The organism is Shewanella litorisediminis (genome assembly GCF_016834455.1).
Lineage (GTDB): Bacteria > Pseudomonadota > Gammaproteobacteria > Enterobacterales > Shewanellaceae > Shewanella > Shewanella litorisediminis.
In genome coordinates, this window is record NZ_CP069213.1 from 1 (window position 1) to 47,500 (window position 47,500).

A 47,500-nucleotide genomic window follows, 5' to 3' on the forward strand; every position below is an offset into this window, starting at 1 on the left:
GTGGCGGTTTCACTTTGGCAACAGTGTATCGGCAGGCTGCAAGATGAGCTTTCTGCGCAGCAATTCAGCATGTGGATCAGACCGTTACAGGCCGAAATGGAAGGTGACACCCTGGTGCTGTATGCGCCAAACCGCTTTGTATTGGATTGGGTACGCGACAAGTACATTAATTCAATCAACCAATTTTTTACCGAGCAGATGGGGGATAATGCCCCAAAACTGCGCTTCGATATCGGCAGCCGTCCCTCTGCCAAACCTCAAGCACCAGCGCCTGCTGCCGTTAAGGCTGCAGCGCCGCAGCCCAAACCCGGCAATAGCTTTGCCAGTCAGCCCGAGCCTGCGGTCAGCAATCATCGCAGCAACATCAATCCCACCTATCAGTTCGATAACTTTGTAGAAGGTAAATCGAACCAATTGGGTAAGGCGGCGGCACTGCAAGTGGCTGAAAATCCTGGTGGTGCCTATAACCCCCTGTTTTTATACGGTGGCACTGGTCTGGGTAAAACCCACCTGCTGCACGCCGTGGGCAATGGCATTATTAAAAACAATCCCAATGCCAAAGTGGTGTACATGCATTCCGAGCGCTTTGTGCAGGATATGGTTAAGGCACTGCAAAACAATGCCATTGAAGAGTTCAAGCGTTATTACCGCAGTGTGGATGCGCTCTTTATCGATGACATCCAGTTCTTTGCCAACAAAGACAGATCCCAGGAAGAATTTTTCCACACCTTCAACGCATTGCTGGAAGGCAACCACCAGATCATCCTGACTTCAGATCGCTACCCCAAAGAAATTGACGGGGTAGAGGACAGGCTCAAGTCCCGCTTCGGCTGGGGCTTAACCGTTGCCATTGAACCGCCAGAACTCGAAACCCGGGTGGCAATTTTGATGCGCAAGGCTCAGGAGAGCGGCATCAACCTGCCCGATGAAGTGGCCTTCTTTATAGCCAAGCGCTTGCGATCCAATGTGCGCGAGCTGGAAGGCGCTCTGAACCGGGTTATTGCCAACGCGAATTTCACCGGTCGGCCAATCACTATCGATTTTGTGCGCGAAGCACTGCGTGACCTCTTGGCTCTGCAGGAAAAATTGGTCACTATAGACAACATTCAGAAGACGGTGGCCGAATACTACAAAATCAAAATGGCTGACATGTTGTCCAAGCGTCGTTCCCGCAGTGTGGCGCGCCCAAGACAAATGGCCATGGCCCTCTCCAAAGAGCTGACCAACCAAAGTTTGCCCGAGATTGGCGATGCCTTTGGTGGTCGCGACCACACGACTGTGCTGCATGCCTGTCGCAAGATCGCTCAGCTCCGTGAAGAGAGCCACGATATTAAAGAAGATTACGCCAACCTGATTCGTACCTTATCTTCCTAAAAGACAGGGATTGGACACGATGAAATTTTCTATTGATAGGGATGCGCTGTTAAAGCCGTTGCAGCTGGTAAGCGGAGCGGTGGAAAGACGGCATAATCTGCCTATTCTGGCGAATCTTTTAGTGGAAGTAAGTGGTCACTCACTTAAGATGACCGGGACTGACCTGGAAGTGGAACTCGTGGGGGAAGCCACGGTTCACGGTGATATTCAGGAAGGCCGCACCACGGTGCCTGCCAAGAAGTTACTGGATATCGTTAAGTCCTTGCCGGAGCAGACTGAGCTCAAGGTCGAGCAGCAGGAAAATAAGTGGTTGCTGCGCTGTGGCCGCAGTCGCTTCTCGCTGGCGACCCTGCCTGCCGAAGAATACCCCAATGTCGAGGCCTTCCGCCCGGACATCGAATTTACCCTAAAGCAGGGCACCCTCAAGTCGCTGATTGATGCCACTCAGTTTTCCATGGCCAACCAGGACGTGCGCTATTATCTCAATGGTTTGCTTATTGAAACCGAAGGTAATGTGCTTCGTGCCGTGGCCACCGATGGCCACCGCCTGGCACTGAGTCACCGCATGATTGAGGCATCATTGCCCGAAAAACAGGTTATTGTGCCCCGTAAAGGTGTGGTCGAGCTGTCGCGTTTGCTCGACGCTGAAGATCAGGACATCACCCTGGCCATTGGCGAAAGCGCCATTCGTGCGACCACCGCCACGGCTGTGTTCACCAGTAAGCTGGTGGATGGCCGCTTCCCCGACTATCGCCGCGTGCTGCCAAAGGGTGGCGATAAAATCGTGATTGCCAGCCGTAACCAACTTAAGCAGGCGCTTTTACGGGCATCGATTCTGTCGAACGAGAAATTCCGCGGTGTGCGCATTCTGCTGGAAGATGGTTTGCTTAAAATCACTGCCAATAACCCCGAGCAGGAAGAAGCGGAAGAAATCATCGACGTGGATTACAACTCCACTACCCTCGAGATTGGTTTCAACGTGTCTTATCTGCTGGATGTGCTCAACAGCCTGCGCTCCGACGAGGTACGTGTTACCCTCATCGACAGCAACTCCAGCGCCCTGATTGAAAACCACGTGGAAGAAGACTCCATGTACGTGGTCATGCCAATGAGGCTCTGAGGATTATTCCAGCTTCAATAAGCGGTCCCTATGAGCCTTAGTCGTCTTTCCATCGACGCATTTCGCAATATTGATTCAGCCCAGCTTGCCCCAGGCGCCGGGCTGAATCTCATTTATGGCCATAACGGCAGCGGCAAAACCAGCATTCTCGAAGCCATCTATTTTCTTGGTATGGGGCGCTCGTTTCGAAGCCATTTGTCCCAGAGGGTTATTCAGAACGATGCCGACAGCCTGACGCTGTTTGCCGTTGCTGATGGACCGGCCGGCGATAGCCGTATCGGTTTGCGGCGCCATCGCAGTGGCGATACCGAAGTCAAAATCGATGGCGAAAAGGTCAAGCGTCTGTCTCAACTGGCCGAAGCTTTACCCATACAGGTAATAACTCCCGAGAGCTTTTCACTGTTGTTTGAAGGCCCTTCTGCCCGGCGCCAGTTTATCGATTGGGGCGCCTTCCACGCCTCCAAACAATTCCATCTGGCGTGGATGAATACCCGCAGGATTTTAAAGCAACGGAATCAGCTGCTTAGAGACGGCGCTTCCTATGAACATATCGCATTCTGGGACAAGGAATTAATTCGCTATGCCCTTGAAGTCACAGCGATAAGAAACGATTATGTAGGCTCGTTAAATGGCGTGCTTAAGGGTATAATCGGGGAGTTTTTACCCGATGTGGATATCCGGGTTTCTTTCACCCGCGGCTGGGACAGCAAGACCGACTTTGCCGAGTTGCTCAAGACCCAGTATGCACGGGATTTGGCCATAGGTCATACGGTCAGCGGACCCCATAAGGCAGACCTCAGATTGCGGGTTGGTAATTTGCCCGCACAGGATGCGCTGTCCCGCGGCCAACTGAAACTATTGGTGTGTGCCCTTCGCATCGCCCAGGGCAAGTTGCTCAAGCAGCAAATCGATAAACACAGCATCTATCTGGTGGACGATCTGCCCTCCGAGTTGGATGCCAAGCACCGGCAGCTATTGCTGAAAGAACTGATAGACACGGGGGCACAATTGTTTGTCACCGCCATCGAACCTTCAGCCATTGTGGATTCTTTGCCAGTGCCCCCCGACAGGATGTTTCATGTACAGGCCGGCCGGGTAACACAGACTAAATAAGGAAGGGGCTGGCCCCGGGGTATCCCCTGAGTCATCCCTGTATGTTGACGGGAAGAAGCACCCTTCCATAACCGACGAGAGAGAAATATGTCAGAGAATACTTACGATTCGTCGAGTATTAAGGTACTTAAAGGCCTTGATGCAGTACGCAAAAGACCAGGGATGTATATCGGTGACACCGACGATGGTACGGGTCTGCATCACATGGTGTTCGAGGTCGTCGACAACTCTATCGACGAAGCCCTGGCCGGGCACTGCAGCGAAATCACCATCACCATCCATGTGGATGGTTCTGTTTCGGTCAAAGACGATGGCCGTGGTATTCCGGTTGCCATTCACCCTGAAGAAGGGGTATCTGCTGCCGAAGTGATCATGACGGTTTTGCACGCCGGCGGTAAGTTCGACGACAACTCCTACAAGGTATCCGGCGGTTTGCACGGTGTGGGTGTGTCCGTGGTGAACGCCCTGTCCAAAAAGCTGCAGCTGACCATTCGCCGTGAAGGCAAGGTTCACGAGCAGTTTTACACCCATGGTGTGCCGGATGCGCCCATCAAGGTGGTGGGTGATGCCAGCAAGACAGGAACCGAAATCCGTTTCTGGCCCAGCGAACAAACCTTCTCCGACGTGGAATTCCACTTCGATATCCTGGCCAAGCGCGTGCGGGAGCTGTCGTTCCTGAACTCAGGCGTGGGAATCCGTCTGGTGGATGAGCGTGACAACAAGGATGAATTCTTCAAATACGAGGGTGGTATCAGCGCCTTCGTTGATTATCTGAACCGCAACAAAACACCGGTCAACAAAGATGTATTCCACTTCGCCCAGGAGCGTGAAGATGGCATTACCGTGGAAGTCGCCATGCAGTGGAACGATGGCTTCCAGGAAAACATCTTCTGTTTTACCAACAACATTCCTCAGCGCGACGGCGGTACTCACCTGGCTGGTTTCCGCGGCGCCCTGACCCGTAACCTCAACAACTACATGGAAGCTGAGGGTTACAACAAGAAAAACAAGACCAGCGCCACCGGTGATGATGCCCGTGAAGGTCTGACGGCGGTGATTTCGGTCAAGGTACCGGATCCCAAGTTCAGCTCCCAGACCAAGGACAAGCTGGTTTCCAGCGAAGTTAAGGCCGCGGTTGAGCAGACCATGGGTGAAAAACTCAATGACTACCTGCTGGAAAACCCCACAGACGCGAAACTGATTGTCGGTAAGATCATCGATGCGGCCCGTGCCCGTGAAGCGGCCCGTAAGGCCCGTGAGATGACTCGCCGTAAAGGTGCGCTGGATCTGGGCGGTTTGCCCGGCAAGCTGGCTGATTGCCAGGAAAAAGATCCCGGACTCTCCGAAATCTACATAGTGGAGGGTGATTCGGCCGGTGGCTCTGCCAAACAAGGCCGAAACCGTAAAAACCAGGCGATTCTGCCGCTCAAGGGTAAAATCCTTAACGTGGAAAAAGCCCGTTTCGACAAGATGCTGTCTTCTCAGGAAGTGGCCACCCTTATCACCGCCCTTGGCTGTGGTATCGGTCGCGATGAGTATGATCCGGACAAGACCCGCTACCACTACATCATCATCATGACGGATGCTGACGTGGACGGTTCTCACATTCGTACCCTTCTGCTGACCTTCTTCTTCCGTCAGATGCCTGAGCTGATTGAACGCGGTTACGTGTATATCGCTCAGCCACCACTGTACAAGGTGAAGAAAGGCAAGCACGAGCAGTACCTGAAAGACGATGCTGCCCTGACCGAGTTTCTGACCACAGGCGCACTGGACGGTGCTTCTATTCACCCATCACAGGGCGCGCCCGGTATGAGCGGCGAGCCGCTGGAAAAACTGGTGAATCAGTACCGTGAAGTAGAAGGAATCATCGCCCGTCTGGATATGCGTTATCCAGAGGTGCTGACCGATCGCATGCTCTACCATCCTGTGCTGAGCAACGACATCCTGGCGGATCAGGCCAAGGTTCAGGCCTGGTGTGATACCTTTGTGGCCGACCTGGTTGAGCGTGAAAGCAGCGGTGTTATCTACAGCGCCGTGGCTGAACATGATCCAGAGCGTCAGGTATACGTGCCCAAGGTGACCCTGCGTCGCCACGGTATCGACCATGAGTATCTGTTCACCTATGACTTCTTCCAGTCCAGCGACTATCGCAAGCTCGGAGCCCTGGCCACTGCCCTCGATGGCCTGATTGAAGAGGGCGGTTATGTGCAGCGCGGTGAAAAAGTGAAGCAGGTATCCAGCTTTATCGAAGCCCTCGACTGGCTGGTGGGTGAGTCCAAACGCGGCCTGTACATCCAGCGCTATAAGGGTCTGGGTGAGATGAACCCTGATCAGCTGTGGGAAACCACCATGGATCCTGAAAGCCGTCGTATGCTGCAGGTGACTATTGAAGACGCCATTGCCGCCGATCAGCTGTTTACTTGTCTGATGGGTGACCAGGTTGAGCCGCGCCGTGACTTTATCGAGGCCAACGCCCTTAACGTGGCCAACCTCGACGTGTAATCAGGTTCGTTACTAAGAAAAAGGGAAAGCACTGCTTTCCCTTTTTTGTTGATATTTACCCAGAGACCACCAGATAAAAGTAATCGCCGTGCTCCGTTGACTTGCCAAAGGAGGCGGCGGTGCTGCGAAATACCCACCAGGGCTCACGCATCATTTCTTCATATATTTTGTCCCAGCCGTTGGATGTCACTTCAAACGCTCTGATTTCGCAGGTGGTTTTTTTGCAATTGATGGCCTGAATATCCACTTCACCCGACCGGGCATGGGTCAGAATGAAGTCGCTGATCTGTTGTTCCATCACCACGGCCCAATCATCATCCTTGGGCTCGGCTTGCAACTTGTTGAACAGCTCGGCAATCATCCCTTTCCTGTTGGCAATCAAGTCGGCAAAAGGGGCGGGCATATGGCGCTGAACGTCCTCGACGCTGATGGTTGCTGAAGTATTGTCTTGGTCGTTATCGGCGTTTACTGCCGAAATCCCCTGTTCCTTTGCCGCTGAAACTGCATTGTTCAGTGCGTCCTTTAAATAATCGTTTTCACTTTCAAGCGCTGCGATGGTTTGCCTGAGGGAGGCAATGTGCTGCGAGTCATCATTTTCTGGAGTCGGCATCGCAGCCTCGGTGCAATGCTCTCCCGTGGTTGCATGGTCTGTTATGGTTGCCACACTGCCGCCAGCAGCCGTGTCAGCGGTTAGAACTATGTTTGGGTGATCCACCGGCTGTGCGCTGGCGCCTTCATCATGAATCATGAGGCCAGAGATAACTCCTACGCCTAAACATAAGAGATACGGAATGGATTTTTTGAACAGTTGCACTGGCTTCCTCCCTGTATGCCGAGAACTCCTTGAGTATTTGGTTGCTTAGCGTGTTCAAGTGTATGTCGCTATCCATTGGACAGCATTTAGTTGTGAATGGCAATTATTTGTTTATTAAAGGGAATATTCATCACTCGTCAGGCGGTTGGGCATTCGATGAGGTTCTTGAGGAGTCCCTTCGCGGGTGTTTATCGGATTCTCAATAGACAGCGGCTTAAAATGCAGCGCTGAGCACCTGACCCTGAAAATCGAGGCATTCGCGCACCCGGCGCTGCTGCACCTGCGGCAGACTATCGATGGCAAAGAAGGCGTATTCGCTGTGCTCTGGGCTCAGCACTATGTTGGCTTCGGTTAACCGAACGCGAAAGATAAAGGCCTGTGAGTTGTAAGCCGAGTGAAAATACACGCCGCTGAGATAGTCGATGATGACGGCCTGGCCAAGCTCTTCGAGGCATTCACGCAACAGTGCCTGATGTATGGTTTCGCCCGGCTCCAGGGCGCCACCGGGCAGGCCCCAGTTACCGTTGCCGTAATTGGCCTTGAGCAGCAATACTTTGCCTTCATCGTTGGTGATCACCCCATGGCAGCTCAGGCGGAAAGTATCGTCAAATGCCATCAGTGGGTGACTCCGGCACTTTCATGAATGTCGGTTGCGGTGGTTATGGCGGTGGCCAGCATCAGCCGCAGGCCGTGGATAACGGTTTCCAGGGCCATTGACGGCGTGCCCGGTAGCCGCGAGGCCTGTTCGGGTGCCAGAGGTATATGCAAAAAGCCGCCGCGGCATTCTGGGGTTTGGCTTAGCTGATGCAGCATGCCATAGAGCACATGGTTACAGACAAAGGTGCCTGCGGTATTAGACACGGCCGCAGGGATCCCGGCTTCGCGCAGGTCGCGCACCATGGCCTTGATGGGCAGGGTGGCGAAGTAGGCCGCCGGGCCACCGGCTATCACGGGTTCATCGATGGGCTGCTGGCCGCGATTATCGGCAATTCGGGCATCGTCGATATTGATGCCAATACGCTCAAGGGTCAGCTCACTGCGTCCGCTTGCCTGACCAACACACAGCACCAGGGCTGGCTGGTGGTAATCGATGGCTTCGGTCAGCTGGCTGAGTACATCGTGGAACACGCAGGGCAGCTTGATGGCCTTAATTCTGTGGCGACAGATAAGCTCGCCATCGAGGTTTTTTACCGCCTCCCAGGATGGGTTAATCACCTCGCCGCCAAAGGGTTCAAATCCGGTGAGCAAAATCAGTGGCACGGGTTTCATAATGGGCTCGCTCAGTCAAAAACGATGAAAAACATCAGGAATATGTTGGTGGTCAGCAATGCCAGCGCCGTGGGTATCTGCACCTTGATGACCTGATACTTGTCATCGAGGTCGAGTAAGGCCGCTGGCACTATGTTGAAGTTGGCTGCCATGGGTGTCATCAGGGTGCCACAATAACCCGAGTACATGCCAATGGCCATCAAGGGCGCCGGACTGGCGCCTTGCCCCTCAATCAAAAATGGCAGGGCGATACCGGCGGTCATCACCGGGAAGGCAGCAAAGGTATTACCCATGATCATGGTAAAGAGTGCCATCCCCATACAGTAAATCACCACCAGCCCGAATCGATTATTGGGGTCAACAAACAGACTGACCAGCGCCTTGATGCTGTCGCCGGTTTGCGCCACCACAAACACGCCACCCAGCATAGCCAACATTTGTGGCAGAATTGCGGCCCAGCCGATACTGTCCACCAATCGACGAGACCCTGCTACGGCCTTGAGTGGGTTATCGCCGGTCAGGCGCCAGCCCACCAGCAGGGCAACACCGCATGCCAGCGCCAGCGCCGCCAGGGTTTGATGTTTGGGGTCGAGCAGGAGCACTTCACCGAAACTTACCCCCGCAAGCAGCAGGGTAGCCGCAACCGTCAGCAGGGGGATAAGCAGCGCCGGCAGAAAGAGCTTATTGCCGAGCCGCTCGGCGCTGGCCGTTTTCTCGGCCGGGCTTGTTTCCTGATAGTTGCCAAGGCTGACCCGGCCCATTCCCGCCAGCAAGGCGATACCAATCACCATGGTGCCCGCAATCTGGTGCGCCTGTTTGGCGCCCAGGGTATTCACCGCCAGGTCGCCAAACAGGAACAGGCTGCCGAACAGACCCCAAAACAAGGCCGTGGTGAGCCGCTTGGGATGTTGTTTGTCCCTCAGGGTCAGTATCACCAAAATGGCCACCACCAGCCCAATCAACAGGTAGATATCGTCGATGCTGATAAGGCTCATGCTTCTGCCCCCTGTTGAGTGGGGGCATCATTCGCCTGCCACAGGGCAATATCGCGGCGAATGCTGGCTTCCAGCCTTGAGAGCCTGAACAGATGAATAATCAGCGCCGCTATGGCGGTAGGAATAGCCCACAGGCCGATGTGCAATGGCTCGACACCCGCAATGCCGTTTTCTTTGAGGAAGGCATCCATCAGCAACACGGCGCCGAACGCGATAAAGATGTCCTCACCAAAAAACATGGCTACGTTATCACAGGCGGCTGCGTGGGCGGCGATTTTGTCGCGGATGGGCTTGGGCAGGGGCCCATAGGCATTGATGGCGGCAGCTTCCGCCATGGGGGCCAGCAGTGGCCTCACCGTCTGGGCATGCCCACCCAGGCTTAACAGTCCTAAGGCGGCGCTGGCTTCCCGCACCACGAAGTAGAGGGAGAGGATGCGTGCTGTGGTAGCGCTTTTAATAGTCGCAATCCAGCCCTTGGCGCGCTCTCTGAGGCCATGACGTTCCAGCAGGGCAATCACGGGCAGGATAAGCAGGAAGGACGCCAGTTGGCGGCTGGAGAGAAACTTCTCGCCGAAGGTTTCCAGTAAGGTAACTGCATCCATGCCCACCGCCCAGCCGGTGATCAGGCCCGCCACGGTAACGACCAATAAGGGGTTGAATCTCATGGCGAAGCCCAGCACCACCACGGGAATGCCAATCAGAGGCCAGTAATTTAAGGCGAGTAGCTCATTCCGCATCGCTCGTCTCCAGTAATGCCCGTATACGGCGGGCAAACTGCAGTGCCTCGGGATTGTCGCCGTGCAGGCACAGGGTGTCGGCCCTTAACCGGAGCGGGGTGCCATCGATGCAGGTTAGGCAGCCCGACATTAACCCCTGGACCTGCACCAGTGCTTCGGCTTGGTCGTGGATCACTGCGCCGGGTTTTTGCCGCGACACCAGGGTTGCGTCGGCTTCGTAGCGGCGGTCGGCAAAGGCCTCTGCCTGCACCCTAAGGCCTGCCTCCCGGGCCCATTGAAGCAGCGGGCTTGCTGCCAGTCCCATCAGCACCAGATTAGCGTCGACGGTTTGAACGGCCTCGATAAGGCATGTCGCCAACCCTTTATCGAAGGCCGCCTGATTGTAGAGGGCGCCATGGGGTTTCACGTGAAACATCACGGCGCCTTCTTCATCGCAAATCTGTTTCAGGGCCTGAATTTGGTCGACAAGGCTGGTGGTCAGCGCGGTGGCTTCCAAGCTCATGGGCTGGCGGCCAAAGTTGGCCTTGTCGGGGAAGGAGGGATGGGCGCCAATCAGGCAGCCGCTCGCCATGGCAAGCTTCACAGTAATGCGCATACTGTCTGAGTCACCGGCGTGGCCGCCACAGGCTATATTGGCGGCATCCACCAGTGTGAGTATCTCGGCATCAAAGGGATAACCTTCGCCCACATCGGCGTTTAGCTGAAGACTAGCCATGGCCATCTCCGCTGCCAAGGGCACGGCCAAGGCGATAAAAATACTGTTTCCATCGTTCACAGGCAGCCAGTGCCTCGGCGCGGTCGACCAGTACAAATTGCAGTGACTGGCCGGGCCGCGCCTGGGCGAGTTTCCACAGGTCAGCCTCAATCACTGAGGCGACTATGGGGTAGCCGCCGGTGGTTTGCGCGTCGTTTAACAGCACTATGGGTTGACCTGATGGTGGCAGTTGCATGACACCGGGGAACACCCCCTGGGATGCCATCTCCAGCGGTTGGCTTAAGCGCAGCGCTGGCCCTTCGAGTCTCGCACCCATACGATTGCTGCTTGGCTGTAGTTGCCACATCGCCTCTGTGAGTGTTAATGCCTTGTCGAGCAGGGGATATTGCGGCCCGGGCAGTACCCTTATGTTGTTGTCCCAGGGGCTTTGCATGGCGCCAACCTGATGCTTCAGTGGCCGTTCTGGCCCCAGCTCCAGTCGGTCGCCCGACTTCAGGGCGCGGCCCTCAACGCCGCCGACACCACTGGATAAATCTGTACTGGCCGAGCCCATAAACAGTGGCACCTGAATACCGCCGTCGACCGCCAGATACGCTCGCATCCCCGCCTTGGGGCCGCGCAGGCTGAGGGTCTGTCCGGCTTTTATCAGGCAGCGCCAACCGCTCCAGACGGGCTTGGTATCGATACGGGCGTTGAAATCGGCACCTGTGAGGGCTATCCAGGCATCGCGGTTAAAAGTAAGGCTGGACTGCCCCAGGGCAAACTCCAGCACAGGCGTGTTGTCGGGATTGCCCAGCAGGCGGTTTGCGAGCAGCAGGGCCTGACGGTCCAGTGCGCCGCTGCGGGGCAGACCCAGATGGGCTACGCCGGTTCGACCGAGATCCTGTACCGTGGTTTGAATGCCACCTTGCACTACCTCAAGCATCGTACCCACCTTCTACAAAAATCACTCTGTCACCGGGTGACAGCAGGCAAGGGGAGTTAGATTTAGGGTCAAAGAGTTCAATATGGGTTCTGCCTATGAGGTGCCAGCCGCCTGGCGCCTTGCAGGGATAAATGCCGGTCTGGGCGCCACCTATTCCGACACTGCCGGCGGGAACCGCCTGTCTCGGCGTGGCGAGTCTGGGTGTATGTAATTCATTTGGCAGGCCACTGAGGTAAGGAAATCCCGGTAAAAACCCGATGAAGAGCACTCGGTAATCGCCTTGGGTGTGAAGACGAATGATGTCCCGGCAATTCAGCCCGTGGCGTGACGCCAGTGTCTGAAGGTCGGGCCCTTCTTCTCCACCATAAGCCACCGGAATAATATGCTCGCGCCCTTTAGGCATTTCTATGCTGGCGGTGCGTTGAAATTCGCTTTCTAACCAGCGGCACCAGACCTCGGGGTCTTGATTATCACTCAGCCTTAATGTCAGGTTATTCATCCCTGGCACGGTTTCCAACACGCCGTCCCGGTCCTGGCACTTGTGGGCCAGCTGCCAGATACGACTTTGGGTGTGCAGGCACTGCTCTGGGTCTGATACGACTGGTACGCCAAGGAATACCTGATGCTCACCCACAATGGATATTTGGGGAGATAGAGACTGCATGGGCGATATTCCGTAAACCAGACATCTTCTGAAGCTAAAAAAAGCCCCTTGGTGTGTCAATAAATTGATCTATAAATGTTGTTTTATCTGGAGTTTGTTAAGTCGGGGTTCAGCTGGACTATCGTTGGGGGCGGTTGAATATCTGTGACCAACACGGCTGGCAATTTCCGGTTGAAAGCCTGGTATTTAAATTTGAACCTCTGCCATAACCCGCATGATAAATTGGGTTTTTCATTGGAAGGAAACCGGCCTTAATGCGGCTTTTCAGCAAACTTTTCAATATCCGTGACAACACTGTGGTCGAGCGCCCCCGCAGCCTCACCGGCGAAGGCCTGGCTGCCAAGGTGCAAACCAGGGTAGCGGAGAAAGTGTCCTCAAATCCAAGTGGTTCAGATACGCCCGCAGCGCCTACCGTAGACGTGGCCGCACTCTTTTACAGCCTGCTGTTTGCGACGAGTCAAAAAGACACTGGCGGGATTGCCAATAATCTGGAGAAACGCTTGATTGGTGATGTGGAGGCCGCTCTGGCCGACCCCAAGGTCATTGCCGATAAAGTCTTCAAGCTGCCCCACGATTTGATTGAGTTGGATAAACAGCTTGCCAATCCGGAGGTTGATACCGATGAGGTGATAGCGCTTATCAAGCGCGACCCTGTCCTCAGCGCCGAGGTGATACAGCTTTGTAATGCACCTGCATTTCATCGTGGGGCGAAGGATATCACCAGCTTGCAGCAGGCGGTGGTGATTTTGGGTCGAGAACAGCTCAGGCGTTTCGTGAGTGCAGTAAAGGTGAGGGAAGTAGTTGAAATAAAGCCAATTTATTACCGTCGATTTGGCGCCGAGGTATGGCGACATTCGTTGCAGGTAGCCTATCTTGCTGCGGATTTGGCGACGGATGATGAGGATACTGCTTTCATGCTGGGGCTTATTCATGATGTGGGTAAGATAGCGATTTTTCAGATGTTGCTCGAAGCCTTTGCCAAGGCAGAGCCAGGAGAACAGCCAAGATCCTGGTTGTTTCGTCAGGTATTGACGGCTAAATCATTGATTCTTAGCGCGGTGTTGGCGCGATCCTGGCAGCTTCCACCACTTTTTTCCCGCTCTCTCGCGGCATTGGCCAATCCTGACAATATGCCCACAGACCCACTTCCCAAAGCTATTTGGACAGCCAACTACATCAGTGAGTGTTCCATGTTATGGCAGGCTGCCAGGCTTAAGGAAACGCAGCTTGAACAATTGCTGGCTCGCATAGGTATGGACAGAAAAACCTTCGATCCCCTGCATGAAAAGCTCATTCTCTTTACCCGTTGATAAAAGTGAGCAATAAAAAACGCGCCCAGAGGCGCGTTTTTTAGCTAAGACAGAGTCTTATTGCTGCAGCCTTACTGCAGCAAAGATATGTCGGCGACGTGCAGGAACTGGTCGCGCAGGTTGCCAAGCAGTGCCAGGCGGTTGTTGCGAAGCGCTGCATCGTCGGCCATTACCATGACGTCTTCGAAGAACTGATCCACGCTTTCGCGCAGGGCAGCCAGTTCGGTCAGCGCCTGCTGGTAGTTGCCTGCGGCAAACAGCGGTGCAATCAGCGGAGTCACTTCAGCAAGCTTCGCGGCCAGTGCCTTTTCAGCGGCTTCGGTCAGTAGCGCATCATTGATGCTGCTGGGCAGTTCACCTTCCACCTTGGCAAGAATGTTGGAAACACGCTTGTTGGCGGCGGCCAGCGCTGCTGCCTGCTCCAGTGTCCGGAAGTGGCTTACCGCCAGAATACGGTCATCAAAATCCGCTGGGCGGGTTGGACGACGGGCCAGCACGGCAAGGATAACGTCGGTGCTGATGCCCTTGTCCTGATACCAGGCGCGGAAGCGGGCCATCAGGAACTCAAGCACTTCATCGGCAGCCTGGGCATTGCTGAGGTTGGCGCCGTGCAGTTCGACTGCTTTGGCAATCAAATCAACCAGATCCAGTGGCAGCTTGTTTTCAACGATGATACGCAGCACACCGATGGCGGCACGGCGCAGCGCAAACGGGTCGGCGGCGCCTTTGGGAGCCTGACCGATACCGAAGATGCCGGACAGGGTGTCGAGCTTTTCCGCCAGCGCCACGGCGCAGGAAACACCGGCACTTGGCACGCTGTCGCCACTGAACTTGGGCTTGTATTGCTCTTCCAGTGCAACAGCAACGGCTTCGGCTTCACCGTCGAGGCGCGCATAGTGCATGCCCATGGTGCCCTGGGTGTCGGTGAATTCCATCACCATGTTGGTCATCAGGTCGCACTTTGACAGGAGACCTGCACGGGCGGCTTCGTCGCTGCTGGCGCCAATCTTAGCTGCGATAAAGCCGGCGAGGGCAGAGATTCGCTCGGCGCGGTCTTTCAGGGTGCCAAGCTGCTTCTGGAACACCACGGTATCCAGGCTCGCCAGACGGCTCTCAAGCGTGTGCTTCTTGTCGGTGTTGAAGAAGAATTCGGCGTCAGCCAGACGTGGACGCACTACCTTCTCGTTACCGGAGATGATTTGCGCCGGATCTTTGGACTCGATGTTGGCCACAAAGATGAAGTTTGGCAGCAGCTTGCCGTCGTTTGAGAACACCGGGAAGTACTTCTGGTCGCCCTTCATGGTATACACCAGCGCCTCGGCGGGCACGGCCAGGAACTTGTCTTCGAAGTGGGCGGTGAGTACCACTGGCCATTCAACCAGCGAGGCCACTTCTTCCAGCAGGCTTTCTTCGATGTCGGCGTTACCACCAATGACAGCTGCCGCTTTTTCGGCATCAAGCTTGATGATGGTCTTACGGGCATGGTAATCGGCGATGACCTTACCGCGCTCTTTCAGGGCAGACAGGTAGTTGTCTGCATGATCCAGGCTGAAGCTTGGCTCGCCCATAAAGCGGTGGCCACGGATGATGCGGTCAGACTGGATACCCAGCACTTCACCGGCAATCAGTTCGCTGCCAAGCAGCAGGGTAACTGTGTGCACAGGGCGGATAAACTGAGTGCTGTTGCTGCCCCAGCGCATTGGCTTGGGGATAGGCAGCTTGTCGAGCGCGCGCTGGGTCATGGCTGGCACCAGAGCCGCAGTCGGCTCACCAGCCACATTGGCGCGGTAAACCAGCCATTCGCCTTTGTCAGAGGCCAGACGCTCGGCCTCGGCTACGGTAATGCCGTTACCACGGGCCCAGCCTTCGGCGGCCTTGGTTGGGTTACCGTCGGCATCAAAGGCGGACTGCACGGCAGGGCCGCGCTTTTCAACGACTTTGTCTTCCTGAGCGGTGGCCAGACCCTTAACGTACAGGGCCAGACGACGTGGGGCGGCATACCATTGGATGGAGTCAAATGGCAGTTCGGCCTTGGTCAGCTCTTCGCTGAAGTTGGCCTGAAAGGACTCGGCCAGGGTGCGCAGGGCCTTCGGTGGCAGCTCTTCGGTACCGATTTCGATGAGCAGGTTTTCGAATTTCATTTAATCTTCCTCTTATTTGCACATCGGGAAGCCGAGGGCTTCGCGGGCCTTGTAGTAGGCTTCGGCAACTGCCTTGGCCATGGTGCGCACACGCAGAATGTAGCGCTGACGCTCGGTCACAGAGATAGCGTGACGGGCATCCAGCAGGTTGAACGCGTGTGAGGCCTTCATGACTTGCTCGTAAGCGGGCAGAGGCAGAGGAGTTTCCAATGACAACAAATGCTGACAGGCTTTTTCGCATTGGTCGAACATGCCGAACAGGAAGTTCACATCGGCGTGCTCAAAGTTATAGGTAGATTGTTCTACTTCGTTTTGGTGAAACACATCGCCATAGGTGATGCGGCCCATTGGGCCATCGGTCCATACCAGATCGTAAACGCTGTCTACGCCCTGGATGTACATGGCCAGACGCTCCAGACCATAGGTGATTTCACCGGTCACTGGGCTGCATTCGATGCCGCCCACTTGCTGGAAGTAGGTGAACTGAGTCACTTCCATGCCGTTTAGCCAGACTTCCCAACCCAGACCCCAGGCGCCCAGTGTTGGCGATTCCCAGTTGTCTTCCACGAAGCGAATATCGTGGATTTGGGTGTCGATGCCCAGGGCTTGCAGTGAGCCCAGGTAGAGTTCTTGAATGTTGTCAGGGGATGGCTTCAATACGACTTGGAATTGGTAGTAGTGTTGCAAGCGGTTTGGGTTTTCACCGTAGCGACCATCGGTTGGGCGGCGTGAAGGCTGCACATAGGCGCTGCTCATTGGCTCGGGGCCGAGGGCGCGCAGGAAGGTCTGAGGGTGGAAGGTGCCGGCACCGACTTCCATATCCAGTGGTTGGACAATGGCACAGCCTTGCTGAGCCCAGTAATCCTGCAGGGTCAAAATAAAGCCCTGGAATGTCTTTACGTCGTATTTCGTCGTCATGTCTACTGCTGTCAGCTGAAAATAGAAAATGGGTTCGATTATACCTTGTAGATCTGTGCTTATGTAGGCTATTTTTTAGCGAATTTTGGGCTAAAACACAGGGAAAGACGATGGCAGACAGCAAGGTTAGGTGCGCTTGGGTAGGGAACGATAGCCTGTATCAGCAGTACCACGACGAGGTTTGGGGCAGGCCGGTATACGATGCCAAAGAGCTCTTCGCCAAGTTGTGTCTGGACGGGCAACAGGCTGGTCTCTCCTGGATCACTATCTTAAAGAAGCAGGCAAATTATGAAGCGGCCTTTGCCAACTTTGAGCCTGCTATCATAGCTGACTTCGACGAAGTCAAAGTTGAAGAGCTGCTGCAAGATCCTGGAATTGTACGTAACCGTGCCAAGGTCAACTCCATTATCCGTAATGCGCGGGCGTATCTCAGCTTCGTCGAAGCGGGAAATGACTTTTCTGATTTTTTGTGGGGTTTTGTCGGCAACAAGCCAATAGTGAACCACTTCGGCTCTATCGCCGAAGTGCCGGCACAGACCCCTGAGTCAGAGGCCATGTCGAAGGCACTTAAAAAGCTTGGCTTTAACTTTGTTGGCCCCACGATTTGCTACGCCTTTATGCAGGCCGTTGGTATGGTGAATGACCACACGGTTGATTGCCACTGTTATCATAAGCATGACCTGTGATGGCTGTTTTTAACTATTAACAAGCTTGGGTGATAAAAAAGGTGTTCCACGTGGAACACCTTTTTGTTTATCCTTACCCCTCTCTTTCAGAAGAGGGACATGAATGGCACCAGGTTTAGATTTCCTCAAAGAAGAAAGGCTGACGCTGGCGCTTGTCACCATTAAGCTGATTCATGGACTCTGCATCATAGAGTTTTCCATTAACCATGGTATGAGTCACCTTGTCGGTTACGCGGATGTCTGCCAGCGGATCACCATCAATAACAATAAGGTCGGCCAATTTGCCTGCTTTGATGGAGCCGAGCTGATGGTCCATGGCAAAGGTTTTGGCAGGGTTAATGGTCGCGGTCTTCAGCACTTCCATATTGCTCATTCCACCCTGGGCAAACATCCACATCTCCCAGTGAGCGGCCAGGCCTTCACGTTGACCATGGGCACCTATGTTTGAGGCCACACCGACGTTGTTGAGCTCGTTGGCGACCCGAACCACGTTGAAGTGGTTGTAATGGCCTTCAGGTGCAGTGGGGCGACGCATGGAGCGAGCCTTGAGCAGGTCGCCCGGTACAAACTTGGACAAACGTGGATGAGCCCAAACATCTGTCTTGTCGTACCAATAATTTTCGCCTGAGATACCGCCATAGGCCACTACCAGTGTTGGTGTGTAGGCAACCTTGGTTTGGCTCCAGAACTGCTTGATGTCGTTGTAGATAGCTCCAGCTGGCAGCGAGTGCTCGATGGTGGTGTGGCCATCGGCAATCATGCTCAGGTTATGTTGCAGCAGGCTGCCACCTTCTGGCACGACCATCATTTCCAGTTCACGTGCGGCGGCTATTACCTGTTGACGCTGATTACGACGCGGCTGGTTGTAGCTCTTCACGCTGAAGGCTCCCACTTTTTTCAGGCGTTCCAAATGGAATTTGGCATCGTCCACCGAGTCGATGTGACTGGTATAGCCGGGTAGGTTCGCGCCATACAGAATGGTGCCGGTTGAGAAGATGCGAGGACCCACAATCTTACCGGCCTTTTGCTGTTCAGACGCGGCAAAGATTTCGGTAGTGTCGTTGGACGGATCATGGATGCTGGTCACACCCAGTGACAGGCCTGCATACAGGTTCCAGTTTTGCTGAGGGATGATTTCATCTTCGCCCTGGGCGCCGTGTGCGTGGGCATCGAACAGACCGGGCATAATCGTCTTGCCACTAATATCGATAACCTCAGCCGAAGCGGGGATGGTTATCGCATCTTTGCTACCTACAGCTGAAATTTTGTTATCCGTGACTATCACCACGCCATTGTCGATTACCTGATCGTTTTCCATGGTAATCACCTTGCCACCGACAAAGGCAATGGTTCCACGTGGAACATCGGCCTGCTTCTCAAAGCCGATTTGGGTAATCTTGGGTTCAACTTTGGCGTCTTTGTTTTCGGCCTTGGCATAGCTGGTATCCACCGGCATTTGGTACAGCTCAGGGCCAAGAGTCCAATAGAGCTGGTCGCTCTTACTGTTCCAGCTCAGACTTTCACCTGCACGCACACTAAGTTGAGTCACTGGCAGGTTGCTGGCCTTAGGGCCGATCTCGATGGTCTCACCATGCTTGGCGAAGGGGGTAACAAACACCTTGAAGCGCTCGGCAAATGCCAGCTGCTCTCCGTCCGGTGAAATACGGAACTCAGTAGCATGTTTGCTGGTGTAATGGGTGCGCTTCTCAAAGCCATCCAGATTGATGGAAGAGAACTGCGGGGTCTCACCACTCTCCATAAAGTACACCCGGCCACTATCTGCTCCAAACTGAGGTTGGAAACCAAGGGCGCTGATACGGGTGTTCTCCTTGGTTTTGAGGCTGGCTTTATAAATACCAGGGTCCTTTGACCAAGTCGTCGGGGTGATGTAACCACCACTGGCTTTACGGTAAACCAGCAGCTCACCGTTGGGCGAAAATACCGGCTCAACATACTTGCCTGGCACCTGAGTGACCTTGGTGGTCTTACGATTACCGAGGTTAATCACTTGCACTGTGCCCTGGTCTTTATCAGTCCAGGTGGTAAATGCCAGTTGTTTGCCATCCCTTGACCAGGTGGGATACAGCTCAGAAATGCCGTCGTCCAGTTTGGTTAAGCGGCTGACTTTGCCTTCGGGTAAGGATTTGAGCCAGAGTTTGCCCAATGCTTCATAAACAGCATGCTTGCCATCGGGCGATACCTGCGCCATACGCAGCATTTTTACATCGAAGCTGTTATGGTCGAGATTTTGGGTATAGCGGACTGAAGGCTGAACATCCATCTGAGTCTTCACATGGAAGGGGACTTCTGTCACTTCTTTGCTGGATACATTCAAACGTTGGATCTTGCCCTTGGCCCAAAACAGAATGTCATTGCTGTTTTTGTCCCAGGCCATTGTGGGGTAAACACCGTGGATGGCCCAGGTTTCCTGCATGTCACGGTCGAGTTCGCCGTACAGCTTTTCTTTTGCGCCTGATGCCAGGTCCAATGAATAAAGAGTGGACTGGAATCCATCACGCTTGATGAAGGCGAGTTTTTTACCGTCCGGGCTGGGCGTAGGGCGAATCGCACCACCTGTTCCTTCAATCAATACTTCAATCTCACCGGTTTGGGTGTCGTAGCGTTTGATTTTGTAGATGCCGGCTACTGAGTCTTTTGAGTAGTGGAAGGTTTTACCCGGAGTCGCATCCTGGCTGAAATAGATATAACGGCCATCGGGTGAATAGGCGGGTTCGCCCAGGTCTTTCTGATCGTTGGGGCGCTCAGTGAGCTGAACACCCTCACCACCACTGATGTGATACAGCCAGACTTCACCGGCGCCAAGGCTGCGACTGGCGGTAAAGTGTTTGCGGCCCACCAGGTATTGGGAGTCAGGACTCCAGGCGGGGCTGTTAATCAGACGAAAGGTTTCTTTGGTGACTGCTCGGGCATTTTTACCATCGGCATCCATTACCCAGAGGTTGTCACCCCCATCCTGATCTGAGGTAAAAGCAATATATTTGCCATCAGGGCTGTAAACCGGCTGCATCTGCCAGGCAATGCCACTGGCAAGTACTTCAGCCTCGCCACCTTTGGCGGGGATGCGATAGATGTCGCCCAGCAGGTCAAACACTATGTATTTGCCATCGGGGCTCAGGCTGAGGTTCATCCAGGTGCCTTCGGTGACATCGATATTGGCTTTTTCCAGGGGGGCATTTGTTGGGGCATTGACTTGCCAGGTTTCGGCTTCGCCGCTGGCAAAGGCCGCAGGAGCAAAGGCCAATGCCACCGCAATCATGGTTGGGTGGAGACGGGTCTTGAACATCTGGGTTTCCTAATCGTTATAGTTATTGAGATAAGGGCTGAACAATGCACAGGCTAGTCCTTAGCGCACAGTTGGTTGTTATCTCATAAATCCCTGATCAGGAAAACCTCATTTCTGTTTCAAATAATAATCTTCAAGCTAGGCTGTTAAAGGCCTTTTTTAATCAGGTATCGATAGGGCGTAACTGAGGTATCACTGGCGATTAGTGTGTGGTCCATAAACTCACAAAAGCTCGGAATGTCGCGAGTGGTTGCTGGATCATCCGCGATAATTAACAAGGTCTCGCCATCAGCCATATGCCGCACTGTTTTGCGCACCATCATTACAGGTTCTGGACAGCGCAGTCCCAGAGCATCGAGTTGCTTATCCGCTTCGGCAAAAATATTGGTCATAGGAGTTCTTGAAAATAGAGCCAGAGTCATTGGGGCAAATTTTACTCCAGCCAAGGGGGCAACGCCAAGCCAACACTGAATTCTGCGGCACCGCGCAACATGGATGTTTCACGTGGAACAGCTGACGTTGGTGGAAAAAGTCATTTCAACTTGTCGGACAGTGTTCATGATTTCACCGATTTGGCTCTTAAAGTGCTCAATCTAAACCCGTACGCAATTCCATGAATAAGCTAATAACCATTAAATAGTTGCGGACTTTAGTTCGATTGCTAGTGTTCCCCGCCATATTCCACCAAGTTAACCAAATAGTTTGGAGCTGTGATAAGGCGATGTCATTTAAAAAGAGCATTTGGTATGGGCTGCTGTGCATCGGCTTATTGCCGCTGGTTATTGCAGGCATAGTATCGGAACAGCTAGCCGAGCGGGCCTTAAAAGCCCAGGTGTATAGCAAGTTGGAGGCTGTGAGACAGCTGAAGGAAAACCAGCTGACAGAATACTTTGCCGACAACAGAGCCGATCTTAAGATGTTAGCCGCTGCCATGGTCGATATGGTGAGTTTCAGTGATGGTTCATCCCTTGGAAACATTACCCATGCACATGAGGACTATTTTACCCAAATGGTGAAGGAGTATGGTTACTATGACGTGTTTGTCATTGCACCTAATGGTGACCTGGTTTACAGCCACGCCAAAGAGGCAGATTACGGTACTAATCTGGTTTCAGGTTCCTTCAAGGATACCAATCTGGCGGCTCTCTTTAGTACGGTATTAAAGACGCAAGAAATTGAAATGGTTGATTTTATGCCTTATTCCCCCAGTGGAGGGCAACCAGCAGCCTTTATTGGCATGCCTGTTATCCACCTTGGGCGTGTGATAGCTGTGGTTGCGCTGCAGCTCTCGATTGAACGCATCAATCAGCTAATGAGCCAAAGGGCGGGCATGGGACAGTCAGGTGAAAGCTATCTGGTCGGTAACGACTATCGTATGCGCTCGAACTCGTTTCTGGACCCAGCAAGACGCTCAGTTATCGCCAGTTTTGCTGGTTCGATAGAAGGAAATGGCGTTAATACCATGGCAACCCGAGCGGCGCTCAAGGGGCAGAGCGACATGGATGTGATTTCTGATTACCAGGGCAATTTGGTGCTGTCAGCGTATAAGCCATTCAGCCCCGATTTGGCCGGAAAAATTCGTTGGGCGCTGATTGTGGAAATCGATGAGGCAGAAGCGCTGGAATCTGTTGTGGCTATTAAAAATAGCCTGTGGATAGTTTTGGGGATTTCTGTGTTGGTAGTGATGGTTTTTGCACTGTTGATACAGAGGTCCGTTATACGCCCTTTAGGGGGGGAACCGACCGTCATGAAACAGATTTCAGAGCGTGTCGCCGGCGGGGATTTGGCAATCGATTTTGACCAGGCCGAAAAGACCGGTGTGTATCTCGCCATGGCAACCATGTCCAATAATTTGCGGGAGCTGGTATCGCGTATTATTGGGATCACAGAGCAGCTTTCTGCCGCATCAGAGCAAACCCGGGTCGCCAGTGAAGAAACCAATCAGAGCTTATTCCAGCAGCAAGCCAACATAGAGCGGGTTTCTGCGTCGATAAATGAAATGACGGCGACAATTGCCGATGTGGCTCACAATGCGCGTCAGGTGGCAGACTCGACCCAGGCGGCTTATGGGTTGTCGCAAATTGCCGACCAGCAGGTGCGAAGCAACATATTCACTATCAATGGTTTGGCGTCGGCGATTAGCGAAGCCACAGAGGTTATCCGCGGTGTTGAGGTGCAAAGTCTGGGGATAAGCAAGGTATTGGAGGTGATCCGTGGCATTGCGGACCAAACCAATCTGCTGGCCCTCAACGCCGCCATTGAGGCGGCCCGTGCTGGTGAGCAGGGGCGTGGCTTTGCCGTTGTTGCGGATGAGGTGCGCCAGCTTGCGCAAAAGACAGCGCAATCGACCCGCGATATCGAAGAGATGATTGCCTTGCTGCAGCAGGGCACCCAAAACGCCGTTGGGGTGATGGGGGAAAGTACTGGGCACCTTCAGCAAACGGTAGACAGCGCCGAATGCACTGCCGAGGCGATTCGTAACACCCATATGGAAATTGAGTCTATAGCAGCCAATGCCGGGCAAATTGCTACAGCAGCTACCCAGCAAACACTGGCCGCAGAGGAAATCAGCCAAAGTCTTGCGGTGATAAGCGATGCCGGCGCTGTGAATGCGGCCAGCTCGGAGCAGACGGCCGTTGCTTCCACTCAACTCAGTGAACTTGCCCTGGATTTAAAGAGCATAACTGGCCGCTTTAAAATCTGACGCTGTTTCACGTGAAACAAAAAGCCGACCCAGAGGTCGGCTTTTTTATTGTCATCCCTAAACCACCGCCTAAGGCGGTGGTGATTGTTCCTTGAGGCTATAGCCTGAATAACGCCCATGCTAAAAGAGACCTTCTTATTCACCACAAGTAAGAGGTAACTAGAAGCATGGGCGATTACAGAAGTTCATCACATGTTTACTGGCGTTGTAAATATCACACCGTTTGGACTCCGAAGTACCGTTTTAAAATGCTCAAAGGCAATCTTGGCAAGGAGCTGTATAGGTCTATTTATATCCTATGCAATATGAAAGGTTGTGAGGTTTTGGAGCTGAATGTTCAGGTAGATCATGTGCATTTGGTGGTGATAATTCCACCGAAGCTTTCGATATCGACTCTGATGGGTGTATTAAAAGGTAGAAGTGCGATTAGGTTATTCAATAAGTTTCCGCATGTACGTAAACGACTATGGGGCAACAAATTTTGGGCCCGTGGCTACTTTGTCGATACGGTTGGTGTAAATGAAGCCATCATAAGGCGTTATGTAAGACATCAAGACAAACAAGACTTAGAGCATGAGGCTCAGTTATCGTTGCAGATGGGTTAGAAGATAGCGATAGCCCCTTCTAGGGGCGAATTAAAGCCGCCTTCTAAGAAGGCGGATTCTTTACTTACTGGGTTTTGGCAGTGTTACACACGTTCGAACACAGTGGCTATGCCCTGGCCCAACCCGATACACATGGTTGCCAGGCCAAAGGTGGCGTCCTTGTGTTCCATCAGGTTTATAAGGGTGGTGGAAATACGGGCACCGGAGCAGCCCAGTGGGTGACCCAGAGCGATGGCGCCGCCGTTGAGGTTCACCTTGTCTTCTACCACATCCATCAGCCCCAAATCTTTCACGCAAGGCAGAGACTGGGCGGCAAAGGCTTCGTTCAGCTCAATCACATCCATATCCTGAATGCTGAGACCCGCGCGGGCCAGTGCTTTCTGGGTGGCTGGCACAGGGCCATAACCCATAATGGCGGCATCACAACCGGCAACCGCCATGGAGCGAACCCGTGCGCGGATAGTCAGGCCCAGAGCGCGGGCTTTTTCTTCTTCCATTACCAGCATGGCGGCGGCGCCGTCAGACAGAGCAGAGGAAGTGCCGGCGGTCACTGTACCGTTGGCTGGGTCGAATACGGGACGCAAACCGGCCAGGGATTCGAGTGTGGTTTCCGGGCGGATAACCTCATCGTAATCGACCTTGATCAGGGCACCATTGGCATCGTGGCCTTCGATGGCATAAATCTCTTTGGCGAAGCGGCCTTCAATCGAGGCGGCATGGGCTCGCTGGTGTGAACGCACGGCGAACTGGTCCTGCATTTCACGGCTGATACCGTGCAGCTTACCCAGCATTTCGGCGGTCAGCCCCATCATGCCTGAGGCCTTGGCTACATTGGCCGCCAGACCAGGGTGGAAGTCCACACCGTGGTTCATGGGCACATGCCCCATGTGCTCGACACCACCAATGATAAAGGTGTCACCCATGCCAGTCATGATGGCGCGGGAAGCCTGATGGAGAGCCTCCATGGAAGAACCACAGAGGCGGTTAACGGTAACTGCCCCGGCGGTTTTGGGGATACCAGCCAGCAGCGAGGCATTACGGGCGATGTTGAAACCCTGTTCCAGCGTCTGCTGCACACAGCCCCAGATCACGTCTTCAATGGTGTTTGGGTCAACACCAGGGTTACGCAGTAACAGGGCTTTCATCAGCTCGGCTGACAGGGTCTCGGCGCGAACATTACGGAACACACCACCCTTGGAACGGCCCATGGGAGTACGGATGCAATCTACGATAACGGCTTGTTTCATTTTGATAATCCTTCCCTAATCAGGCCTTTGGATAGTAGCTGCCATTGTTACTGGCAAGTTCGCGCATGGCGTCGGTCACCTGATACAGGCCGCCCAGATGGGCATATTTATCGGCAAGCGCCACGAAGTTGGCAACACCCAGCGTATCCAGATAGCGGAACACACCGCCACGGAATGGAGGGAAGCCAAGGCCATAGACCAGACCCATATCGGCTTCTGCAGGGCTGGCAACTATGCCTTCTTCAAGGCAGCGTACCGTTTCGATGATCATGGGGATCATGGTGCGGGCGATGATTTCATCGGCATCAAAGCTCTTCAGCTCACCAAAAGCAGACTTGAGCAGGTCGTAGGAGTCTGCCACGACTTCTTTTTTCGGCTTGCCGCGCTTGTCGATGCTGTACTGGTAGAAGCCCTTACTGTTCTTCTGACCGAGACGACCGGCTTCGTACATCACATCGATAGCGTCTTTACCTGACTTGCCCATGCGGTCCGGGAATCCTTCGGCCATTACGGCCTGGGCGTGGTGACCCGTATCCAGACCCACCACATCCAGCAGGTAGGCAGGGCCCATTGGCCAGCCAAATTGCTTTTCCATCACTTTATCGATGGCTGCGAAGTCGCCACCTTCTGCCAGCAGACCATTGAAGCCGGCAAAATACGGGAAGAGCACACGGTTAACGAAGAAGCCTGGGCAGTCGTTTACCACAATAGGGGTCTTACCCATCTTGCTGGCATAAGCCACAACAGAAGCAACGGTTTCTTCGCTGGTGTCTTTACCGCGAATGACCTCAACCAGCGGCATCTTATGTACCGGGTTAAAGAAGTGCATACCGCAGAAGCGAGCCGGATTTTTCAGGCTTTTCGCCAGTAAATCGATGGAGATGGTGGACGTGTTGGAGGCGATAATGGCATCGTCTGCCACCATGTTTTCGACCTCTGCCAGCACCATGGCCTTAACCTTGGGATTTTCCACCACGGCTTCCACCACCACGTTTACGTCTTTGATGGGGGCATAGTCCAGCGCCGGTGTGATGTTATTCAGCACCTTGGCCATCTTGTCTGGGGTAGAGCGGCCTCGCTCAACCTGAGCGGACAACAGCTTGGCGGCCTCATTCAGACCCAGATCCAGCGCGGCCTGAGTGATGTCTTTCATGACGATAGGGGTGCCCTTGCTGGCACTTTGGTAGGCGATACCGCCACCCATGATACCGGCGCCAAGCACCGCGGCTTGCTTGATATCCTTGGCCAGTTTGGCAGCCTTTTTGGCCTTGCCTTTTACCAGCTGATCGTTGAGGAAAATGCCGATGAGCGCAGTGGCAACGTCGGTTTTGGCCAGCTTGATAAAGGCATTGTGCTCTACTATCAAGGCCTCGGCACGGCTCATGCCGGCAGCTTGTTCAACCACAGACACGGCGGCCATGGGCGCAGGGTAGTGTTTGCCGGCAACGGCATACACCATACCTTTGGCGGTGGTGAAAGACATCATGGCTTCGAGCTTGGGCAGTGTCACTGGCGCCTGTTTGCGGGCGCGGCGAGCTTGCCAGTCGAGCTTACCGGCGAGGGCGTCTTTGAGCATCTGAATGGCAGCAGCTTCCAGATTTTCCGGGGCGACTACCGCATCAATGGCACCCACTTTGAGCGCATCTTCAGGGCGCTGATCTTTACCTGTGGTGATCCACTCCAGTGCGTTGTCGGCACCAATCAGGCGTGGCAGGCGTACGGTACCGCCAAAACCGGGGATAAGACCGAGTTTGGTTTCTGGCAGGCCTATCTTGGCGCTGGTGTCGGCAACACGGAAATCGGTGGCCAGAATCGCTTCACAGCCGCCGCCCAGGGCGAAGCCCTTGATGGCCGACACGGTTGGGAAAGGCAAGTCTTCCAGCTTGTTGAATACTACGTTGGCCTGGGCTATCCACTCCATCAATTTGGCGTCTTCTTCAGCGAAGAGGGCTAAAAACTCAGTGATATCGGCGCCAACAATAAAGGTGTCTTTCCCGGAGGTCAGTACAGCGGCCTTGGCATCAGAGTCTTTGAGAACATCGAGTGCGGCATTGAGGGAGGCGAGGGTTTCACGATCGAACTTGTTGACCGAGCCGGGAGCGTTGAAACACAGCCGGGCAATCTTGTCATCGGTCAGTTCGACCTGGATTGTAGGACTTTGGTAGATCATGTGCTTGCTTTCCTTTTGGTCAGGAATCCATCTGGCGACGGACTCTCCTTATCACAGCAAATGCGGCCATCATTTGACCATTTGTTTGCCAGTGTGCGTCCAAAAAACAAAAATTACAACACCCAATTAAAACGATCGTTTAATTGTTTGGCGGCTAGGGCGCTTTTTGGCCTTTGTGATACACTGCACAGCACACAGAATAGTTCGCCAAGACGGTGTTTGGGATGTGGTTTTTCAAAAATTCCGTCAGGTGTCGTACATCGCAGACAGGATAATTCACATGGAAAATTTGGCCCCGCTGTACGTCAATCACATCAATGAGCAAAACCGTCGGGTAGCCGATGTGCTGGCCCGCGAGCAACTCGAAGGTCTGGCCATTCACTCGGGTCAATACCACCGTCAGTTTTTGGATGACATCAACTATCCCTTCAAGGCCAATCCGCATTTCAAGGCCTGGCTGCCGGTGTTGGACAACCCCAATTGCTGGATATTAACCAATGGTCGCGACAAGCCAGTGCTGGTGTTTTATCGCCCGGTGGATTTCTGGCATAAGGTCAGCGATGTGCCCGAGAGTTTCTGGACCGAGCATTTCGAGATCAAGCTGCTGACCAAGGCGGAGAAGGTGGCGGATCTGCTGCCAAAAAACCTCGACGCCTGGGCTTACATTGGTGAGCATCTGGATGTTGCCGATGTACTCGGTTTCAGGAACCGCAACCCCGATGGGGTGATGAACTACTTCCATTGGCACAGAAGCTTCAAGACCGACTATGAGCTGGCATGTATGCGCGAGGCCAACCGCATCGCTGTGATAGGCCATCACGCTGCCCGAGAAGCCTTCTACAAGGGCGCCAGCGAGTTTGAAATACAGCAGCAGTATCTGTCGGCAATCGGCCAGGGGGAAAACGACGTGCCTTACGGTAACATCATTGCCCTTAACCAAAATGCCACCATCTTGCATTACACGGCGTTGGAACACGGGGCTCCGGCCACAAGGCATTCGTTTTTAATCGACGCCGGCGCCTCTTTTAATGGCTATGCTGCAGACATTACCCGTACCTATGCATTTGAAAAGAATGTGTTTGATGATCTAATCAAGGCCATGGATAAAATGCAGCGAGAGCTGGTCGATATGATTCGCCCCGGTGTGCGTTTTACCGAGCTGCATCTGGCGACTCATCACAAGCTGGCGCAACTGCTGCTGGAGTTTGATGTTGCCAGAGGCGATGCCAGCGACCTGGTGGAGCAGGGGGTAACCAGTGTGTTCTTCCCCCATGGGCTTGGGCATATGCTGGGGCTTCAGGTGCACGATGTGGCGGGATTTGCCCATGATGAGCGTGGCACCCATTTGGCTGCGCCTGAGCGTCATCCTTTCCTGCGTTGTACCCGTATCCTCGCGCCCCGCCATGTGCTGACCATCGAACCCGGATTTTACATCATCGACAGTTTGCTGGCCGACCTTAAAGCCGATGGCCGCGCTGACGCTGTGAATTGGGACATGGTGAATACCCTGCGCCCCTTTGGTGGCATTCGCATCGAAGACAACGTGATAGTGCATCAGGAACGCAATGAGAATATGACCCGGGATCTGGGGCTTAACTGATAGTGGTCGAGAAGTACCCCATTCCTGCCGGTGAGCAGGTGTTTGAAGAAGAAATCAAGGCCAGCCGGTTTATCACTCTGCTGGGGCATTGCGGCTCTGAATCAGAGTTGAAGTCAGCACTTACTGACGTCAAAGCCCGCTACCCTGGTGCGAGTCACTATTGCTGGGCCTATATTGCCGCCGCGCCGGATAACAGCATTGCCATAGGTGCAAGTGACGATGGCGAGCCCGCCGGCAGTGCCGGCAGGCCCATGTTGGCCACCCTGCAAGGTTCAGGACTGGGCGAGGTGATGGCCATAGTCGTACGTTACTACGGTGGTACCAAGCTGGGTGTGGGCGGTTTGGTTCGTGCTTATACCTCCGGTATCAAAAAGGCGTTGCCCAACCTGGAAACCCGCTTAAAGGAGCTTAAGTATCCCTCGTCACTCAGCTGTGATTATGCCCAGCTCGCAGACATTGAATACCTGCTCGGCAAGCATGGGGCAGATATTGGCAGTCGGGATTTCTCCGGCGCTGTGTGCCTTGAGTTTGTTTTGGCAAAAGACAAGCTGACGCCCCTCAATCAGGATCTGGCGACCTTAAGTGCCGGGCAAATTCAGGTGGCATTTACCAAAACCGAATAGAATATCTGCACCGAACGCGGCAATATTTTGATGACCGTGAATGAGTGCCAGTTAAGGGGAATTGTGCGACAATCCCTCAATTATCCAAAAAGCGCCCGGCATCAAGGGAATACCAGAACCGTTCCATGCAATACAGAACAATAATAAGGATTACCGGCCTGTTGATGGGGCTGTTTTCCATCACCATGTTGCCACCCGCGCTGGTCGCTATCTATTACAAAGATGGCGGCGGTACCGCATTTATTCAGGCCTTTGTGGTGAGTCTGCTCTTGGGATTTATCTTTTGGTATCCCAATCGCAAGCATAAGTCGGAGCTGCGAACCCGCGAAGGCTTCCTGATTGTGGTGCTGTTCTGGACGGTACTGGGGTCTATAGGTGCTCTGCCATTTATCTTCTCATCTACGCCGGATTTAAGTTGGACCGATTCTTTCTTTGAGTCGTTTTCCGCGCTTACCACCACAGGGGCGACAGTGATAGTGGGGCTGGATAGCCTGCCAAAGGCGATTCTGTTCTACAGGCACCTGCTGCAGTGGCTGGGTGGTATGGGGATCATCGTGCTCGCTGTGGCCATTTTACCCGTGCTCGGTATCGGTGGCATGCAGCTATACCGCGCCGAAATTCCCGGTCCGGTAAAAGACAGCAAGATGACGCCACGCATCGCGGAAACAGCCAAGGCGCTCTGGTACATTTATCTGCTGCTGACCGTAGCCTGCGCCACCGCGTACTGGGCAGCCGGTATGTCGGTATTTGATGCAATTTGCCACTCGTTTTCCACCATTGCCATCGGTGGCTTCTCCACCCACGATGCGAGTATGGGGTATTTCGATAGCCCGGCCATCAATATGATTTGCGTCGTGTTTTTGATTATCGCTGCGGTCAATTTCAGTGTGCATTTTGCTGCCATGAGCCGCAGGGGCATTAACCTCAGGGTGTATTTCCGTGACACCGAATTCAAGATTTTGGTGGCGATTCAGCTGCTGCTGACCGCCATTTGTTTTGCAACCCTTTACCATTCGGGTATTTACGATTCCCCTGAAGAGACTTTCGATTACGCGCTGTTTCAGGCGGTTTCCATTTCTACCACGGCAGGTTTCGGCACAGAGAGCTTCCACCTTTGGCCGCTGTTTTTACCCATGCTGCTGATTTTCTCGAGCTTTATTGGTGGCTGTGGTGGCTCCACTGCCGGTGGTATCAAGGTGATACGGGTGGTGCTGCTGTTACTGCAAGGCAGCCGGGAGCTGAAACGTCTTGTTCACCCCAGAGCCATGTTCTCCATCCGTATTGGCAAAACCGCGCTGCCGGACCGGGTCGTGGATGCGGTGTGGGGTTTCTTCTCTGCATATGCGCTGGTGTTCGTTATCTGTATGCTCATTTTGATGGCCATGGGGCTGGATGATATTACCGCCTTCAGTGCCACGGCTGCGTGCCTGAATAACCTGGGCCCCGGGCTTGGCGAGGTGGCCAGCAACTATGCCAGCATAGGCGATGGTGCCAAATGGGTGCTGGTGGTAGCCATGCTGTTTGGCCGATTGGAAATCTTTACCCTGCTGGTGCTCTTTACCCCCACATTCTGGAGAACCTGATGACCCATACCCTGATCCTCTATTCCACCGTGGATGGCCAGACCCGCAAGATTTGTGAGCGTATCAAGACACGTTGTGAGGCGGCTGGCGAGCAGGTCACCCTGGCTGATATCGCCGGGGCTGAGGCACTGCTTGCAACAGCGGATAAGGTATTGGTGGGGGCAAGCATACGTTATGGTAAACACAGGCCGGCACTGTTTGAGTTTGCTGCCAAACACGCTGCCTTGCTGGGTAATAAGATTAACGGGTTTTTTACCGTGAATGTGGTGGCTCGCAAGAGTGAAAAAAATACCCCGCAGACCAACCCTTATATGCAAAAGTTTTTGCGGCTGTCCGCGTGGCAACCACAGCAGCTGGGTGTGTTTGCCGGTAAGATAGATTATCCCCGCTACGGCTTGTTTGACCGTACCATGATCCGTTTCATCATGTGGATCACCAAGGGCCCCACAGATATCAAGGGCACCTTCGAGTTTACTGACTGGGACAAGGTGGACAGCTTTGCCGATGCGTTTGCCGCCCGCAAAGCACCTTAAGCCAAAGCGCCTTAAACGCTGCAGTAGCGCTGGTGCAGGATAGAGATGATTTCGGTGACCTGCTCGTTTTTGAGCTTGTAGTACACCAGCTGTGAGCTTTTACGGGTATCGACCAGATCTTCGGCTCTGAGCACCGCCAGATGTTGCGACAGCGCGGATTGGCTTAAGGGCACGATTTCATTGAGCTCGGTGACACTCATTTCATTGTCCAGCAGCAGACACAGGATCATCAGCCGATAAGGATTGGCAATGGCTTTCAGCCACTTGGCAGCGGATTCTGCGTTACCTACCATGGCATTTACATCAATATTCTGTTGCATTTACGGCTCTCAGCGACACTTTTGATTAGATGATTCTAATTGAGTGTCGCTGTCAAGGCAATTTCCCGCGCCATAAGTGTGACCTCTTTGGCAATTGCGTATTTATGATGCCCGTTTGTGAGCTTGGAAGGCGACAGCCTGAGGCTCGCTTGCCACAATGGCATCATTGCCCAACTTGGAGCCAGAGACATGCCACAGACTCAGCAGCGTCAACATTTGCTTATTTATTTCTCCCGCGGTGGCCACACCAAAAAAATCTCTGAGGCGATAGCGGCAAGACTTGAAGCCGGTGGGCACGGTTGCACCTTGATGTCGGTCGGGGATGCACTGCAAAAGGCACCGGATTGGGACGCCTTCGATGTGGTGGCGCTGGGCGCGTGTGTTCTCTATGGCTCTTATGACAAGTCAGTGTTTGAGTTGGTTGACCGATATGGCGCGGTGCTAAGCAATAAAGCCTCCAGTTTTTACTGCGTTAACGTAGTGGCCCGTAATCCCGAAAAACGTATCCCGGAAAACAACAAGTATTTACAGAAGTTTCTCGCCTTGTCGCCCTGGCAACCGGGGGATTTGAAAATCATCGCGGGTAAGGTGGATTATCCGTCCTGGCCCTGGTACGACGCGTTAATGATCCGTCTTATCATGAAGATGACCAATGGCCCGACCGATCCCAAGGCGGTAATAGATTACACCGACTGGCAGGACGTCGATGCCTATGCCGACCATTTGGCGACGCTGAAGTAAGGTTGTCAGTATTGCCAGAACTTGGGATGGAAAAGCACCGCAACTGTGAGGATCTCCAGCCGTCCCAGTAACATGCCCAGGGACAGGGCCCATTTGGCGCTGTCGGGCAGGCTGGCAAAGTTGCCCGCCGGGCCTATCACGGGGCCAAGTCCAGGGCCCACATTGGTGACCGCCGTGATGGCGCCGGTGAGGCTAGAGATGGGATCCACTCCTACGGCCACCAAAAACACAGCCAGCGCGACAGTCACACCCATAAACAGCAGGATAAAAGTGACCAGCGAGCGGATAATGTCATCACTGATGGGGCGGTGGTTGTAACGCTCGCGGAAAATCCCAGCAGGGTGTATTTGCTGCTTTAACTGCTCGCGCATAATGGCGCCCGCGATTTGAAAGCGGAAGATTTTAATCCCGCCTGACGTGGAGCCGGAGCAGGCACCCACAAACATCAAAAACAAAAACGCCACATTGGCCAGCGGCCCCCAACTGCCATAGTCGGTCAGGCCATAGCCCGTGGTGGTAACCACCGAGACGACGTTAAAGCTACTCAGGCGCAGGGCATCACAAAAGGCGAGATGTTTCACCTCAGCAAGCCAGGCGCCAAGTAACATACTCACCAGGGCGACAAACAGCAAAAACCCTTTTACCTGGGCATCATTCCATACACTGAGACTGCGGCCGCGCAACATTTGCACGAAGATAAGCAGGGGCAATCCACCCGCCAGCATAAAGCTGGTACTGACCCAGTGGGCCGCGGGGGTGAAATGCGCCATGGACTCGTCGGAGGTTGAGTAGCCACCGGTGGAGAGGGTGGTCATGGCATGGTTGATTGCCTCAAACCAATCCATGCCCGCGAGGTGATAACCCAGGCCGCACAATATGGTCAGCAGGATGTACACCTGAAACAGGTTTTTGGCCATGTCCTGAGTGCGTGGGGTGGACTTGTCGCTCCAGTCCGATGATTCGGTGCGAAAAAGCCGCATGCCCCCCACGTTCAGAAAAGGCAGCACGGCCACTGCCATTACGATAAAGCCAATCCCCCCGAGCCACTGCAGCAAGGAGCGCCAAATCAGGATGCTGCGGTCCATGTTATCCAGCCCCGACAACACGGTTGAGCCTGTAGTGGTGATGCCCGACATGGTTTCGAAGAAGGCGTCGGTATAATTGATGCCGTGGTACAGGGTAAAGGGCATGGCCGCAAACAGGCTGACAACCAACCAGGTGATGCTGGTCAGCAAAAACATGTCGCGAATGTTGAGTTTTAGCGTTTTCTGCTGGCCGCTGCTGATGCAAAAGCTGGCTGCAGCCCCCGTGACCAGGGATGAAATCATAAAGGCACCGGAGGTCTCATCCCCATGCAATAAGGCAAACAGCAGGGGGATGAGCATAAAGCCCGCCAACATCGACAAAAAGGTGCCGAGGATAAAGAGCAGCGGCCTCAGGTTCAGCATGGTCAGAAGAAGAACGCGCTGGGTTGGAACAACCTTTCGACCTCTCCGATAAACTTCTTGTTCACCAAGAAAAGGATTACATGGTCGCCCTGCTCGATAACTGTCCTGTCGTGGGCCATAAGCACTTCGTCGTTGCGGACAATGGCGCCAATGGTGGTGCCCGGTGGTAAGCGGATTTCGCCGATTTGTTTGCCTACCACCTTGGATGTGCTGGGATCGCCGTGGGCGATGGCTTCAATGGCTTCGGCCGCACCGCGGCGCAGGGAGTAAACGTTACAGATATCCCCCTGGCGGATATGGGTCAGCAACGCCGAGATGGTGGCTTGCTGAGGCGAAATGGCAATATCGATATTGGCTTCCTGCACTATGTCGACATAGGCTTCTCGTTGGATAAGCACCATTACTTTTTTGGCGCCCATGCGCTTTGCCAGCAGCGCTGACATGATGTTGGCTTCATCGTCGTTGGTAACGGCAATAAAGACATCTGTCTGGTCAATGTGCTCCTCGAGCAGCAGTTCCTGATCCGAGGCATCACCGCAAAAAACCGTGGTATTTTGCAGCTTTTCAGACAGGGCTTCGGCACGCTCTGCCTTGTGCTCAATCAGTTTGACCGAGTGATTGCGCTCGAGCTTTTTCGCAAGACCCAGGCCGATATTCCCGCCACCGGCGATCATGATGTTGCGATAGCTGTTATCGAGCTTTTGCATTTCACTCATGACTGCGCGGATATGGCGACTGTCGGCCACGAAGAAGACTTCGTCGTCGGCTTCAATAATGGTGGTACCGCGGGGCATGATGGGGCGCCCCTGGCGGAAAATGGCAGCCACCCGGGTATCAATATTGGGCATGTGCTCACGCAGTGCGGCAAGGGCATTTCCCACAAGAGGGCCACCGTAGTAAGCCCTCACTGCCACCAAACTCAGCTTGCCCTCGGCAAACTCCAGCACCTGCAGCGCACCGGGATATTCCACCAGCCTTTGTATGTAAGACGTGACCAATTGCTCCGGGGCAATCAGCTCATCAATCACAAAGCCGCCCCGGGTACGGTTATCGGAGTTTTTGGTTTCACTGTCGATAAACAGCCTTTCCTGCATCATCAGGTAAGGCTCTGAGCGGATACGGGCAATCTTGGTGGGGGTGCCAAACAGGGTATAGGCAATCTGACAGGCCGACATATTGCACTCGTCGCTGTTGGTCACCGCAATCAACATGTCGGCATCTTCGGCACCGGCCTCGCGCAGTACGTCAGGGTGAGCGCCATGGCCTACCACAACCCGCAGATCGTATTTGTCCTGCAGGCTGCGCAGCTTGTTTTTATCGCTGTCGACTATGGTGATGTCGTTGTTTTCACCCACCAGGTTTTCTGCGAGGGTGCCCCCGACTTGACCTGCGCCCAAGATGATAATTTTCATGGCGTTTGCCTAAATCCCTAAACCAGCGCTTTTTTCAGGCGGGCGTAGTAAAACCCGTCCATGTCGTCCTGCCCCGGCAGTATTTGCCAGCCGATTGCCGCTTTGTCAGTTTGTGTTGGCAGAACTTCCAGCGTGGCGTCAGGCGTTCGTTCCAGGAACGCTTTGATCTGTTCACTGTTTTCATCGGGCAAAATCGAGCAGGTTGCGTACAGCAGTGTGCCACCGGGTTTGAGCCACTGCCAGCAGTTGTCGATAATTTGCTGCTGAAGTTTGGCAAGCTCGGCAATATCGTTGTTTTGTCTGAGCCATTTGATGTCCGGATGGCGGCGGATAACCCCGGTAGCAGAGCAGGGCGCATCCAGCAGGATGCGGTCGAACTTATCGCCCTGCCACCAACTGCCAATGTCGCCGGCATCGCCGTGGATGACTTCGGCGTTAAGCTTGAGGCGCTCGAGGTTTTGCGTTACCCGCTCGAGGCGTTTTTCATCGAAGTCCACCGCGACCAGTTTGATATCAGCCAGCTCCAGCAGGTGGCAGCTTTTCCCTCCGGGCGCCGCGCAGGCATCGAGCACCAGCTCGCCGTTCTGGGGGGCGAGCAGGCTGGCTGCCCACTGAGCGGCTCCATCCTGCACCGAGCAGGCACCCTCGGCAAAATTCGGCAAACGGGCGACATCGGTGGCAAATTCAAGGAAAATGGCATCTTCCCCCTGACCTGCCACAGCACTGATCCCGGCCTCGGTCAGTGCCTGCAAATAGGCACCGCGGTTTTGGTGGCGCTGATTGTTTCGAAGCCACATGGGAGGACGCTGATGGGAGGCCTCGATAATGGTTTCCCAGTCATTTGGGTAGGCGTTTTTCAGGCGGCGGATTATCCAGGCCGGAAAGTTGTACTTGAGGGTGTCGTTGGACTCATCAAGCGGTGGCATCTGGCGCTGGATGTTGCGCAGAACACCGTTGACCACTTTAACCAGGCTCTCGAAGCCAAGGGCACGGCTGCCTTCGGCGGTTTCGGAGATAGCGGCGTGGGCCGGCACCCGGGTGAAGTACAGCTGATAGGCACCCACCAACAACAGCTGGTGGACAACGCGCTGTTTACCCTTCAGGGGCTTTTGCATATAGCCGCTGACCAGCTTGTCGAGCTGGGGCAGGCTGCGCATCACGCCGTAGCAAATCTCTGCCAGCAGCGCCTTGTCTTTACCATCACGAAGCCAAAGCTGCTGCGCAGGCAACGCCACAGAGAGTGATACGCCACGCTCCAACACATCGAAAATCGCCTTGGCGGCGAGGGCGCGAATATTCATCAAGCTTGTGCCTCAGGGCTGGAAAGTAGCGTGCCGGCAACGAACCATTCGCCGCGACTATTCAGAATGTCCGCCACATCCATGGGTTTCTTGCCGGGTAACTGCATTTTTTGAATACGCAACACGCCATCGCTGGTGGCCACATCGATACCCTGCTTACCTGCTGCCACAATGGTTCCGGCTGCTTGCTGGGCATTCTCGGCAATGACGCAGGCTTGCCAAACTTTAATGGTCTGGCCCTGATGCTCAAAGTAGCTCACAGGCCAGGGGTTAAAGGCGCGCACTTCCTGCCAGAGGTTTTTGGCGGGCTTGGTAAAGTCGAGGCGTGCCTCTTCTTTGCTGAGTTTCTCGGCGTAGTTCGCCAGTGCCTCGTCCTGCTTTTCAGCTTCCAAACCCTCAGCGCTGAGCGCCGCCAGGGCATCGAGCAGCGCTGCTGGACCTTGCCCGGCCAACTTCTCATAGAGACTGGCGGAGGTGTCGTCATCTTCGATGGGCAAACGGGTCTTCAGCAGCATATCGCCGGTATCCAGACCTACATCCATCTGCATAATGGTGACACCGGTTTCGGTATCGCCAGCCCAGAGCGCCCGTTGAATAGGGGCAGCACCGCGCCAGCGCGGCAGAATGGAGCCGTGGACATTAATACAGCCGAGGCGCGGGGTATCCAGCACCGCCTTGGGCAGGATAAGGCCATAGGCGACCACGACCATGATGTCGGCGCCGAGAGCGGCCAATTCCTGCTGCGCCGGTTCTTTACGCAGTGATTTGGGCTGAAACACCGGGATCTGGTGTTCCAACGCCAACGACTTGACCGGGCTTGGGGTTAACTTGTGGCCCCGCCCTGCTGGTCTGTCCGGTTGGGTATAGACGGCAATGACTTCATGCTCAGAAGTCAGCAGTGCCTGCAGATGGCGGGCAGCAAAGTCCGGCGTGCCGGCAAAGATGATTTTCAGTGGCTTCAAAACGATTCCTGAATCTTATTTGTCGTTGCGGGCGGCTTTTTCCAGCTTTTGGCGAATGCGCTGACGCTTCAGGGGAGAAAGATAGTCAACAAAGAGCTTGCCGACGAGATGGTCCATCTCATGCTGCAGGCAAATGGCAAACAGGCCGTCGGCTTCCACGGTAAATTCTTCGCCGTTACGGTCAAGGGCCTTAACGGTAATCAACTCGGCGCGATCGACCTTGGCGTAGACGCCAGGCACCGACAAGCAGCCTTCTTCGTTACAGAAGTCACCGCTCTTTGCGACGATTTCAGGGTTAATGAATACCTTGGGGCGCTCAACCTCGTCCTGCAGATCCATCACAATCAGCCGCTGATGGAAATCGACCTGGGTTGCGGCAAGGCCAATCCCGTTTTCTTCGTACATGGTTTCAAACATGTCGTCGATTTGCGATTGGAGTGCGGGTGTAAATTCCGTCACCGGCTTGGCAACTGTCCTTAATCTTTCGTCGGGAAAACGTAAAACTTTTAATAGAGGCATACTTAAACTCTTAACAAGTCTGTCAAATCCGTGCCAGTTGGTTATACTGACTTTGCTATTGGGTCAATTTTAATCCGTAGCGACAATCAATAACAGTAAAAGCTCGCCTAACGAGCCAAACAACATGGATGCTCCCATGAAAAGGTTAATTCTAGTCGCGTTAATCTCTCTAACCAGTTCGTTTGCCATGGCAGATACCCTGACGCTTAAGCCAGGCCATCCGGACACTTACGTCGTCGTGAAAGGGGATACCCTCTGGGATATTTCTGCGAAGTTCTTAAACGACCCCTGGCGTTGGCCCAAGCTTTGGAATGCCAACCCACAAATTGCCAACCCCCATTTGATTTATCCCGGGGATCGTCTGACATTGGTCTTCATTGATGGCCAGCCGCGCTTGGTCGTTAAACCTCAGGTTCGTAAGAGCCCTGAAGGTCGGGTTATGCCAAAAGGTGGTGCCATTCCTGCGGTGAATCTGGAGCTCATCCAGCCTTACCTGAGTCAAAATCGCGTGGTTGACGATGAATGGTACGCGCAGCAGCCCATGGTGCTTGGCGGCGAGAGTCCATCACGTTTCCACATCGAGCGTGACGTGATTTACGTTCAGGCCGAACTGCCCGTTGGTATGAAGGTTGCCGCCTATGAGGCTGGTCGTATCTTTACCGACAAGACCACTGAAGAGACTCTGGGACGTGAAGTCATTCTGACCTCAAGTGGCCGTGTGGTTGAATCCGGGCCTATATCCAAAATCCAAATCAGTACCAACCTGCGGGAAACCCGTCCAGGCAATCGCGTATTGCCCATCGAAGACGAAGCATTGATGTCCGCTTACTTTATGCCCAAGCCTGCTGATGTCGCCGATGCCTACGTGCTTGGTACTGAAAAAGATATCCGCGAAGTGGGTAAGTTGGATGTGGTTTACATCAGCAAGGGTGTGAACGATGGGGTAGAGCCCGGTGACGTGTTTGCCATTCATCGCGACGGTGAAACTGTGGTCATTGATAAAAATGGCACCCCTGAGCCAAGCATAGATCGCAGTGCCTACGGGAATCTCATGGCAAAATTTGGCAGCGACAGCGCTATCAAGCTGCCCGACGTTTATCACGGCAATCTCATGGTGTTCAAAGTATTCGATAAAGTGAGTATGGGCCTTATCATGATCAACAACCGTCCGGTGCGCACTGATGACAAATTGTCGGTGCCTGCGGAAACCGGGTTAGCGGGGGAATAAATCGCAGCCAGTCTGGTTGACTGGTTAATTGTCGGTGCTGTTTCCGGGTTGGGACCGACCCGGATCGGGCAATTACTCGAACACATGGATGTGGAAGAGCTGAGACAAAGGCTGGAAACGGAAAAAGACTCCTTGCCCTTGTCGCCCTCTCTGCGGTCCGGCCTGGTTGTGGATTACCGCTTGGTGGACGCGGCGTTGCAATGGCAAGCCGCATCCACAAACCACCATCTCATCTGTTTTGATGACCCGCGCTACCCACCCTTACTCAAAACCATCACAGACCCACCAGTCTTTCTGTTTGCCAAAGGTCAGGCCGAGGCTTTGCTGCGACCTTCTGTTGCCATGGTCGGCAGCCGGGCGGCGAGTTACAGTGGACTGCAAAGTGCCAGAATGCTGGCCTCCGGACTGGCAGGATACGGGTTTGCTGTGGTCAGTGGTTTAGCGGCCGGCATCGATGGTGCCTGTCATCAGGGGGTATTGGCTGCGGAGGGCGTGACCCATGCGGTGCTTGGTACGGGGATTGATGAAATTTACCCCAAAAAACATGTCGGTCTGGCGAATGAGATTTTGGAGAGCGGGTGCATTGTGAGTGAGTTCTGGCCTGGTACGCCTGTCTTTGCCGGTAACTTTCCAAAGCGAAACCGCATTATCACCGGAATGGCGCTGGGAACGCTGGTGGTTGAGGCGGCCAGAAAGAGTGGCTCACTGATTTCCGCCAGATTGGCGATGGAGCAGGGGCGAGAGGTTTTTGCCGTACCCGGCAGTATACTGGATGAAAGGCATCAGGGATGTCATGATTTGTTGCGTCAGGGGGTAAAACTTGTTTGCGATGCTGCCGATATAGTGGAGGAACTTGCTAGCATGTTGAGTTGTCAGCTTGATATGTTGCCCCAAAGCCCCCATATCGAAGCTGAAAGCGGTCAGGAGTTGCCATACCCGGAGCTCTTGGCTAGTGTAGAGTATGAGACCACACCCATAGACAGGTTGGTGGAACATAGTGGTAAACCGATAGATCTTGTGCTGGAACAAATACTTGAGTTGGAGTTACAAGGTTGGGTTGCTGCAGTACCCGGTGGTTACGTCAGAGTGAAGAGGAAATAGCTATGTTTGACATCCTCATGTACCTATTCGAGAACTATGTTCAGAATGACCTGGAAGTTGACATGCTGGTGGACGAAGACCAGCTGAAAAAAGAACTGGCTCTTGCCGGGTTTCGCCAAACAGAAATTATCAAGGCGCTGAACTGGCTGGAGCATCTGGCAGATCTTCGCGACAGCGAACAACCCTATTTGTGTCACCATGAGCAGCACTCATTCCGGGTATATACCCCGGAAGAGATGGAGCGCCTGGACGTAGAATGCCGTGGCTTTCTCATGTTCCTTGAGCAGATAAAGGTGCTCAATGTCGAAGCCCGTGAGATGGTGATAGACAGGGTGATGGATTTGGATGAATCCAGCCTCACATTGGACGATCTCAAATGGGTTATCATGATGGTGCTTTTTAATGCACCAGGCCAGGAAATGGCGTACAACCAGATGGAAAATATGATGTTTGATGAGCAGCCCGGCCGGCTGCACTCCTGAAACGTCACTTATAAAAAAGGAGACCGTGGGTCTCCTTTTTTATTGCTGTCAGAAATGAAAGTGCAGCCCATCGGAGGTTAAATGAGGCGGCTGCAAATAGTCACGGTAGGCATAGCGGTTGATTTTGCGGGGCAGGGCATCAGTGGCGGTGGGGGTTACGTTGGGGGATTCAAGCAGCGTTGCCAGCCAATCACTGAATGCGGTTTGTTCATTTGCCGCCAAGGTCTGCAACCGGGTCTCGTAGCCTTCGAAATAATCGGTTTTCAGATGCTTTACTATTTCCTTCAGGGCATTGGGCCGCTGCTCCGCGAGAAAACGGATCGCGAGATAACTCCATCTATAGGTCCTGTCCAAGCCATCCTGATATTCGGTGGCAAAAATCTCAGCAAGCGAAGGGGTTGATGCCTGCTTTTCTCGGGCAAGCGCCATAGCTTCAGGATTTTCAGTGCCTTTTGACACATATTCCGCCAGCCCTTCCGCCCACCACACCATCTTGCCCGGAAAGTGACCGAAACCACCGTACTTTACAAAGCGACCATCAAGATAATGCACGTACTCGTGATTCAGGTTCCAGATGGCAAACTCAGGCGCAATCCACCATTGGCGGAAGGCGAAAAAGCTCGCCTGGTTACCGGGTTTGGAAGGTGTTCCTTCGATATACATGCCGCCATTGTCTGTGCCTATGTCAAACAGCAGCTGTCCGTAGGCGTTGTATTGGCTCCAGTTTTTGAAGGCAACGACCTGCAGGGCTTCGTTGAAGTCGTTCGCGGTGGGTAGCCTTTGGGTATCGAGAAGCTCGTGGAAGCTGTTTTCCTGGGAGATTAATCGGGTGCAGCTTTCGGCAAACTCAGCGGTGGTCAAATCCTGAGACAGGATATACAGACGCTCGGAGCAAGCGTGGCGTTGGGGCAGCACCTGAGTCAGTTCCGGGATAACACAGAGTTCATCCTGCTCGCAGGCCTCTTTTCCGCCAAAGCGGTTGACGTGGTAGCCAAGGGTATAGGTTGCTTTGGCGGCACTCCCTCGAATGGCGGCATCGGCGCTGGCAATGCCCTTAACTGCATTATCCAACTTGAGTTCCTCTGGTGTCGTTTCGCCATTTTCGCCAGCAGGCAGAGTCAGGCGATAGAGTGCCAGTGCCCAGTAGGCGTTCATTCTCGGCCAGTCATCAGCGCCTTGGATGGCGGCGCTGCTGCGAGCAAAGTTAAGCAGAGCAGCGTCAGCTTCTGATGCAAGCATGATCTTGGTTAGGCGGCTATCGGGGTGTTTACGGCTCTCAAACAATAAAAAGCCGTAGGCTCTGAGGGTTTCCCACAGGGCATAGTCCCGCCCAATCGACACAGGTTCAGCTGCCAATTGCGTGAGCTGCACTGCCAACATTTCAAGAAAAGGGACAATCTCATCGCCGCGGGCTTTATCGGCGAGGAATCGATAACCCACCACGGCAATTTGTTCCCGGGTGCTGTCAGGCGCTGTTTGAGCTGAGCGCGACAAAATCGTGGCAAGGCGTGATGCTCGCTTTTCATCCATCACATCCATGTCACCGAAATAGCTGTAGGCGCGAAGATAGATCAGCAGCTTTTTGTGATCAGCTTCTGGCTGCTCAAGCAGTGCCAGTGCCAGATTGAAATTGGCCTGGCTGTAGAGTTCGGTATCTGCCGCCAAGACATCTTCTATGACGGCAAGCCTTGGCGTTAAAGTATCAGTCAATTCGACGATTGATGTGGGAGTTTGGTTACAGCCAGTGAGGCCGAACAGCAGGCAGAGGGCGAGGGTTTTTGCTTTCACTTTCAGTCTCTATTGTTATTTTGGATACAATATAACATCGTGCGTTTGAGCTTGCACCCCTCTCCATCCGGCCTTGCCTGATGTTAATCATCGCTTGGCGGCAACCATTGCAGAGTGTTAACCACGGTTTGGAGTCCATGGTTAGGGTTATTCACCCCCGTTGGCTTTCAGCCAGGCCTGCCAGTTGCTAAAATGGCTGCAGTTTGCAGTAGAGGTCGCCATGTCCAAAATAGATCACAGCCTGTTCAGTGCCCACGAGCACGCTCTGGAGCGCGAGTTTGAGCTCTGCCCCGAGTGCGGCAGCGAGCTGTCGGTCCGCCACAGCAAGCATGGCAGTTTTGTCGGCTGCAACAATTACCCCAATTGCCAATATACCCGTCCCCTGGTTCAGCACGAATCCATCGAAACCCAGGTTATAGAAGGCTCAGCCTGCCCCGAGTGTGGCCACGAGCTGGCGGTTAAATCTGGCCGGTTCGGTATTTTCATCGGTTGTACCCAATACCCACAGTGCCACCATATTGAGAAACTCGATCAGGCCGCGCCGGAAGAGGCCGTAGCCTGCCCGGTATGCAAAGCCGGTTTGATGGAGCACAGAACCAACCGCTACGGTAAAGGTTTTTACGCCTGTTCCTGTTATCCCAAGTGCAAGTTTTTGGTGAACTACCCGCCAGTAGCAGAGACCTGCCCAGACTGTGGCTTCGGCCTCTTGGTGCAGCGAAAAGGTGCCAGTGGCACACGACTCGAGTGCCCCAATAAACCGTGTAAATACAAACGGCCTCTTTGAGCCTGGTCGCATTTCTTTTAGCTTGTCCCCCATGTCGCTATAATGAGCGCCCTGCCAAATGATGGGGTGGTATTGGCGCAAATTTATCAATCTTTGAGATGACGTTAATGTTGCAGGTAAACCCCTCTGAAATCAGTGGCATCATCGAAAGTGGGGCTGTGGTGGCTTATCCAACCGAGGCGGTATATGGTTTGGGCTGTGACCCGGATAACGATGCCGCGATAGAAAAGCTGTTGGCAGTAAAGCAGCGTCCTTGGGAAAAGGGACTTATTCTGATTGCCAGCGGCTTCGACCAGCTTAAACCCTATATTGATTTAAGCCGCGTGACCGAGGCCCAGTTACAGTTTGCCTTCGATAAGTGGCCGGGTCCTTTCACCTTTGTGATCCCGGCGAAAGCCGGAGTGTCGCGTATGCTCAGGGGGAGCTTTGATACCATCGCCGTGCGGGTGACTGCCCATGAAGGCGTGCGTGCCATGTGTGATGCCTGCCGAAAACCGCTGGTGTCGACCAGTGCCAACCTGGCAGGAGAACAGCCAGCCCTGACATTGGCTGAAGTTCAAACTCAGCTGGGTGATAAAATCGACGCCGTGGTGTTGGGACAGCTTGGGCAATCTTGTCAGCCATCCACCATTATCGATATTCAAACCGGACATATTTTCAGAAAAGGATAAGAAGGAATACAGCATGGGACTTCCCAACGCCGATGAGGTAAAAGCGTTTTTAATGCAGCTGCAGGCTAACATCTGCGCTGGCCTGGAAAGGCTGGATGGCCAGGCGCGCTTTGCCACTGACAGCTGGCAGCGCGCCGAAGGCGGCGGAGGTGTTAGCCGGGTGCTGACCGATGGCGCTGTGTTTGAGCAGGCCGGGGTGAACTTCTCCCATGTGATGGGAGCATCCATGCCTGCGTCTGCTACGGCACACAGACCCGAGCTGGCTGGCCGCAGCTTTGAGGCGATGGGGGTTTCCTTGGTTATCCACCCAAAGAACCCTTATATCCCAACTACCCATGCCAATGTGCGATTCTTTATTGCCCGTAAAGAGGGTGCCGACCCCGTGTGGTGGTTCGGTGGTGGTTTTGATTTAACGCCTTACTATCCGTTCGAGTCAGACGTTAAAGAGTGGCACCAAAGCGCCAAAGACCTGTGTGCGCCCTTTGGCGATGATGTGTATCCCAAGTACAAAGAATGGTGCGACAAGTACTTTTTCCTGCCACATCGTGGTGAAACCCGTGGTGTTGGCGGTCTGTTCTTCGATGATCTTAACCATTGGGAATTTGAGAAGTGCTTTGACTACATGCAGGCAGTAGGGAATGGTTTCCTCAAGGCTTATGCGCCGATTGTGGAGCGTCGTAAAGACACGGCTTATGGTGAGCGTGAGCGTGATTTTCAGCTTTATCGTCGCGGCCGTTATGTGGAATTTAACCTGGTGTACGATAGGGGCACCCTGTTTGGGTTGCAAACCGGTGGCCGCACCGAATCGATTCTGATGTCGATGCCACCTCTGGTACGTTGGCAGTATGCCTACAGCCCTGAAGCCGGAACCCCAGAGGCAGAGCTGTACGAGCGCTTCCTCAAGCCCCAGGATTGGCTGGCTAATTAATTCATGAAGATAACCAATAAGCTTGAAAAATAGCTTATTGGTTACGCATATGGTCTGCCAGGGTAGCAATGGCCTGGTAGATCACTTTGCGGTGCTCTTCGTTATCCACTGCTTTTTCCAGCGCATGCTCCATGCAAACAAGCCACTGATCCCGCATTTGCTCATCAATGGCGAAGGGCATGTGCCTCGCCCGCAGGGCAGGATGGCCATACTTTTGCTGAAAAAGCTGAGGCCCGCCGAGCCAGCCGCTCAAAAACTCATACAGCTTTTGCTCTGAGTGCTCGATGGGGCCCGGGTGCATTGCCAGCAGCTTTTGAGTGTCTTCGCCCTGCTGCATACGGGCGTAAAACTGCTTGGCGATGGCGCGTATGGTCTTGTCGCCGCCTATCATGTCATAGGCGTTGGACTGATTCGGATCTCGGTCATCCTGAGGCTGTTGGCGGAATATCTTCTTTATCCAGTTCATTTTGCTACTCAGTGGAATACTGTTTTTCGCTGGCAATAACTGCCGGGCAGTATACATCAGCGTCGGTTTTTGTTGTGTACCTGAAAATTGTGCAGCACGGCGGCATTGCCGTAACCAAAAGGGCAAGGGTAGACTGAAGCCAATCCTCTCAGCCGATTTGTTATCCATGACAGACAGATACGCCGTGTTTGGCAATCCCATCAGCCACAGTAAGTCACCGCAAATACATGCCATGTTTGCCAAAGAAACAGGGCAGTCCCTCAGTTATGAGGCAATACTGGCACCTCTGGAAGGCTTTGCCGAAGCCGTCGCCGCATTTATGGCAGAGGGCGGTAGAGGGGCGAATGTGACAGTGCCCTTTAAAGAGCAGGCTTTTGCCCTGAGCGATGAACTCAGTGATGACGCCCGCATTGCCGGTGCAGTCAATACCCTGATAAAGCTGCCGGATGGACGCCTTCGGGGTGATAACACTGACGGTATGGGCCTGGTGGCCGATTTAATCAGGCACGGTGTCGAGTTAAGCGGTAAGCGGGTTCTTTTGGTGGGAGCCGGTGGGGCGGCCCGTGGTGCTTTATTGCCGCTCGTTCGGGCTGGCGCCAAACTGACCATCAGCAATCGAACACTGAGTAAGGCCGAAGCGCTGGCGGCGCTGTGTCCTGAGGCCAATATTGAACTTATTGAAGGTAGCCAAATTCGAAGTGCCTTCGATGTGATTATTAACTCAACATCGGCGAGCCTCAGTGGTGACTTGCCAGCCCTGTCAGCGAGCGCTATCGACAATCAGACCGTGTGTTATGACATGATGTATGGAGCAAAGCCGACAGTTTTTAATGAGTGGGCTCAGTCGTTGGGGGCAAAAGCCTGTATCGATGGCCTGGGTATGTTGGTAGGTCAGGCCGCTGAAAGCTTTTATTTATGGCGCAAAGTAAGGCCCAATGCTGCGCCCGTGCTGCAAACCCTGCGGCAGAGTCTTATTTCAGGAGTGTAAATATGAATCAAAGCATTATCTTTGCAGATGCAATTTCCATCGATGGCAAGAAGCAGCAACTGATGCTGGTGGCCCATCAGCAGGGGATGCGTATTGAATGTGTTCTGCCCTTTGAGCGTCTCAGCGCCTTAAGCGGAGAAGAGGTGACTGTTACCAACGCCGCGGCCTTACTCGAAACCGTGCGTTTTGAAGTGGAAGAGATGGCTGAGTCACTCATCGAAGAAGATGCCTTCGATGAGTGGGGGCGGATAGAGCTTTAAGCGGGAGATTGCTCCTGCAGATATTCATCTTTCAGCAGTACGTAGTTTTGGGCTGACTGGGGGAGAAACTTAAGTTCAGCTTCGGTCAGCGGTCTGGCCTGCTTGGCCGGGCTGCCTACATAGAGATAACCACTCTCCAATACTTTACCGGGTGGCACCAGGGAACCCGCACCCAATATCACGTCATCACTCACATGGGCGCCGTCCAGTATAATAGCGCCCATACCAATCAGTACCCGGTTGCCCACGGTGCAACCATGCAACATGGCCTTGTGGCCGACAGTGACGTCATCACCAATAATCAATGGGTGGCCATCTGGCTTGGCTGGCGTTTTACGGGTGACGTGCAAAATAGTGCCGTCCTGGATGCTGGTTCTTTTTCCTATGCGGATATGATTCACATCGCCACGGGCGGCAACCATGGGCCAAACACTGGCATCATCACC

44 protein-coding genes (1 of these 44 cut by a window edge) are annotated in these 47,500 nt (G+C 53.9%); 21 read left to right on the forward strand and 23 right to left on the reverse strand.

Annotated features, from left to right (window positions below; translation table 11 throughout):
- From dnaA to gyrB, 4 genes are all read left to right on the forward strand, one after another.
- Window positions 1–1,374 carry a chromosomal replication initiator protein DnaA gene (gene dnaA / locus JQC75_RS00005; protein ID WP_203325535.1) on the forward strand — a complete coding sequence of 458 codons (1,374 nt, stop codon included), beginning with the start codon at window positions 1–3 and terminating at the stop codon, window positions 1,372–1,374.
- A gap of 19 nt (window positions 1,375–1,393) precedes the next feature.
- Window positions 1,394–2,494 carry a DNA polymerase III subunit beta gene (gene dnaN / locus JQC75_RS00010; RefSeq protein WP_203325536.1) on the forward strand — a complete coding sequence of 367 codons (1,101 nt, stop codon included), beginning with the start codon at window positions 1,394–1,396 and terminating at the stop codon, window positions 2,492–2,494.
- A gap of 30 nt (window positions 2,495–2,524) precedes the next feature.
- Window positions 2,525–3,607 carry a DNA replication/repair protein RecF gene (gene recF / locus JQC75_RS00015; RefSeq protein ID WP_203325537.1) on the forward strand — a complete coding sequence of 361 codons (1,083 nt, stop codon included), beginning with the start codon at window positions 2,525–2,527 and terminating at the stop codon, window positions 3,605–3,607.
- An 87-nt stretch (window positions 3,608–3,694) separates the two neighbouring features.
- Window positions 3,695–6,112, forward strand: a complete 2,418-nt coding sequence (gene gyrB, locus JQC75_RS00020; RefSeq protein ID WP_203325538.1) for a DNA topoisomerase (ATP-hydrolyzing) subunit B — start codon at window positions 3,695–3,697, stop codon at window positions 6,110–6,112.
- A 55-nt stretch (window positions 6,113–6,167) separates the two neighbouring features.
- On the opposite strand, the gene JQC75_RS00025 is transcribed toward gyrB, so the two are convergent.
- From JQC75_RS00025 to pxpB, 8 genes are all read right to left on the reverse strand, one after another.
- Complete coding sequence (locus JQC75_RS00025) at window positions 6,168–6,926, reverse strand: hypothetical protein (protein ID WP_203325539.1); 759 nt, start codon at window positions 6,924–6,926, stop codon at window positions 6,168–6,170.
- A gap of 214 nt (window positions 6,927–7,140) precedes the next feature.
- Window positions 7,141–7,542 carry an NUDIX hydrolase gene (locus JQC75_RS00030; RefSeq protein WP_203325540.1) on the reverse strand — a complete coding sequence of 134 codons (402 nt, stop codon included), beginning with the start codon at window positions 7,540–7,542 and terminating at the stop codon, window positions 7,141–7,143.
- Window positions 7,542–8,195 carry a pyroglutamyl-peptidase I gene (pcp, locus tag JQC75_RS00035; protein WP_203325541.1) on the reverse strand — a complete coding sequence of 218 codons (654 nt, stop codon included), beginning with the start codon at window positions 8,193–8,195 and terminating at the stop codon, window positions 7,542–7,544. The genes JQC75_RS00030 and pcp overlap by 1 nt, the downstream gene beginning before the upstream one ends.
- Before the next feature lie 11 nt (window positions 8,196–8,206).
- On the reverse strand, window positions 8,207–9,190 hold the full coding sequence (locus JQC75_RS00040) for a DUF979 domain-containing protein (RefSeq protein ID WP_203325542.1): 984 nt from the start codon (window positions 9,188–9,190) through the stop codon (window positions 8,207–8,209).
- A complete protein-coding gene (locus JQC75_RS00045; protein ID WP_203325543.1) occupies window positions 9,187–9,927 on the reverse strand; it encodes a DUF969 domain-containing protein in 741 nt (246 codons plus the stop codon). Before JQC75_RS00045 ends, JQC75_RS00040 begins: the two co-directional genes overlap by 4 nt.
- Entirely contained in the window at window positions 9,917–10,642 is a 726-nt protein-coding gene (gene pxpA / locus JQC75_RS00050) for a 5-oxoprolinase subunit PxpA (RefSeq protein ID WP_203325544.1), read from the reverse strand. Before pxpA ends, JQC75_RS00045 begins: the two co-directional genes overlap by 11 nt.
- Window positions 10,635–11,567: a 5-oxoprolinase subunit C family protein gene (locus tag JQC75_RS00055; protein ID WP_203325545.1), complete on the reverse strand. Its 933-nt coding sequence runs from the start codon at window positions 11,565–11,567 to the stop codon at window positions 10,635–10,637. The genes pxpA and JQC75_RS00055 overlap by 8 nt, the downstream gene beginning before the upstream one ends.
- Window positions 11,560–12,231 carry a 5-oxoprolinase subunit PxpB gene (pxpB, locus tag JQC75_RS00060; protein WP_203325546.1) on the reverse strand — a complete coding sequence of 224 codons (672 nt, stop codon included), beginning with the start codon at window positions 12,229–12,231 and terminating at the stop codon, window positions 11,560–11,562. Before pxpB ends, JQC75_RS00055 begins: the two co-directional genes overlap by 8 nt.
- Window positions 12,232–12,485: 254 nt before the next feature.
- On the opposite strand from pxpB, the gene JQC75_RS00065 reads away from it, so the two are divergent.
- The gene (locus tag JQC75_RS00065) at window positions 12,486–13,541 is read left to right on the forward strand and encodes an HDOD domain-containing protein (RefSeq protein ID WP_203325547.1); all 1,056 of its coding nucleotides are present in this window, start codon (window positions 12,486–12,488) and stop codon (window positions 13,539–13,541) included.
- Between the two features lie 71 nt (window positions 13,542–13,612).
- Here the strand turns inward: JQC75_RS00065 and glyS are convergent, their stop codons facing one another.
- Both glyS and glyQ read right to left on the reverse strand, forming a co-directional pair.
- The gene (gene glyS / locus JQC75_RS00070) at window positions 13,613–15,682 is read right to left on the reverse strand and encodes a glycine--tRNA ligase subunit beta (RefSeq protein ID WP_203325548.1); all 2,070 of its coding nucleotides are present in this window, start codon (window positions 15,680–15,682) and stop codon (window positions 13,613–13,615) included.
- A 12-nt stretch (window positions 15,683–15,694) separates the two neighbouring features.
- A complete protein-coding gene (glyQ, locus tag JQC75_RS00075; RefSeq protein ID WP_203325549.1) occupies window positions 15,695–16,600 on the reverse strand; it encodes a glycine--tRNA ligase subunit alpha in 906 nt (301 codons plus the stop codon).
- A 110-nt stretch (window positions 16,601–16,710) separates the two neighbouring features.
- Between glyQ and JQC75_RS00080 the strand changes: the two genes are divergently transcribed.
- Window positions 16,711–17,286, forward strand: coding sequence for a DNA-3-methyladenine glycosylase I (locus JQC75_RS00080; protein ID WP_203325550.1), 576 nt, complete (start codon window positions 16,711–16,713; stop codon window positions 17,284–17,286).
- A gap of 115 nt (window positions 17,287–17,401) precedes the next feature.
- Here JQC75_RS00080 and JQC75_RS00085 read toward each other — a convergent pair whose 3' ends face one another.
- A complete protein-coding gene (locus tag JQC75_RS00085; RefSeq protein WP_203325551.1) occupies window positions 17,402–20,590 on the reverse strand; it encodes an amidohydrolase family protein in 3,189 nt (1,062 codons plus the stop codon).
- Window positions 20,591–20,736: 146 nt separating this feature from the next.
- Window positions 20,737–20,982 (reverse strand): sulfurtransferase TusA, encoded by a 246-nt coding sequence (tusA, locus tag JQC75_RS00090; protein ID WP_203325552.1) that lies wholly within the window; start codon window positions 20,980–20,982, stop codon window positions 20,737–20,739.
- A gap of 329 nt (window positions 20,983–21,311) precedes the next feature.
- Between tusA and JQC75_RS00095 the strand changes: the two genes are divergently transcribed.
- A complete protein-coding gene (locus JQC75_RS00095) occupies window positions 21,312–23,294 on the forward strand; it encodes a methyl-accepting chemotaxis protein (RefSeq protein WP_203325553.1) in 1,983 nt (660 codons plus the stop codon).
- A 167-nt stretch (window positions 23,295–23,461) separates the two neighbouring features.
- A complete protein-coding gene (gene tnpA, locus JQC75_RS00100) occupies window positions 23,462–23,899 on the forward strand; it encodes an IS200/IS605 family transposase (RefSeq protein WP_203325554.1) in 438 nt (145 codons plus the stop codon).
- An 83-nt stretch (window positions 23,900–23,982) separates the two neighbouring features.
- Here the strand turns inward: tnpA and fadA are convergent, their stop codons facing one another.
- Window positions 23,983–25,146, reverse strand: a complete 1,164-nt coding sequence (gene fadA / locus JQC75_RS00105; RefSeq protein ID WP_203325555.1) for an acetyl-CoA C-acyltransferase FadA — start codon at window positions 25,144–25,146, stop codon at window positions 23,983–23,985.
- Between the two features lie 19 nt (window positions 25,147–25,165).
- A complete protein-coding gene (gene fadB / locus JQC75_RS00110) occupies window positions 25,166–27,316 on the reverse strand; it encodes a fatty acid oxidation complex subunit alpha FadB (RefSeq protein ID WP_203325556.1) in 2,151 nt (716 codons plus the stop codon).
- Window positions 27,317–27,596: 280 nt separating this feature from the next.
- Between fadB and pepQ the strand changes: the two genes are divergently transcribed.
- From pepQ to hemG (JQC75_RS00130), 4 genes are all read left to right on the forward strand, one after another.
- Window positions 27,597–28,916 carry a Xaa-Pro dipeptidase gene (pepQ, locus tag JQC75_RS00115; protein ID WP_203325557.1) on the forward strand — a complete coding sequence of 440 codons (1,320 nt, stop codon included), beginning with the start codon at window positions 27,597–27,599 and terminating at the stop codon, window positions 28,914–28,916.
- Window positions 28,917–28,918: 2 nt separating this feature from the next.
- Complete coding sequence (locus tag JQC75_RS00120) at window positions 28,919–29,539, forward strand: YigZ family protein (RefSeq protein ID WP_203325558.1); 621 nt, start codon at window positions 28,919–28,921, stop codon at window positions 29,537–29,539.
- 125 nt (window positions 29,540–29,664) lie between these two features.
- Window positions 29,665–31,122: a TrkH family potassium uptake protein gene (locus JQC75_RS00125; protein WP_203325559.1), complete on the forward strand. Its 1,458-nt coding sequence runs from the start codon at window positions 29,665–29,667 to the stop codon at window positions 31,120–31,122.
- Entirely contained in the window at window positions 31,122–31,655 is a 534-nt protein-coding gene (gene hemG / locus JQC75_RS00130) for a menaquinone-dependent protoporphyrinogen IX dehydrogenase (RefSeq protein WP_203325560.1), read from the forward strand. Before JQC75_RS00125 ends, hemG (JQC75_RS00130) begins: the two co-directional genes overlap by 1 nt.
- 11 nt (window positions 31,656–31,666) lie before the next feature.
- Here hemG (JQC75_RS00130) and JQC75_RS00135 read toward each other — a convergent pair whose 3' ends face one another.
- Window positions 31,667–31,975 carry an ArsR/SmtB family transcription factor gene (locus JQC75_RS00135; RefSeq protein WP_203325561.1) on the reverse strand — a complete coding sequence of 103 codons (309 nt, stop codon included), beginning with the start codon at window positions 31,973–31,975 and terminating at the stop codon, window positions 31,667–31,669.
- Between the two features lie 189 nt (window positions 31,976–32,164).
- Between JQC75_RS00135 and hemG (JQC75_RS00140) the strand changes: the two genes are divergently transcribed.
- The gene (gene hemG / locus JQC75_RS00140; protein ID WP_203327074.1) at window positions 32,165–32,716 is read left to right on the forward strand and encodes a menaquinone-dependent protoporphyrinogen IX dehydrogenase; all 552 of its coding nucleotides are present in this window, start codon (window positions 32,165–32,167) and stop codon (window positions 32,714–32,716) included.
- A 5-nt stretch (window positions 32,717–32,721) separates the two neighbouring features.
- On the opposite strand, the gene JQC75_RS00145 is transcribed toward hemG (JQC75_RS00140), so the two are convergent.
- Genes JQC75_RS00145 through def form a run of 5 tightly spaced genes read right to left on the reverse strand, consistent with a single transcriptional unit; the run spans window position 32,722 to window position 38,358 of the window.
- A complete protein-coding gene (locus JQC75_RS00145) occupies window positions 32,722–34,164 on the reverse strand; it encodes a TrkH family potassium uptake protein (RefSeq protein WP_203325562.1) in 1,443 nt (480 codons plus the stop codon).
- Between the two features lie 2 nt (window positions 34,165–34,166).
- Entirely contained in the window at window positions 34,167–35,576 is a 1,410-nt protein-coding gene (trkA, locus tag JQC75_RS00150; protein WP_203325563.1) for a Trk system potassium transporter TrkA, read from the reverse strand.
- A gap of 17 nt (window positions 35,577–35,593) precedes the next feature.
- On the reverse strand, window positions 35,594–36,877 hold the full coding sequence (gene rsmB / locus JQC75_RS00155) for a 16S rRNA (cytosine(967)-C(5))-methyltransferase RsmB (protein WP_203325564.1): 1,284 nt from the start codon (window positions 36,875–36,877) through the stop codon (window positions 35,594–35,596).
- A complete protein-coding gene (fmt, locus tag JQC75_RS00160; protein ID WP_203325565.1) occupies window positions 36,877–37,839 on the reverse strand; it encodes a methionyl-tRNA formyltransferase in 963 nt (320 codons plus the stop codon). The genes rsmB and fmt overlap by 1 nt, the downstream gene beginning before the upstream one ends.
- Before the next feature lie 15 nt (window positions 37,840–37,854).
- Window positions 37,855–38,358, reverse strand: coding sequence for a peptide deformylase (gene def, locus JQC75_RS00165; protein WP_239002051.1), 504 nt, complete (start codon window positions 38,356–38,358; stop codon window positions 37,855–37,857).
- Between the two features lie 124 nt (window positions 38,359–38,482).
- Between def and JQC75_RS00170 the strand changes: the two genes are divergently transcribed.
- The 3 genes from JQC75_RS00170 to JQC75_RS00180 are packed head-to-tail and all read left to right on the forward strand — an operon-like array spanning window position 38,483 to window position 41,169.
- Entirely contained in the window at window positions 38,483–39,586 is a 1,104-nt protein-coding gene (locus tag JQC75_RS00170) for a LysM peptidoglycan-binding domain-containing protein (RefSeq protein WP_203325566.1), read from the forward strand.
- A gap of 48 nt (window positions 39,587–39,634) precedes the next feature.
- Window positions 39,635–40,687, forward strand: a complete 1,053-nt coding sequence (gene dprA / locus JQC75_RS00175) for a DNA-processing protein DprA (protein ID WP_455431331.1) — start codon at window positions 39,635–39,637, stop codon at window positions 40,685–40,687.
- A gap of 2 nt (window positions 40,688–40,689) precedes the next feature.
- Window positions 40,690–41,169: a DUF494 family protein gene (locus tag JQC75_RS00180; protein WP_011758169.1), complete on the forward strand. Its 480-nt coding sequence runs from the start codon at window positions 40,690–40,692 to the stop codon at window positions 41,167–41,169.
- 48 nt (window positions 41,170–41,217) lie between these two features.
- Here the strand turns inward: JQC75_RS00180 and JQC75_RS00185 are convergent, their stop codons facing one another.
- The gene (locus JQC75_RS00185; RefSeq protein ID WP_239002052.1) at window positions 41,218–42,957 is read right to left on the reverse strand and encodes a collagenase; all 1,740 of its coding nucleotides are present in this window, start codon (window positions 42,955–42,957) and stop codon (window positions 41,218–41,220) included.
- Window positions 42,958–43,177: 220 nt separating this feature from the next.
- Here JQC75_RS00185 and JQC75_RS00190 point away from each other — a divergent pair, with 220 nt between their 5' ends.
- The 3 genes from JQC75_RS00190 to hemF all read left to right on the forward strand — a co-directional run bounded on the left by JQC75_RS00190 (window position 43,178) and on the right by hemF (window position 45,340).
- On the forward strand, window positions 43,178–43,741 hold the full coding sequence (locus JQC75_RS00190; protein ID WP_203325567.1) for a DNA topoisomerase family protein: 564 nt from the start codon (window positions 43,178–43,180) through the stop codon (window positions 43,739–43,741).
- Between the two features lie 107 nt (window positions 43,742–43,848).
- Window positions 43,849–44,412 carry an L-threonylcarbamoyladenylate synthase type 1 TsaC gene (gene tsaC / locus JQC75_RS00195; RefSeq protein WP_203325568.1) on the forward strand — a complete coding sequence of 188 codons (564 nt, stop codon included), beginning with the start codon at window positions 43,849–43,851 and terminating at the stop codon, window positions 44,410–44,412.
- Window positions 44,413–44,425: 13 nt separating this feature from the next.
- Entirely contained in the window at window positions 44,426–45,340 is a 915-nt protein-coding gene (gene hemF / locus JQC75_RS00200; RefSeq protein ID WP_203325569.1) for an oxygen-dependent coproporphyrinogen oxidase, read from the forward strand.
- 34 nt (window positions 45,341–45,374) lie between these two features.
- On the opposite strand, the gene JQC75_RS00205 is transcribed toward hemF, so the two are convergent.
- A complete protein-coding gene (locus JQC75_RS00205) occupies window positions 45,375–45,806 on the reverse strand; it encodes a group II truncated hemoglobin (protein ID WP_203325570.1) in 432 nt (143 codons plus the stop codon).
- A 166-nt stretch (window positions 45,807–45,972) separates the two neighbouring features.
- Here JQC75_RS00205 and aroE point away from each other — a divergent pair, with 166 nt between their 5' ends.
- A complete protein-coding gene (gene aroE, locus JQC75_RS00210) occupies window positions 45,973–46,794 on the forward strand; it encodes a shikimate dehydrogenase (protein WP_203325571.1) in 822 nt (273 codons plus the stop codon).
- Between the two features lie 2 nt (window positions 46,795–46,796).
- Complete coding sequence (locus JQC75_RS00215; RefSeq protein WP_203325572.1) at window positions 46,797–47,054, forward strand: DUF1488 family protein; 258 nt, start codon at window positions 46,797–46,799, stop codon at window positions 47,052–47,054.
- On the opposite strand, the gene JQC75_RS00220 is transcribed toward JQC75_RS00215, so the two are convergent.
- On the reverse strand, window positions 47,051–47,500 hold the 3' portion of the coding sequence (locus JQC75_RS00220) for a gamma carbonic anhydrase family protein (protein WP_203325573.1). It continues 99 nt past the right edge of the window; only the last 450 of its 549 coding nucleotides appear in the window; its start codon lies beyond the right edge, outside the window; it ends in the stop codon at window positions 47,051–47,053. The genes JQC75_RS00215 and JQC75_RS00220 overlap by 4 nt on opposite strands.

Bases quoted from the DNA above. Each gene is read 5' to 3' on its own strand.
- dnaN (WP_203325536.1), top strand. From the start codon at position 1,394: ATGAAATTTTCTATTGATAGGGATGCGCTGTTAAAGCCGTTGCAGCTG.
- recF (WP_203325537.1), top strand. From the start codon at position 2,525: ATGAGCCTTAGTCGTCTTTCCATCGACGCATTTCGCAATATTGATTCA.
- gyrB (WP_203325538.1), top strand. From the start codon at position 3,695: ATGTCAGAGAATACTTACGATTCGTCGAGTATTAAGGTACTTAAAGGC.
- JQC75_RS00030 (WP_203325540.1), bottom strand. From the start codon at position 7,542: ATGGCATTTGACGATACTTTCCGCCTGAGCTGCCATGGGGTGATCACC.
- pcp (WP_203325541.1), bottom strand. From the start codon at position 8,195: ATGAAACCCGTGCCACTGATTTTGCTCACCGGATTTGAACCCTTTGGC.
- JQC75_RS00040 (WP_203325542.1), bottom strand. From the start codon at position 9,190: ATGAGCCTTATCAGCATCGACGATATCTACCTGTTGATTGGGCTGGTG.
- JQC75_RS00045 (WP_203325543.1), bottom strand. From the start codon at position 9,927: ATGCGGAATGAGCTACTCGCCTTAAATTACTGGCCTCTGATTGGCATT.
- pxpA (WP_203325544.1), bottom strand. From the start codon at position 10,642: ATGGCTAGTCTTCAGCTAAACGCCGATGTGGGCGAAGGTTATCCCTTT.
- JQC75_RS00055 (WP_203325545.1), bottom strand. From the start codon at position 11,567: ATGCTTGAGGTAGTGCAAGGTGGCATTCAAACCACGGTACAGGATCTC.
- pxpB (WP_203325546.1), bottom strand. From the start codon at position 12,231: ATGCAGTCTCTATCTCCCCAAATATCCATTGTGGGTGAGCATCAGGTA.
- JQC75_RS00065 (WP_203325547.1), top strand. From the start codon at position 12,486: ATGCGGCTTTTCAGCAAACTTTTCAATATCCGTGACAACACTGTGGTC.
- glyS (WP_203325548.1), bottom strand. From the start codon at position 15,682: ATGAAATTCGAAAACCTGCTCATCGAAATCGGTACCGAAGAGCTGCCA.
- glyQ (WP_203325549.1), bottom strand. From the start codon at position 16,600: ATGACGACGAAATACGACGTAAAGACATTCCAGGGCTTTATTTTGACC.
- JQC75_RS00080 (WP_203325550.1), top strand. From the start codon at position 16,711: ATGGCAGACAGCAAGGTTAGGTGCGCTTGGGTAGGGAACGATAGCCTG.
- JQC75_RS00085 (WP_203325551.1), bottom strand. From the start codon at position 20,590: ATGTTCAAGACCCGTCTCCACCCAACCATGATTGCGGTGGCATTGGCC.
- tusA (WP_203325552.1), bottom strand. From the start codon at position 20,982: ATGACCAATATTTTTGCCGAAGCGGATAAGCAACTCGATGCTCTGGGA.
- JQC75_RS00095 (WP_203325553.1), top strand. From the start codon at position 21,312: ATGTCATTTAAAAAGAGCATTTGGTATGGGCTGCTGTGCATCGGCTTA.
- tnpA (WP_203325554.1), top strand. From the start codon at position 23,462: ATGGGCGATTACAGAAGTTCATCACATGTTTACTGGCGTTGTAAATAT.
- fadA (WP_203325555.1), bottom strand. From the start codon at position 25,146: ATGAAACAAGCCGTTATCGTAGATTGCATCCGTACTCCCATGGGCCGT.
- fadB (WP_203325556.1), bottom strand. From the start codon at position 27,316: ATGATCTACCAAAGTCCTACAATCCAGGTCGAACTGACCGATGACAAG.
- pepQ (WP_203325557.1), top strand. From the start codon at position 27,597: ATGGAAAATTTGGCCCCGCTGTACGTCAATCACATCAATGAGCAAAAC.
- JQC75_RS00125 (WP_203325559.1), top strand. From the start codon at position 29,665: ATGCAATACAGAACAATAATAAGGATTACCGGCCTGTTGATGGGGCTG.
- hemG (WP_203325560.1), top strand. From the start codon at position 31,122: ATGACCCATACCCTGATCCTCTATTCCACCGTGGATGGCCAGACCCGC.
- JQC75_RS00135 (WP_203325561.1), bottom strand. From the start codon at position 31,975: ATGCAACAGAATATTGATGTAAATGCCATGGTAGGTAACGCAGAATCC.
- hemG (WP_203327074.1), top strand. From the start codon at position 32,165: ATGCCACAGACTCAGCAGCGTCAACATTTGCTTATTTATTTCTCCCGC.
- JQC75_RS00145 (WP_203325562.1), bottom strand. From the start codon at position 34,164: ATGCTGAACCTGAGGCCGCTGCTCTTTATCCTCGGCACCTTTTTGTCG.
- trkA (WP_203325563.1), bottom strand. From the start codon at position 35,576: ATGAAAATTATCATCTTGGGCGCAGGTCAAGTCGGGGGCACCCTCGCA.
- rsmB (WP_203325564.1), bottom strand. From the start codon at position 36,877: ATGAATATTCGCGCCCTCGCCGCCAAGGCGATTTTCGATGTGTTGGAG.
- def (WP_239002051.1), bottom strand. From the start codon at position 38,358: ATGCCTCTATTAAAAGTTTTACGTTTTCCCGACGAAAGATTAAGGACA.
- JQC75_RS00170 (WP_203325566.1), top strand. From the start codon at position 38,483: ATGGATGCTCCCATGAAAAGGTTAATTCTAGTCGCGTTAATCTCTCTA.
- JQC75_RS00180 (WP_011758169.1), top strand. From the start codon at position 40,690: ATGTTTGACATCCTCATGTACCTATTCGAGAACTATGTTCAGAATGAC.
- JQC75_RS00190 (WP_203325567.1), top strand. From the start codon at position 43,178: ATGTCCAAAATAGATCACAGCCTGTTCAGTGCCCACGAGCACGCTCTG.
- tsaC (WP_203325568.1), top strand. From the start codon at position 43,849: ATGTTGCAGGTAAACCCCTCTGAAATCAGTGGCATCATCGAAAGTGGG.
- hemF (WP_203325569.1), top strand. From the start codon at position 44,426: ATGGGACTTCCCAACGCCGATGAGGTAAAAGCGTTTTTAATGCAGCTG.
- JQC75_RS00205 (WP_203325570.1), bottom strand. From the start codon at position 45,806: ATGAACTGGATAAAGAAGATATTCCGCCAACAGCCTCAGGATGACCGA.
- aroE (WP_203325571.1), top strand. From the start codon at position 45,973: ATGACAGACAGATACGCCGTGTTTGGCAATCCCATCAGCCACAGTAAG.
- JQC75_RS00215 (WP_203325572.1), top strand. From the start codon at position 46,797: ATGAATCAAAGCATTATCTTTGCAGATGCAATTTCCATCGATGGCAAG.